This is a genomic window from Nitrosopumilus sp. K4, from assembly GCF_018128925.1.
GTDB lineage: Archaea > Thermoproteota > Nitrososphaeria > Nitrososphaerales > Nitrosopumilaceae > HKST03.
This window is the reverse complement of record NZ_CP067007.1, coordinates 115,343-170,614: the sequence shown is the minus strand read 5'-3', so window position 1 is coordinate 170,614 and position 55,272 is coordinate 115,343. Positions and strand designations below refer to the sequence as shown.

At 36.4% G+C, this 55,272-nt stretch carries 67 protein-coding genes and 5 tRNA genes (2 of these 72 only partly in view); 37 read left to right on the top strand and 35 right to left on the bottom strand.

Annotation, left to right across the window (positions count from 1 at the left end):
• Both pdxS and NsoK4_RS00945 read right to left on the bottom strand, forming a co-directional pair.
• On the bottom strand, nt 1-927 hold the 5' portion of the coding sequence (gene pdxS / locus NsoK4_RS00950; RefSeq protein WP_211687543.1) for a pyridoxal 5'-phosphate synthase lyase subunit PdxS. Its footprint begins 42 nt before the window's first position; the window shows 927 of its 969 coding nt (coding positions 1-927); its start codon is at nt 925-927; its stop codon lies beyond the left edge, outside the window.
• Between the two features lie 31 nt (nt 928-958).
• The gene (locus NsoK4_RS00945) at nt 959-1,492 is read right to left on the bottom strand and encodes a hypothetical protein (protein WP_211687542.1); all 534 of its coding nucleotides are present in this window, start codon (nt 1,490-1,492) and stop codon (nt 959-961) included.
• Nucleotides 1,493-1,578: 86 nt separating this feature from the next.
• On the opposite strand from NsoK4_RS00945, the gene NsoK4_RS00940 reads away from it, so the two are divergent.
• Nucleotides 1,579-1,733 (top strand) — tRNA-Trp (locus NsoK4_RS00940).
• A gap of 10 nt (nt 1,734-1,743) precedes the next feature.
• Here NsoK4_RS00940 and NsoK4_RS00935 read toward each other — a convergent pair.
• Nucleotides 1,744-4,011 (bottom strand): aconitate hydratase, encoded by a 2,268-nt coding sequence (locus NsoK4_RS00935; RefSeq protein WP_211687541.1) that lies wholly within the window; start codon nt 4,009-4,011, stop codon nt 1,744-1,746.
• Nucleotides 4,012-4,163: 152 nt separating this feature from the next.
• Here NsoK4_RS00935 and NsoK4_RS00930 point away from each other — a divergent pair, with 152 nt between their 5' ends.
• Nucleotides 4,164-4,796: a hypothetical protein gene (locus tag NsoK4_RS00930; RefSeq protein WP_211687540.1), complete on the top strand. Its 633-nt coding sequence runs from the start codon at nt 4,164-4,166 to the stop codon at nt 4,794-4,796.
• A 2-nt stretch (nt 4,797-4,798) separates the two neighbouring features.
• On the opposite strand, the gene NsoK4_RS00925 is transcribed toward NsoK4_RS00930, so the two are convergent.
• Genes NsoK4_RS00925 through NsoK4_RS00915 form a run of 3 tightly spaced genes read right to left on the bottom strand, consistent with a single transcriptional unit; the run spans nt 4,799 to nt 6,094 of the window.
• The gene (locus NsoK4_RS00925; RefSeq protein WP_211687539.1) at nt 4,799-5,365 is read right to left on the bottom strand and encodes a hypothetical protein; all 567 of its coding nucleotides are present in this window, start codon (nt 5,363-5,365) and stop codon (nt 4,799-4,801) included.
• A 20-nt stretch (nt 5,366-5,385) separates the two neighbouring features.
• The gene (locus NsoK4_RS00920; RefSeq protein WP_014963852.1) at nt 5,386-5,625 is read right to left on the bottom strand and encodes an Lrp/AsnC ligand binding domain-containing protein; all 240 of its coding nucleotides are present in this window, start codon (nt 5,623-5,625) and stop codon (nt 5,386-5,388) included.
• 49 nt (nt 5,626-5,674) lie between these two features.
• Entirely contained in the window at nt 5,675-6,094 is a 420-nt protein-coding gene (locus NsoK4_RS00915) for an EVE domain-containing protein (RefSeq protein WP_211687538.1), read from the bottom strand.
• A gap of 116 nt (nt 6,095-6,210) precedes the next feature.
• Here NsoK4_RS00915 and NsoK4_RS00910 point away from each other — a divergent pair, with 116 nt between their 5' ends.
• A complete protein-coding gene (locus tag NsoK4_RS00910; RefSeq protein WP_211687537.1) occupies nt 6,211-6,510 on the top strand; it encodes a hypothetical protein in 300 nt (99 codons plus the stop codon).
• Between the two features lie 8 nt (nt 6,511-6,518).
• On the opposite strand, the gene NsoK4_RS00905 is transcribed toward NsoK4_RS00910, so the two are convergent.
• Nucleotides 6,519-7,382, bottom strand: a complete 864-nt coding sequence (locus NsoK4_RS00905) for a prohibitin family protein (RefSeq protein ID WP_211687536.1) — start codon at nt 7,380-7,382, stop codon at nt 6,519-6,521.
• 110 nt (nt 7,383-7,492) lie between these two features.
• Here NsoK4_RS00905 and NsoK4_RS00900 point away from each other — a divergent pair, with 110 nt between their 5' ends.
• Complete coding sequence (locus NsoK4_RS00900; protein ID WP_211687535.1) at nt 7,493-7,906, top strand: hypothetical protein; 414 nt, start codon at nt 7,493-7,495, stop codon at nt 7,904-7,906.
• A 298-nt stretch (nt 7,907-8,204) separates the two neighbouring features.
• Here the strand turns inward: NsoK4_RS00900 and pheT are convergent, their stop codons facing one another.
• Both pheT and NsoK4_RS00890 read right to left on the bottom strand, forming a co-directional pair.
• Nucleotides 8,205-9,836 (bottom strand): phenylalanine--tRNA ligase subunit beta, encoded by a 1,632-nt coding sequence (gene pheT, locus NsoK4_RS00895; protein ID WP_211687534.1) that lies wholly within the window; start codon nt 9,834-9,836, stop codon nt 8,205-8,207.
• Nucleotides 9,827-11,215, bottom strand: a complete 1,389-nt coding sequence (locus tag NsoK4_RS00890) for a phenylalanine--tRNA ligase subunit alpha (protein ID WP_211687533.1) — start codon at nt 11,213-11,215, stop codon at nt 9,827-9,829. The genes pheT and NsoK4_RS00890 overlap by 10 nt, the downstream gene beginning before the upstream one ends.
• Nucleotides 11,216-11,266: 51 nt before the next feature.
• Between NsoK4_RS00890 and NsoK4_RS00885 the strand changes: the two genes are divergently transcribed.
• Both NsoK4_RS00885 and NsoK4_RS00880 read left to right on the top strand, forming a co-directional pair.
• Entirely contained in the window at nt 11,267-12,379 is a 1,113-nt protein-coding gene (locus NsoK4_RS00885) for a tryptophan--tRNA ligase (RefSeq protein WP_211687532.1), read from the top strand.
• Nucleotides 12,376-12,657 carry a hypothetical protein gene (locus NsoK4_RS00880; RefSeq protein ID WP_211687531.1) on the top strand — a complete coding sequence of 94 codons (282 nt, stop codon included), beginning with the start codon at nt 12,376-12,378 and terminating at the stop codon, nt 12,655-12,657. The genes NsoK4_RS00885 and NsoK4_RS00880 overlap by 4 nt, the downstream gene beginning before the upstream one ends.
• A 148-nt stretch (nt 12,658-12,805) precedes the next feature.
• On the opposite strand, the gene NsoK4_RS00875 is transcribed toward NsoK4_RS00880, so the two are convergent.
• From NsoK4_RS00875 to NsoK4_RS00855, 5 genes are all read right to left on the bottom strand, one after another.
• Nucleotides 12,806-13,564, bottom strand: coding sequence for a CxxC-x17-CxxC domain-containing protein (locus tag NsoK4_RS00875; protein ID WP_211687530.1), 759 nt, complete (start codon nt 13,562-13,564; stop codon nt 12,806-12,808).
• A 54-nt stretch (nt 13,565-13,618) separates the two neighbouring features.
• Nucleotides 13,619-13,948: a hypothetical protein gene (locus tag NsoK4_RS00870; protein ID WP_211687529.1), complete on the bottom strand. Its 330-nt coding sequence runs from the start codon at nt 13,946-13,948 to the stop codon at nt 13,619-13,621.
• A gap of 63 nt (nt 13,949-14,011) precedes the next feature.
• Nucleotides 14,012-14,476 carry a phosphopantetheine adenylyltransferase gene (locus NsoK4_RS00865; protein ID WP_211687528.1) on the bottom strand — a complete coding sequence of 155 codons (465 nt, stop codon included), beginning with the start codon at nt 14,474-14,476 and terminating at the stop codon, nt 14,012-14,014.
• A 352-nt stretch (nt 14,477-14,828) separates the two neighbouring features.
• Complete coding sequence (locus tag NsoK4_RS00860) at nt 14,829-15,893, bottom strand: hypothetical protein (protein WP_211687527.1); 1,065 nt, start codon at nt 15,891-15,893, stop codon at nt 14,829-14,831.
• A gap of 310 nt (nt 15,894-16,203) precedes the next feature.
• Nucleotides 16,204-16,277, bottom strand: a tRNA-Ala gene (locus NsoK4_RS00855).
• Between the two features lie 81 nt (nt 16,278-16,358).
• On the opposite strand from NsoK4_RS00855, the gene NsoK4_RS00850 reads away from it, so the two are divergent.
• Nucleotides 16,359-16,913 (top strand): thioredoxin family protein, encoded by a 555-nt coding sequence (locus tag NsoK4_RS00850; protein WP_211687526.1) that lies wholly within the window; start codon nt 16,359-16,361, stop codon nt 16,911-16,913.
• Between the two features lie 32 nt (nt 16,914-16,945).
• Nucleotides 16,946-17,020: transfer RNA gene (locus NsoK4_RS00845), tRNA-Ile, on the top strand.
• Nucleotides 17,021-17,024: 4 nt separating this feature from the next.
• Here NsoK4_RS00845 and NsoK4_RS00840 read toward each other — a convergent pair.
• The 3 genes from NsoK4_RS00840 to NsoK4_RS00830 all read right to left on the bottom strand — a co-directional run bounded on the left by NsoK4_RS00840 (nt 17,025) and on the right by NsoK4_RS00830 (nt 18,975).
• Complete coding sequence (locus NsoK4_RS00840; protein ID WP_211687525.1) at nt 17,025-17,918, bottom strand: ArsR family transcriptional regulator; 894 nt, start codon at nt 17,916-17,918, stop codon at nt 17,025-17,027.
• Nucleotides 17,919-18,044: 126 nt separating this feature from the next.
• Nucleotides 18,045-18,422, bottom strand: a complete 378-nt coding sequence (locus NsoK4_RS00835; protein ID WP_211687524.1) for a response regulator transcription factor — start codon at nt 18,420-18,422, stop codon at nt 18,045-18,047.
• Between the two features lie 112 nt (nt 18,423-18,534).
• Entirely contained in the window at nt 18,535-18,975 is a 441-nt protein-coding gene (locus NsoK4_RS00830; protein ID WP_211687523.1) for a hypothetical protein, read from the bottom strand.
• 18 nt (nt 18,976-18,993) lie between these two features.
• Between NsoK4_RS00830 and NsoK4_RS00825 the strand changes: the two genes are divergently transcribed.
• The 3 genes from NsoK4_RS00825 (at nt 18,994) to NsoK4_RS00815 (ending at nt 20,482) form a co-directional block, all read left to right on the top strand.
• Complete coding sequence (locus NsoK4_RS00825; protein ID WP_211687522.1) at nt 18,994-19,335, top strand: hypothetical protein; 342 nt, start codon at nt 18,994-18,996, stop codon at nt 19,333-19,335.
• Nucleotides 19,316-20,011, top strand: coding sequence for a hypothetical protein (locus tag NsoK4_RS00820; RefSeq protein ID WP_211687521.1), 696 nt, complete (start codon nt 19,316-19,318; stop codon nt 20,009-20,011). Before NsoK4_RS00825 ends, NsoK4_RS00820 begins: the two co-directional genes overlap by 20 nt.
• A gap of 84 nt (nt 20,012-20,095) precedes the next feature.
• Nucleotides 20,096-20,482 carry a hypothetical protein gene (locus NsoK4_RS00815; RefSeq protein ID WP_211687520.1) on the top strand — a complete coding sequence of 129 codons (387 nt, stop codon included), beginning with the start codon at nt 20,096-20,098 and terminating at the stop codon, nt 20,480-20,482.
• 6 nt (nt 20,483-20,488) lie between these two features.
• On the opposite strand, the gene NsoK4_RS00810 is transcribed toward NsoK4_RS00815, so the two are convergent.
• Nucleotides 20,489-20,609, bottom strand: a tRNA-Leu gene (locus NsoK4_RS00810).
• Nucleotides 20,610-20,700: 91 nt separating this feature from the next.
• Between NsoK4_RS00810 and NsoK4_RS00805 the strand changes: the two genes are divergently transcribed.
• Nucleotides 20,701-20,774: transfer RNA gene (locus NsoK4_RS00805), tRNA-Thr, on the top strand.
• Here the strand turns inward: NsoK4_RS00805 and NsoK4_RS00800 are convergent.
• The 4 genes from NsoK4_RS00800 to NsoK4_RS00785 all read right to left on the bottom strand — a co-directional run bounded on the left by NsoK4_RS00800 (nt 20,775) and on the right by NsoK4_RS00785 (nt 23,577).
• Nucleotides 20,775-21,635, bottom strand: a complete 861-nt coding sequence (locus NsoK4_RS00800; protein WP_211687519.1) for a DNA adenine methylase — start codon at nt 21,633-21,635, stop codon at nt 20,775-20,777.
• Nucleotides 21,636-21,776: 141 nt separating this feature from the next.
• Nucleotides 21,777-22,427, bottom strand: coding sequence for an ammonia monooxygenase (locus NsoK4_RS00795; protein ID WP_211687518.1), 651 nt, complete (start codon nt 22,425-22,427; stop codon nt 21,777-21,779).
• A 106-nt stretch (nt 22,428-22,533) separates the two neighbouring features.
• On the bottom strand, nt 22,534-22,896 hold the full coding sequence (locus tag NsoK4_RS00790) for a hypothetical protein (protein ID WP_211687517.1): 363 nt from the start codon (nt 22,894-22,896) through the stop codon (nt 22,534-22,536).
• A 117-nt stretch (nt 22,897-23,013) separates the two neighbouring features.
• On the bottom strand, nt 23,014-23,577 hold the full coding sequence (locus NsoK4_RS00785; RefSeq protein WP_211687516.1) for a methane monooxygenase/ammonia monooxygenase subunit C: 564 nt from the start codon (nt 23,575-23,577) through the stop codon (nt 23,014-23,016).
• Nucleotides 23,578-23,834: 257 nt separating this feature from the next.
• Here NsoK4_RS00785 and NsoK4_RS00780 point away from each other — a divergent pair, with 257 nt between their 5' ends.
• The 3 genes from NsoK4_RS00780 to NsoK4_RS00770 all read left to right on the top strand — a co-directional run bounded on the left by NsoK4_RS00780 (nt 23,835) and on the right by NsoK4_RS00770 (nt 25,386).
• A complete protein-coding gene (locus NsoK4_RS00780; RefSeq protein WP_211687515.1) occupies nt 23,835-24,404 on the top strand; it encodes a methane monooxygenase/ammonia monooxygenase subunit B in 570 nt (189 codons plus the stop codon).
• A 101-nt stretch (nt 24,405-24,505) separates the two neighbouring features.
• A complete protein-coding gene (locus NsoK4_RS00775; RefSeq protein ID WP_211687514.1) occupies nt 24,506-24,820 on the top strand; it encodes a hypothetical protein in 315 nt (104 codons plus the stop codon).
• Between the two features lie 38 nt (nt 24,821-24,858).
• Nucleotides 24,859-25,386 (top strand): hypothetical protein, encoded by a 528-nt coding sequence (locus tag NsoK4_RS00770; protein WP_211687513.1) that lies wholly within the window; start codon nt 24,859-24,861, stop codon nt 25,384-25,386.
• 111 nt (nt 25,387-25,497) lie between these two features.
• Here NsoK4_RS00770 and NsoK4_RS00765 read toward each other — a convergent pair whose 3' ends face one another.
• Nucleotides 25,498-25,767: a hypothetical protein gene (locus tag NsoK4_RS00765; protein ID WP_211687512.1), complete on the bottom strand. Its 270-nt coding sequence runs from the start codon at nt 25,765-25,767 to the stop codon at nt 25,498-25,500.
• A 109-nt stretch (nt 25,768-25,876) separates the two neighbouring features.
• Nucleotides 25,877-26,209, bottom strand: coding sequence for a hypothetical protein (locus NsoK4_RS00760; protein WP_211687511.1), 333 nt, complete (start codon nt 26,207-26,209; stop codon nt 25,877-25,879).
• Between the two features lie 125 nt (nt 26,210-26,334).
• Here NsoK4_RS00760 and NsoK4_RS00755 point away from each other — a divergent pair, with 125 nt between their 5' ends.
• From NsoK4_RS00755 to NsoK4_RS00690, 14 genes are all read left to right on the top strand, one after another.
• Nucleotides 26,335-26,784, top strand: coding sequence for a 30S ribosomal protein S15 (locus tag NsoK4_RS00755; RefSeq protein ID WP_211687510.1), 450 nt, complete (start codon nt 26,335-26,337; stop codon nt 26,782-26,784).
• The gene (locus NsoK4_RS00750; protein WP_211687509.1) at nt 26,784-28,205 is read left to right on the top strand and encodes a DHHA1 domain-containing protein; all 1,422 of its coding nucleotides are present in this window, start codon (nt 26,784-26,786) and stop codon (nt 28,203-28,205) included. The genes NsoK4_RS00755 and NsoK4_RS00750 overlap by 1 nt, the downstream gene beginning before the upstream one ends.
• Nucleotides 28,168-28,410, top strand: a complete 243-nt coding sequence (locus tag NsoK4_RS00745) for a KEOPS complex subunit Pcc1 (protein WP_211687508.1) — start codon at nt 28,168-28,170, stop codon at nt 28,408-28,410. Before NsoK4_RS00750 ends, NsoK4_RS00745 begins: the two co-directional genes overlap by 38 nt.
• Nucleotides 28,410-29,672: a serine--tRNA ligase gene (serS, locus tag NsoK4_RS00740; RefSeq protein ID WP_211687507.1), complete on the top strand. Its 1,263-nt coding sequence runs from the start codon at nt 28,410-28,412 to the stop codon at nt 29,670-29,672. The genes NsoK4_RS00745 and serS overlap by 1 nt, the downstream gene beginning before the upstream one ends.
• A 40-nt stretch (nt 29,673-29,712) precedes the next feature.
• Complete coding sequence (locus tag NsoK4_RS00735) at nt 29,713-30,324, top strand: 30S ribosomal protein S3ae (protein WP_211687506.1); 612 nt, start codon at nt 29,713-29,715, stop codon at nt 30,322-30,324.
• Between the two features lie 23 nt (nt 30,325-30,347).
• Nucleotides 30,348-30,776, top strand: a complete 429-nt coding sequence (locus NsoK4_RS00730; RefSeq protein WP_211687505.1) for an RNA-binding domain-containing protein — start codon at nt 30,348-30,350, stop codon at nt 30,774-30,776.
• A 185-nt stretch (nt 30,777-30,961) separates the two neighbouring features.
• Nucleotides 30,962-32,419 (top strand): NAD(P)/FAD-dependent oxidoreductase, encoded by a 1,458-nt coding sequence (locus NsoK4_RS00725; RefSeq protein ID WP_211687504.1) that lies wholly within the window; start codon nt 30,962-30,964, stop codon nt 32,417-32,419.
• Between the two features lie 40 nt (nt 32,420-32,459).
• Nucleotides 32,460-33,254: a MoxR family ATPase gene (locus NsoK4_RS00720; RefSeq protein WP_211687503.1), complete on the top strand. Its 795-nt coding sequence runs from the start codon at nt 32,460-32,462 to the stop codon at nt 33,252-33,254.
• A complete protein-coding gene (locus tag NsoK4_RS00715) occupies nt 33,255-34,820 on the top strand; it encodes a vWA domain-containing protein (protein WP_211687502.1) in 1,566 nt (521 codons plus the stop codon). It abuts the gene before it with no gap.
• Between the two features lie 71 nt (nt 34,821-34,891).
• Complete coding sequence (locus NsoK4_RS00710) at nt 34,892-36,448, top strand: pyridoxal-phosphate dependent enzyme (RefSeq protein ID WP_211687501.1); 1,557 nt, start codon at nt 34,892-34,894, stop codon at nt 36,446-36,448.
• A 4-nt stretch (nt 36,449-36,452) separates the two neighbouring features.
• Nucleotides 36,453-36,908, top strand: coding sequence for an ASCH domain-containing protein (locus tag NsoK4_RS00705; RefSeq protein ID WP_211687500.1), 456 nt, complete (start codon nt 36,453-36,455; stop codon nt 36,906-36,908).
• Nucleotides 36,909-36,964: 56 nt separating this feature from the next.
• Nucleotides 36,965-37,528, top strand: coding sequence for a TATA-box-binding protein (locus NsoK4_RS00700; RefSeq protein ID WP_211687499.1), 564 nt, complete (start codon nt 36,965-36,967; stop codon nt 37,526-37,528).
• Between the two features lie 34 nt (nt 37,529-37,562).
• The gene (locus tag NsoK4_RS00695; protein ID WP_211687498.1) at nt 37,563-37,781 is read left to right on the top strand and encodes a hypothetical protein; all 219 of its coding nucleotides are present in this window, start codon (nt 37,563-37,565) and stop codon (nt 37,779-37,781) included.
• Nucleotides 37,782-37,847: 66 nt separating this feature from the next.
• Nucleotides 37,848-38,432 carry a hypothetical protein gene (locus NsoK4_RS00690; RefSeq protein ID WP_211687497.1) on the top strand — a complete coding sequence of 195 codons (585 nt, stop codon included), beginning with the start codon at nt 37,848-37,850 and terminating at the stop codon, nt 38,430-38,432.
• Here the strand turns inward: NsoK4_RS00690 and NsoK4_RS00685 are convergent.
• A complete protein-coding gene (locus tag NsoK4_RS00685; protein WP_211687496.1) occupies nt 38,422-39,117 on the bottom strand; it encodes a hypothetical protein in 696 nt (231 codons plus the stop codon). The two genes, NsoK4_RS00690 and NsoK4_RS00685, sit on opposite strands and share 11 nt — an antisense overlap.
• A 64-nt stretch (nt 39,118-39,181) precedes the next feature.
• Complete coding sequence (locus tag NsoK4_RS10075; protein ID WP_256438678.1) at nt 39,182-39,304, bottom strand: hypothetical protein; 123 nt, start codon at nt 39,302-39,304, stop codon at nt 39,182-39,184.
• A gap of 183 nt (nt 39,305-39,487) precedes the next feature.
• On the opposite strand from NsoK4_RS10075, the gene NsoK4_RS00680 reads away from it, so the two are divergent.
• From NsoK4_RS00680 to NsoK4_RS00665, 4 genes are all read left to right on the top strand, one after another.
• Nucleotides 39,488-39,829, top strand: a complete 342-nt coding sequence (locus tag NsoK4_RS00680) for a P-II family nitrogen regulator (RefSeq protein WP_211687495.1) — start codon at nt 39,488-39,490, stop codon at nt 39,827-39,829.
• Between the two features lie 69 nt (nt 39,830-39,898).
• Nucleotides 39,899-40,108: a hypothetical protein gene (locus NsoK4_RS00675; protein ID WP_211687494.1), complete on the top strand. Its 210-nt coding sequence runs from the start codon at nt 39,899-39,901 to the stop codon at nt 40,106-40,108.
• Nucleotides 40,109-40,149: 41 nt separating this feature from the next.
• A complete protein-coding gene (locus NsoK4_RS00670; RefSeq protein ID WP_211687493.1) occupies nt 40,150-40,401 on the top strand; it encodes a hypothetical protein in 252 nt (83 codons plus the stop codon).
• Nucleotides 40,402-40,552: 151 nt separating this feature from the next.
• Nucleotides 40,553-40,957, top strand: coding sequence for a DUF6659 family protein (locus NsoK4_RS00665; RefSeq protein ID WP_371816006.1), 405 nt, complete (start codon nt 40,553-40,555; stop codon nt 40,955-40,957).
• 4 nt (nt 40,958-40,961) lie between these two features.
• Here NsoK4_RS00665 and NsoK4_RS00660 read toward each other — a convergent pair whose 3' ends face one another.
• The 5 genes from NsoK4_RS00660 to NsoK4_RS00640 form a co-directional block, all read right to left on the bottom strand.
• Nucleotides 40,962-41,201: an Lrp/AsnC family transcriptional regulator gene (locus NsoK4_RS00660; protein ID WP_211687492.1), complete on the bottom strand. Its 240-nt coding sequence runs from the start codon at nt 41,199-41,201 to the stop codon at nt 40,962-40,964.
• Nucleotides 41,202-41,342: 141 nt separating this feature from the next.
• The gene (gene dusB, locus NsoK4_RS00655) at nt 41,343-42,302 is read right to left on the bottom strand and encodes a tRNA dihydrouridine synthase DusB (RefSeq protein WP_211687491.1); all 960 of its coding nucleotides are present in this window, start codon (nt 42,300-42,302) and stop codon (nt 41,343-41,345) included.
• A gap of 41 nt (nt 42,303-42,343) precedes the next feature.
• On the bottom strand, nt 42,344-44,512 hold the full coding sequence (locus NsoK4_RS00650; RefSeq protein WP_211687490.1) for a thrombospondin type 3 repeat-containing protein: 2,169 nt from the start codon (nt 44,510-44,512) through the stop codon (nt 42,344-42,346).
• An 80-nt stretch (nt 44,513-44,592) separates the two neighbouring features.
• Nucleotides 44,593-46,764: a thrombospondin type 3 repeat-containing protein gene (locus tag NsoK4_RS00645; RefSeq protein ID WP_211687489.1), complete on the bottom strand. Its 2,172-nt coding sequence runs from the start codon at nt 46,762-46,764 to the stop codon at nt 44,593-44,595.
• Nucleotides 46,765-46,775: 11 nt separating this feature from the next.
• Nucleotides 46,776-49,211, bottom strand: a complete 2,436-nt coding sequence (locus tag NsoK4_RS00640; protein WP_249111080.1) for a thrombospondin type 3 repeat-containing protein — start codon at nt 49,209-49,211, stop codon at nt 46,776-46,778.
• A gap of 137 nt (nt 49,212-49,348) precedes the next feature.
• On the opposite strand from NsoK4_RS00640, the gene twy1 reads away from it, so the two are divergent.
• Nucleotides 49,349-50,377, top strand: coding sequence for a 4-demethylwyosine synthase TYW1 (twy1, locus tag NsoK4_RS00635; RefSeq protein ID WP_211687488.1), 1,029 nt, complete (start codon nt 49,349-49,351; stop codon nt 50,375-50,377).
• On the opposite strand, the gene rdgB is transcribed toward twy1, so the two are convergent.
• Nucleotides 50,349-50,903, bottom strand: a complete 555-nt coding sequence (rdgB, locus tag NsoK4_RS00630; RefSeq protein WP_211687487.1) for an RdgB/HAM1 family non-canonical purine NTP pyrophosphatase — start codon at nt 50,901-50,903, stop codon at nt 50,349-50,351. The two genes, twy1 and rdgB, sit on opposite strands and share 29 nt — an antisense overlap.
• Entirely contained in the window at nt 50,887-51,507 is a 621-nt protein-coding gene (locus NsoK4_RS00625; RefSeq protein WP_211687486.1) for a KEOPS complex kinase/ATPase Bud32, read from the bottom strand. The genes rdgB and NsoK4_RS00625 overlap by 17 nt, the downstream gene beginning before the upstream one ends.
• A 98-nt stretch (nt 51,508-51,605) precedes the next feature.
• Here NsoK4_RS00625 and NsoK4_RS00620 point away from each other — a divergent pair, with 98 nt between their 5' ends.
• Entirely contained in the window at nt 51,606-51,929 is a 324-nt protein-coding gene (locus NsoK4_RS00620) for a hypothetical protein (RefSeq protein ID WP_211687485.1), read from the top strand.
• Here NsoK4_RS00620 and kae1 read toward each other — a convergent pair.
• Nucleotides 51,926-52,909, bottom strand: a complete 984-nt coding sequence (gene kae1, locus NsoK4_RS00615) for a KEOPS complex N(6)-L-threonylcarbamoyladenine synthase Kae1 (RefSeq protein WP_211687484.1) — start codon at nt 52,907-52,909, stop codon at nt 51,926-51,928. The genes NsoK4_RS00620 and kae1 overlap by 4 nt on opposite strands.
• 1 nt (nt 52,910) lies before the next feature.
• Nucleotides 52,911-54,098 carry a redox-regulated ATPase YchF gene (locus NsoK4_RS00610; protein WP_211687483.1) on the bottom strand — a complete coding sequence of 396 codons (1,188 nt, stop codon included), beginning with the start codon at nt 54,096-54,098 and terminating at the stop codon, nt 52,911-52,913.
• Between the two features lie 71 nt (nt 54,099-54,169).
• Between NsoK4_RS00610 and NsoK4_RS00605 the strand changes: the two genes are divergently transcribed.
• Together NsoK4_RS00605 and tgtA are read left to right on the top strand one after the other, a co-directional pair.
• Nucleotides 54,170-54,721, top strand: coding sequence for an adenylate kinase family protein (locus NsoK4_RS00605; protein WP_211687482.1), 552 nt, complete (start codon nt 54,170-54,172; stop codon nt 54,719-54,721).
• Between the two features lie 31 nt (nt 54,722-54,752).
• Nucleotides 54,753-55,272 carry the start of a tRNA guanosine(15) transglycosylase TgtA gene (tgtA, locus tag NsoK4_RS00600; protein WP_211687481.1) on the top strand. Its footprint extends 992 nt past the window's final position, so the window shows 520 of its 1,512 coding nt (coding positions 1-520); its start codon is at nt 54,753-54,755; its stop codon lies off the right edge, out of view.

The window sequence follows — 55,272 nt, the reverse complement described above, 5'->3', positions numbered from 1 at the left end:
CTTGACATCCAATCCTAACATTGATTGCCTTTCATCAATCATCTTTTGAGCCTCTTTGACTTTTTCTGGCTCATTCCAGAAAGTAGTTGCCAATACTATTGATCTTGCTCTTTCTTTTGCATCATCTGCATTGAAAATTCCAGATCCAACAAAGATTCCATCACAACCCAATGACATGAGATATGCAGCATCTGCAGGAGTTGCAATCCCACCTGCTGCAAAATTTACAACAGGTAGCCTTCCAAGCTTTGCAGTTTGCTCTACAATATCATAAGATACTTTGAATTCTCTTGCCATTCGTACCAAATCCTGATTATCACCAGAGTCGTAAATTGATTTGATTGCTCGTAATTCATCATTTACTTTTTTAATATGAGTAACAGCTTCTGCAACATTTCCCGTTCCAGGTTCGCCTTTTGTCCTAATCATTGCAGCACCTTCTTCAATTCTTCTTAATGCTTCTGCCAAAGAACGTGCGCCGTTAACGTAAGGAGTTGTAAAATCCCATTTCCAAATGTGATGTGTCTCATCTGCAGGAGTTAAAACTTCAGATTCGTCAATCATGTCAACATTTGTTTCTTCTAACACCTTGGCTTCATAGACATGACCAATTCTACATTTTGCCATTACAGGAATTGTAACTGAATTCATAATTTCTTCAATAATCCTAATACTTGCAGTTCTTGCAACACCACCTGCCTTTCTGACATCAGAAGGTAGTTTGTCTAAAACCATAACAGATACTGCACCTGCTTCTTCTGCAATTTGTGCTTGCTCGACATTTGTAACATCCATCACTACGCCGTTTTTTAGCATGTGAGCAAATCCGCGCTTTAGGGTAGATGTTCCTTTTAGGATATCTTGTGCGTCTGTTTTTTCAGATAATATGCCCTTTGCATCTTTGCGTTCGCCAGATAATGGAAGCATAATTTTAAGAGTCACTCGAGGCTATTTGTACCTATTCACTAACTTGGTCCATGATTTTGTCAAGTTCCAATTCAATCATTGTGATTATTGGAGGAACAAATTTCTCAGTTGCATTTTGTTCTGGCCAATGAATTTGAGTTACTTGGTTATTTAGAATGATTTTGACATTAGATTTTTGGTATTCAGTTACGTTTTCTAAAATTGGAAATGATTCAGAAGGTATTGCCATAAACCCGGTCTCCTTGATTAGTGCTTTGATTTTTTTGTGAGTATCCTCATTCAACTTAGATTTTATGCTGGGGTTTGGATATCCCGCTTCAGTTAAGGTATAGAGCATCTCTCCGTTATTTTTTATTTCAAGGATTTCGGTTTTTTCTGAAACAAGTCTGTCTGTAACACCGCGGGAAACTTTTTTGAGTTGATGTTTTGTGTATTCAATATCCAGTACATCATTGGGAGTTGAAGCCGAAAACGGAATGTCAGGCTTTGTAACCAGAGGGACTGCAATCAAGATTGCAATAATTGCTGGAATTGCTCCTATAGCTAAAACAATTGGTTTTACCATGATGTGTCTTTAGAGAAAGGATCATGCAGTTCGCAAATAAATCTTGGTTATAACTTAAAATTCAAGTCCATTTCATTGTTGTTCGTGGGGTCGTAGCCTAGCCTGGTAGGGCGACAGTGTCTACGAAAAAGATCACCGCTAAGGGCTCCAGAGGTTAAACTAAGCTAAACTGACTAACGGATGATGTAAGTTTGGAGCTGTAGTGACCCGTAGGTCGCCGGTTCGATTCCGGTCGGCCCCACGTTAAAAAATTAATTTTTGTTTCGTAAAACGTTAAGAGCTGATCCTGCCCTAAACCACTCTATCTGCTGTTTGTTGTAAGAGTGATTTAGCATGATTTCATCAGTGGAATTATCACTGTGAGTCAGGATGCATTTTACTTGTTTGTCTGGTGCCAGTTCATCCAGTCCAACAATACTGATTCTATCATCTTCTTGGATTTTTTCATAATCATCTGGATTTGAAAAGGTCAATGCCAAGATTCCCTGCTTTTTGAGGTTAGTTTCATGAATTCTTGCAAAACTTTTTGTAATTACTGCTGCACAGCCCAAATGTCTTGGGGTCATAGCTGCATGTTCTCTGCTGCTGCCCTCACCGTAATTATTATCGCCAATTATGACCCAACGCATTCCTTTTTCCTTGTATTGTCTTGCAATTTTTGCAAATGAATCAGTTTCACCATTTAGTACGTTCTTTCCTTTTCCTACTTCGTCATTGAATGCATTTACTGCACCAAGTAACATGTTGTCACTTAGGTTATCAAGATGTCCACGAAGAGAAAGCCATGCTCCTGCAGGAGAAATATGATCAGTAGTACATTTGCCCTTTGCTTTTACCATGATTGGAATGTTTTCAAAGTCATTCCCATCCCATTTTGCAAATGGTTCTAAGCGTTGCAGGCGTTTGCTGTTAGGATCAATGATTACGTCCAAGCCTTCAGGGTTTGCTGGAGGTGCAACATAGATTCCCTCTGGCCTCATGAATCCCTCTGATGGAACTTCTGGTGCAGGTTTTGGTGGCTCTAGTTTGAACTTGGAGCCATCTGCTGCAGTTAGTTCATCTTTTAGTGGGTTAAATGATAAACGGCCACCTAATGCAAGTGCAATAATCATTTCAGGACTGCCAATAAAGTTCAAAGTGTTTCTGTGTCCATCGTTTCGTCCAGGGAAATTTCGATTGAAGGTCGTAACAATTGTGTTTTTATCATCATTGTCAAGTTCAGGTCTTGACCATTGTCCAATACATGGACCGCATGCGTTTGCCAGTACCGTAGCTCCAATATCTATGAGTGAATCCATTTGTCCGTCTCGTTCTATTGTTCCTCTAATTTGTTCAGAGCCGGGAGTTACAAGCAATGGGATTTTTGCTTTGATGCCTTTGGTTTTTGCTTGCTCTGCTAAACTTGCAGCTCTTGACATATCTTCGTATGATGAGTTTGTGCAACTTCCAATCAATGCAACAGATATTGGATCAATGTAGTCATTTGTTTGGACATCTTTTCCCAAATCAGAAATTGATCTTGCAAGATCCGGAGTGTGTGGACCTACAATGTGAGGCTCTAGTGTTGAGAGATCTATTTCAATAATTTTATCAAAAAACTGTTCTGGGTTTTGTTCCACTTCAGGATCTGCAACTAACAGTTCTTTGTTTTGATTTGCCAACTCTGCAATTTTTTCTCGGTCGGTATACTTGAGGTAGGTTTCCATTCTTTTATCATATGGGAATATTGAACATGTTGCACCAATTTCAGCTCCCATATTTGTAATAGTTGCCTTTCCTGTACAGCTGATAGATTCTGTTCCAGGTCCAAAGTATTCTACAATTGAATTTGTTCCGCCTGAAACTGTGAGCTGTTCTGCAACTTTGAGGATGATATCTTTTGGTGCAGTCCATCCGTTAAGATGGCCAGTTAACTTAACACCTATTCGTTTTGGATACAAAAGCTCCCAAGGCATTCCTGCCATAGTTTCAGCAGCATCTAAACCACCAACACCTACTGCAATCATTCCCAGACCTCCAGCATTTGGAGTATGAGAGTCAGTTCCAATCATCAGCCCGCCAGGAAACGCATAGTTTTCTAAAACAACCTGGTGGATAATTCCTGCACCGGGTTTCCAAAAACCACACCCGTATTTTGCAGCAGCTGATTGTAAAAACTTGAAGACTTCACTATTTTCATCCAAGGAAACTTTCATGTCAGTTTCTCCTTCTACTTTTGCTCTAATCAGGTGATCACAATGAACTGTTGTCGGCAACGTTGCTTGGTCTAATCCTGCTTGCATAAACTGTAGCATTACCATTTGACCAGTTACATCTTGGAGTGCAACCCTGTCAGGTCTTAAGAAAACATAATTTTTTCCATCATCAAAATTCTTTTCGGCGGGTTTATCAAAGTGGCCAGATAGAATCTTTTCAGTTAATGTAAGGGGTCTCCCTACAACTTTTCTATAGTTTGCAGAGTTTTCTCGAATTTTATCATAAACTTTTGAAACCATTTCAGGAGTAGTTTCTATTTGCACATTACTTGGTTATTTTTACGGGAATTTAATATTATCAATTCCAAATAGACAAAAAAGATGCAAAATTAGTGAAAAACTCCTTAACAATTATAAGCGAAAACTAGCTTTATAATTGATCGTTGGGGAGCAGCAAATTCTAGGTAGGTATCGATATGGTGAATAAAGGATTTCCAAAATTTGGTATGTCACAAGCAGGTGCATTTGTTGCTGCATTAAAAAATTACAATCTACCTGATTTTATCTTGGAATTAGTTGCAAAAGAATGCAAGTCAGACTTACTTGAGAGAGGAAGAATTGACGACAGACTTCAAAGTATGAATGATGAGGCTTTAGAATTACTTCATAAGGTCTTCGTTGAATGTGAAGAAGACAAAGCAGGAAAGTATGCACAATACAGATTCTTTGCATATGTTTCTAGTATGTATCACAAATGCGAAGTCCTAGTAAATGAGACAATTCCAGGCGCTACGGGTAAAAACCACAAAATCCCAGTTGCTGTAAAAAACAATGGAATGTACATTGCAGTTGCATATAACAAAGCAACTGGAAACCCTGTTAACAAAAAAGAAACTGCCAGATTTTATGACATGGTAGATGACATCAAAAAAGGTGATCACGGAACAATGCTAACTGATGCAATCTATGGCTCATCAGTTGGATTTAGAGGAGATGCTTTGGTAGAACTAGAAAACCTGAGCAAATCAAGAACAAACGATCCTGAAAACAAATTAGATTTCAAGACGGCAAATTTTGAGAACAACATCTATTCAGTTACAAAGTGTTAAGACTAAATTTTCAGAGTACTAGTATCCAAGGTTAGAAACATTGGTTTTTCTTCAGTAGGTTTGAAATCTTCTCCGTACTGTTCAAAGTGAAGTTGGTCATAGAAGTGCTTTGTCCAAATTTCATGAATGTCATCTTTGTGTTTTTTGTATCCCATAGAACGTAGAATTTCGTGTGACAGTTCATGTGAAACTGTTGTACAATTTTTTTCTGCCAAGTACAATGTATCATGTGGATCTGGAGGAGGCTTCCAGTAAACCATTCCAAAGTTTTCTGCATAATATCCTTCACATGTACAATCAGTCCACAGTGGACGAAAATGACTCAAATAGAAATGATAGATGTCTTTTCCTCTTTGATCATGGTCTCGAAGTAAAGTGTGTGTGTCTAGTTTTTCAAATAATCTTCTGGGTTTAGTAATTAATTCATCACATTGAATTTCAAAGTCTTTGCCAAACTTTTCTTTAATCCACACTTTGAAAAACTGTGCCATCTTTTTGACATATTCATATTCTGGTTGACGTTTTTGACGTTCTTCTTCTTTAATTACAAAAATAAAATGCAGAATCATAATATAATAAAAAGAGGTGTTTATGTCTGGCCTTCTATACCCATTAGGGTTAGTGTTGATCGAATCTTCTCAATCTTTCTGATCTTCCATGTGATGGTTTCTCTGAGTTTTTCTACAGTATCAGATTCAATCTTGGCCAAGATATCATATGCGCCAAAAGTACCATGTACTTCTTTTACACCTTCTAGGCCCTTTAGTTGCTGAATAATAGCTTCTTCGGAACCTAGTTCACAGTTTATTAAAACATAAGCTGTTGCCATGAATTTAATCAACAATTCGACTATATCAATAAAGCGATTATTGCGATAATCAGTTCTGAGATTTCTTTAGTATTTCATCCCAAATTGGTTTGGGAACAGGCATTACAGATAGTCTTGATATGCGTAATAGTTCCCAGTCTTTGAATTTTTTTTCCTTTTTCATCTCATCTAGTGTGACAGGCCTTTTGAGTGGCTTTTTGTATTTTACATCAACCACAACAAATCGCTTGTTTTCTTCCTTTGGATTTGGGTATGGATTTGTAATAATTTCCATAATTCCTACTGCCTGGCGCTCAGTTCCAGTATGATAGAATATGCAGAGATCGCCTTTTTTCATGTTGTTTATGTGCTTTAGTGCCAAGTTATTGTGGACTCCATCCCAGACAGTTTTCTTGTCTTTTTTTAGCTGTTCAAATGGATAGCCTCTTGGTCCTGATGGCTCTTGTTTTGCAAGCCAGTAATTTACCATGAATTTGATTTGTGCATGGATGTTTTATGTTTTTAAGAATCTTCAGATTAGATAAGACAAGCAGTTAGGAAGGACTGAAGAAAAACAATGAAATACAAAAACAAAGTAACAACATCATGGCGTCACCAATTATTATTCCAATAATCATTGTTGCAATTATTGGACTGACAGGATATTTTGCTTATAGATTTTTGATTTTTGATTTTATGTGTAAAAGAGCAGTGAATCAAACACTGCAAAAATACAATATCAAAAAAACTCCATCTCAAATCATAAGAGAATATTACAAAAGCAAAGGCGAGGACATAACACACAAGGAAGTCCAGACATTAGAAAAGAGCTATAGACAAAATGAACCAGAGCAATTTCTTGTAATGTTTGATGCAATCAGAGACTCAAAGCACAAAGATGATTAACTGAAAGACTATGGAGATACAGGTATCTGAATGAAAGGTGTGCCACCTTCGCCCACTACTAGTGGCAATTTACCATCCCATGCTTGTGTCTTTAACCATTCAAGATAATTCGGATTCTCTGCCAAAGCATTGTTGATAATTGCTATTGCTTCAGCCTCACCCTTGGCTTCAGCAATGTTTGCATTTGCTAGACCAATTGCATTTGCCTCTCTTTGTTTTGCTTCAACTTCAATTCGTCTCAAATCATTCTCGGCTCGAAGTGCGTTTTGCTCTGCCTCTACTTTGGACTCGATGGCTTGAGCAAATAACGGTGAGAATTCAAAATCAGTAATTGAGATAACTTCTGTTACCACATTAAATCGGTCTAATCTTTCTGTGATTGCAACTTCAATATCTTGTTTGACAAGAGGCCTTTTTGTAATTAATTCCTCAGCATTGTACTTTGCAGTGACTTGTTTTACTGTCTCCTCAATTGCAGGCTGAATTACTCTGCTTTCATAATCCAGTCCTAAATTCTTGTAGAGTGTGTGTACTCTTTCTTTATCGGGATGATAGTTGACTGTAACTGTTGTCTCAACTGTCTGCAAATCTCTTGATGCACTGCGAGCATCACTTGCATATTTGAGAGTACGAACTTCAATGTCAACCACTTCATCTTGAAAGGGAACTACAAAATGCAATCCTTCATCAAGGGGAGGTTGAGTAAGATCCACTGCATTCCAGTGCAAAAGAACTCCTCTGTGTCCTGCATCAACTATCTTTACTGAAGCAAAAGCCACCACTCCAATTACAATTAAAATCATAATTCCTATTACAAGTGCTTTTGCTGCATTCATGTTAACACTAATTTGAGGGGATTGATATTTTGACAATTACACATGGTTATCCCTTATCACTATTATACCATTGTAAAAATAAAACAATTAGTCACTAGAATTACTTTTTAGTTAACAGATTTATCACGTATTTGAGATGTTATTTTATGGTAGAACCTAATTTTTCATGGATTTATTTGATAATCTTTTTAGCTATTCCATTATCTCGAATTATCCCTCGTTTAATTGCAAAAAGAAAAATGCAGAACAATTCATCACAAAAAAGAGAGTTTGAATCCAATTTTGACCCATACAAAAGACCACAAATGGAATACAAACCAGAAATTAAAGATCAAAAAAACTTATCAAAAGACAAGATGGTTCTAAGAGAGCTCAACTTGGGGAACAAAACGTTTGATGGCATTCAAAAAAACACAGGGTTGAATGGAAAAGATTTGGATTCAATTTTGGAAGATTTAGAAAAAAAGGGACTCATGAAAGTAGTCCACAAGCAAGGATTATTCGGTCCAAAAATAGAATTGTATCTAACAGATAACGGATTCAAAGAATATTTTTCATAGAATAACAAAAATCAATAAAAAATTGTATCCATATTGGAAAAAAGAAGGTATCGCGTACGAAGAATCTTGTGAGTTAGATATGTTCCCCGGTTCTGACTCGCGCAAGATCATTGGTATTTAGCCAAAACCTCCTTGGGTTCTTTAACCGGGGTTGCCCATAATGTAGCATACCTGGGTGAATTAGAAATCACTGGTATCGATACGATCATCTCATCCTAATCCGTCTGTATGCCTGCTCTTGGGCATTAGAAATGACACAGTCTCCGCTAAAAAGTATAGAGATTAGAGGATACGAATCTCAGAAAGCAAGACCAGATAATGTAAGTTCAAATCCCACAGCAGGTACTCGAATCTTGTAGTTTTCAATAGTTTTGGAATTTATCTCACCGATAATTCCAATCTGTTTGCCATTTACCAAAACAGCTGCAGACCTACCATTTTCAAAAATAGGATCTGCCAAGGTTTTAGTTTCAATGTCTAAACCAAATGCAGTCTTTAATGCAGATTGCAAGATTGATTTAATCTCTGTAAAGTTTGCATCTTGGTGAGCACTAATTCCAGAAAAAGAAATTTTTTCATCAATTGGATTTCCTTCTGAAAACACAATTCCAGTTTCAAATAGTTTTTGAGGGTATGCTGCATGAATGTTTCTTGAGAGATTCTCTATTAATCCCGGTAAAATTGAATTACGCAAGATTGTGTGCTCTTGGCTTTTTGAATCAAGAACTGAAATTATTTTCTGAGATTCCCTGTTTGTCATTTCATACAGAATTCGTTTGCTAGTAAGACTAGAGTTTAGTGCTTCAAGATACCCAAGACCAATCATAGTTAATGATAATTCTTTTAGTTTGACTGAAACGGGATTTGTCTGTCCTATGGTTTGAGATGGGGATACAACAGGTTCTAGGTTTTGTATTCCATATCCTAATGCAACTTCTTCTACCAAGTCCATCGGTCCAAAGATATCAAATCGGTATGCAGGAATTGTACATACAATATTTTTTCCTTTGGATATTGCGTCTAGTCGAGATTTTTTCAACGATGAAATTATTTTTGATGAAGTTAATGACAATCCCAATGTTTCATTTACCAAACTTGGCGAAAGCGAAACTTTTCTCGATTCTAGTTTTGGCGAAGAGTTACCAGAGCCAGTAATCTTTACACCATACAAAGAAAATCCTGCACTTTGCAAAATTGTTGCAACAATTGAAAGCATATCTTCAGCGTCTTGCTTGTTGATTCCTGTAACCTCAACGAAGAGATTCCTTGTTTTAGGTGTGACAGTTGTTACTGCAGCATTAATTATTGGAGGAAACGAAACAGTGTCCGAATTAGAATCTAAAATTATAGGCATTTGAGAGGAATTCCCAAGTAAACTACCATAGTTTTGCCCTACCTCGGTGTTTTGAATTATCTCAGAGATACTCATCTCTTTTTCAGAGTTTAGCGGAACAAAAGAGTGGTTTCTGTTTGTTGTGGTGTATGTCAGGGGAAATGAAATCTTGTCTAGATCATGAATTCCAATTGATGATTTTTTTCTTTTACGTCCTATTCCAAAATGAAGGTCTTCTTGCATTGTCATTAACTGCTTGATGATTTTGTCATCTATCTTGCCATTTTTTGCGACAATTCCCGTAACAAATGGCCTTATCTTTTTTACTGCAGGATTTACTTTGATGGAATAGTTTGATTTTTTTACATTTAGTTTTATTGCACCAGTTTTTATTTCAAGTATTCCTTGCATTCCTAGTGCAATTCCAAAATCAGTAGAATAGTCTGGTCTGTTTGGACTATATTCTACTCTAACTAAATCACCTTCTTCAGATTCTATATCCAAACCAAGAAATGGTAAGGATTCGGCGATTTGTTTTTTTGATGATTTTCCAATCAGTTTTTGCAGATTAGAATAGGAAATCTCCACTACTGGCATTTTGTTGCACTCCTCAACCAGTTTAGATTGTTGTTGTAAAATTCTCGCACATCATCAAGATCATACTTTAGCATTGCAATTCGCTCAATTCCCCCACCCCATGCCAAGACAGGTTTTGTTATTCCAAGAGGTTTTGTTACTTCAGGTCTAAAGATTCCCATTCCAAATAGCTCAACCCATTTTCCTAGTCTTTCATTGTACACCATTGTTTGCAGAGATGGTTCAGTGTACGGGAAAAATGTTGGCCAGAATTTTATTTTTGTAATTCCAATTCGTTTGTAAAATTCTCTTTGAATTCCCATCAAGTCTCGAAGAGTAGCGTTTTTTCCAACAACTACTCCTTCAATCTGGTTAAACTCTACAAGGTGTTTGTAGCTTACCTTTTCATTTCGAAATACACGTCCAACTGAAAAGACCCTGGCCTCATCAGGCTTGGTTTCTGCCAAATGCTTGATTGTAACGCATGTGGTATGAGTACGCAGTACCATCTTTCTTGCCTCGTTAATGTCCCATAGGTATCGCCAATTCTTCTTATGAGATGCAGAAACGTTTTTGATTTGTTCTGGCGTTGCAATCTTTTTTGCAGAGATTCCATCAAGATAGAAGGTGTCTTGCAGTTCCCTTGCAGGATGATCCTGTGGGGTAAAGAGTGCATCAAAGTTCCAAAAGCTAGACTGAGACATGCTACCAAGAATTTCAGAAAACCCCAATGTGACAAATATTTCGCGGATTTCATCAATAGTATCTTTTAGCGGATGAGTTCTTGCTACAAAAACTTCAGGAACCTTTGCCTCAACGTCAATTGCACCTGTTAAATCTGAAATTACAATTGATTTTGCAGAATCTGCAAGTGAGATCTCTTTTGATTTTTGAACATCTTCTATTACAAAGTCAGGTCGCCTCAAGAGGCTGCTCAAATCAGTTTCGTCAATTTGGTTTTTTGGAATCTTTCCATTTCCAATTTGTTTTAGTGTCTTTTCGCCGGGAAGATCAGAAGGAGAGTCTTTCAAAGAAATCTTTTCATCTGTTGTTTCTATCCAGTTGTTTTTTCTTGCAAGACCCATTGCAGGACCAAATATAGAGCCCATCTCTTTTTGCAATTCTTGTAATGGTTTTGGACCATTTTTTACCAAATTAAGCAGTCTTCTTTCAGGAAGCCCTTTCTCAAATGCTTCTAGTCCATTTTTTCCAAGTGAAAAAACACTAGTTGTTGATTCAGACACATTTGCAAGTTCTTTTAATCGAAGCCATTCCACTCCACGTCTAATTTGATCAGATGATAAGCCAGTTGATTGCTCAAGTTTTTCCATTGTTTGTTTTGGATTTTCTTTAAGTGATGTGATAATTTTTTTTTCAATTTCGTGGAAAACTTGTGACAACAGCAGAAAGTTCGAAAAAGACTTTTTAAACCTTAACCTAAGTCAAAATGAATGTCAGCTGATGACTTTATCGTAACACCTTGGCATGTTGAAGGCGATATTGACTATGACAAATTAATTAAAAAATTTGGTACTGAAAAGATTTCCGCACAGCTACTTGATAGAATCAAAAAGATAACAGGCGAAGACCATTTTATGCTCAGACGAGGTATTTTCTTCTCTCACAGAGAGATGAACAGAATTTTAGATGATTATGAGAAAGGAAACAAGTTTTTCTTGTATACGGGAAGAGGGCCTTCTGGTCATACCCATATCGGACACCTGGTTCCATGGGTTTTTGCAAAATGGCTTCAAGAAAAGTTTGATGTCAACATGTACTTTCAGCTAACAGATGATGAAAAGTTCTACTCAAAACCAGATCTCACTTTAGAGGATACTAGCAAATTTGCATATGAGAATGCACTTGATTTTATTGCATTAGGTTTCAAGCCAGAAAAAACAAAGATCATCATCAACACCAGAAACATTCAGACACTGTACCCAATTGCAGCTCAAGTTGCAAAGAAGATTAATTTCTCAAACACAAAGGCAACATTTGGATTTACAAATGAAACAAATCTAGGTATGATTTTTTACACATCACTACAATCAGCTCCATGTTTTATTGAAGACAAGCCAGTGTTGATTCCACTTGGTGTTGATCAAGATCCTCACTTTAGATTGACACGAGATATTGCGCCAAAGATTGGAAAGCCAAAACCAGCTCTGATTCACAATATTATGATTCCAGCTTTAGAAGGTCCAGGTGGAAAAATGTCTGCATCAGCTGAGAATGGAACTGTATACACAACTGATGCGCCAAATGTTGTAAAAAAGAAGATCAACAAATACGCATTTTCAGGCGGACAGCCAGATCTTGAACAACACAGAAAGCTTGGAGGAAATCCAGATATTGATGTGTCATATCAGTATCTCAGAATTTTCTTTGAACCAGACGATAACAAGCTAAAGTCAATCTACGACGATTACAAATCTGGAAAACTTCTTTCAGGAGAACTCAAGGCAATTCTAATTGAGAAGATGAATACATTTCTTGCTACCCATCAAGAAAATAGAGAAAAAGCAAAAAACAAGATAGATCAATTTCTTTTTGAGAACAAATGAAAGTAAAAATTGCATGCGAAGACAAGTATGAGGCTCAAAAACTTGCAAGCCTCATATTCATAAAAGATGCAAAAGAGACATTCATTACTTCAATTCTAAACATAGTGGAAAATGAACTAGTCGTAGCACTAAAGGACAAATCAGCGCACAGCGTAATATTAAAAGATGAAGCCCAGGCAGAGATTTTTGCAGATTTTATTCAGTCAGTATTAGATAAGGAGCAGAAAATAATTTCAACTGCAATTTCAGACCAGCATGTCGAAATCACCAAAGGATGAATCTAGGGGGCAAATGCAGTGTATAATGCAACTAACCCAACCAGAGCAATGAGGCTCAAACCCAATGCTTTAAAATCGCTATTCATAATTTTAATCTGAAATTATTATAATTAAAGTGTTAACAAATTCTCAATACTGATTTTCAAAGTTATCTTGGAAAATATCTACTCTTCTTTTTTGGCTTTTCAGATTCCTTTTTCTTTATTGGTTCTCTTATTTCATTACAGTTCAAACAAAGTACACGGAGTTCCTTTTTTGCAAGATCTGGCTCAGAGATGTACTTGCCCCATGAAGATGCAAATCCTCCTCTTCTAATCTGATCAAATGCTTCTTCATCATACATACTAGAGAATCCCAATGCTCTTGGATCTTTGAATCCACAGCTAGAACAGACCTTTCCGCCTAGAATCTCAAAGAGTTTTTCTTTTAGGGATTCATAAAATTTCTCAGAACCATTTGCGTAAAAACTATCATGTTTTTTTTGTAGTTTAGAGAGTTTAGGTTTTGGAGTATAATCATCTCTGTGTGATCTGAAATCTCTATCACGTGATCTGGAACGGTTGTCCCTATCGTAGTGTGGTTTTCTAAAGTCACGGTCTCTGGATCTGGAGCGGTTGTCTCTGTCAAAATTTGACCTATTTGATTTTCTAGGTTCATTTTTTTCAAAGCATTCACTACAATAAACTGGCTTGTTGAATTTTGGCTCAAATGGAAGTTTGCATTCGTTTCCACAATCACCGCATACTGCAGAAAACATTTCTCTGTCTCTGGATCTTGAAGTTGATTGTCTAGAGTTCCTAAAGGAGCGAGACGGTCTATCATCTCTAGAATATCTATCTGAGCTTTTGCCAGATTTGAATTTCTTGTCTGGTTTTTTATCAGAGTATTTTGCACGATATAGATCCATTGTTAATTTAGAAAGATATCAAAGACTATAGATAGTTACAGGTATAATTTGTGCCTACACAAGAGATTTGTCCATTTCAGTAGACATAATTTCTTGAACTTTTAGAAAATACAGTTTAGTTGACGATGGCATGTCATCTAAATTATTATCAACTGCAATCATGAAATACCTAACTGCGCGTTTTGATATATCCAGGTTAAACTTCATTGGAAGAACAGGATCTTGGTTAACTTTGATTTTATCTTGCAGCCAAGGAGGTGCCATCTCAATTGTCTCTTTGATTATCTTGTCATACCAATATGACAGATGTTGAGGATGAAGACCTTGTTGTAAATAGGAAATATCAGAATTTAGTTTCTTTACCATATTGTTTATGATTGCCATGGTTAGTTTTGGAAAGTTTTGTTTTATCTAACTAGCTAAAAAATTGGCAATCAACTAGTCAACTCATCGCAAGTTTCCTTCAGTATCAATTTCAGAATTTTTTATTCTAGTAGTAGAAATTCTAGTTCCATCCTTTGCCAAAATCATAGGGACAACAATTACCTTGACAGGTTCCAAATTCTTTTCTTTGCGAAGTTTATTCAAAACTGAACCTTGTTCTCCAGTCTCTTCGCTAACAACTAATGCCTGAACATCTTTTTCCAAAACTGCAGGCCCAAAATCATTTTCCAGTTTGCTTATTTGGTAAGACATGTTTGGAAAGTTTTGTTTTATTGTTTTTTCCAAAATCTCATATCTTTTCTGATAAGGGTTTTGAAGTGTTTTACCTCTCTTTTTTGCAAGGTCGTCACTTGTAAGACCAATAATGACATTTGCAGAAATTGAGAATGCTTTATCCAGCAAAGCAATGTGACCTTTGTGTATAATATCAAAGGTCCCACCCATTGCAACAAGATCAAACTTTGGCATATTATCCGAACAACTTGTTTGAAAATAAACTTACTATTTTCTGGCAAACCCAAAAAAAATATGACTAAAAAATAACCATTTTAGGTAAAAACAATACACCCTCACTCTATAAGACAATCTGATTTTACCAATCATCTAGCATGGCACAAACCAAAGCAAAGAAAACTGCTGCAAAAAAAGCACCAGCCAAAAAAGCCGCAGTTAAGAAAACTGCTGCAAAAAAAGCACCAGCAAAACCTAAAGGAAGAAAGTAAAAATGAACTCTCATCTTTTTCTAGAGATTTTGTGTAGCCTAAATCTAGAAAAGGATTAATCAGATAATCTTATTTTCCGCTTTTTTCTTTTTTAAAATCTAGTTTACCAAAATCAAGATGATCGGGCCCTTGTCTGCAATTGGAATGTTGTCTCTGTCCCATACAAATGTCTCAACAAAGTACAATCCCTTTTTTTCAGGAATCCAATCAACTGACTGAGTTTGCTTTCCTTCTCCAACATACCTTCCATCATACTTTCCTACAAATTCAACATAGGGCGGTTCGCCAGACTCTTTTACTTGTACATAGTATGTGTATGGTATCTCACCAGAGTGCTCAGATGATAGTTCTATCCAAGAGTTGCTTTGAATTTTTACTGTAGTTCCCAGTGGAATTTGTGATAAATTATTTCCCAATGTGTCAGTTACTGAAACATCAGAGATTGTTACAAGTTTTGTCATAACGTCAGGTTGTGGAATTTTAGCATTAACAAAGTCTGAATAAAATACATCAGATTCGGAGAACAATGCAATGCTAACTGCCCTTGGATTTATCGTGTCATTGAATTCAAAGGAGGATTCTTGGTTTGGATTCATCTCCCCAACAGGAATGGTTCTAACATCAAGTATTCTTGGAGGCTCAAAAGAATCATACAATACTAGATAGACGTTTGCATCACTTGCAGGGGCCGGACCATTTTTCAATGTTCCAGACAATACAAGATTTCCATCTACAAATAATTCAGACAGATCCACTGTCAAGAGTTTTGATTTTGGCTGAGAGGAATCAAAAGTTTCAAGAAATACGCTGGCTTGGGTGATTTTAGGATTTGGAGAATTTGATTTTATGATGTAGGGGGATGTTCCTTTGGCAGGAATTACATCAAGTACTGTTCCTCCCTTTACAATCTCTAGTGGTGCAGGATTGATATCATCATAGAATGTGGCCTGAATGCTTACATTAGTAACTGCAGTTTGTTGATCTTTGTTTTTTACAGAACCTACAACATAGGTGTAACCGTCTTTGTCTTGAAAGACATATGGCGCATCACTGGTAAGAGATACTGCTAATGTTGGCGAAGTATCAGTCACTTCAGCTGAGAAACTAGAAGAAACTGGAAATGCAAGTAAAATGAATAATACACTGAGAAATGCTATCTTCACATCTGTTTTAGTAAAGTGGAGATTAATGTTGTATGATATATCATATAGTCAACAAAAAAGGTAGCAAGGTTTTACCTAGTATACACTAGAGGAAATTAATAAAAAGATTAAAAAAGATTAAAAATTTTATCTTCTTTTCTTCATTGCGGTAATTGCTAACCAGTAAATGAATCCTGGTGTTAAACCTACAATGAGTGGTATCCATACAGGCCATGCATCTGCTGCGCTTGTCATGTATTGATACGAAAATTTATCCTATTTAAATCCATCCAGAAATCTGAATTTCATAAGTGATCGTAGAAGAATAGAGTGGACCGGACGGAATTTGAATCCGTGACCCCCCGCGTGCAAGGCGGGTATACTACCAGGCTATACTACCGGCCCACGAGAAGAAGGATTGTTCTGTAGATTTTAATTGTTGTCTTCTAGGCAAGGATTTTATTTGAAAAATAATTTGTTTAGAATATGGTACTTTTAGAATCACAAGTCAAGCTAAAGACTGGAGACATTGCCCCAGACTTTGCGCTTTTAGGAATAGATGACAAAAAGCATTCAATTGATGACTATACAAAATATCAAGGAATCCTAGTAATCTTCATGTGTAATCACTGTCCATACGTCAAAGCAAAAGCAGATGCTCTAAACGAGTTGTATGAAAAGTTTGGAGACAAGATTGGAATTGTAGGAATCAACAGCAATGACTCTACTGACTATCCAGAAGACAGTTTTGAGAACATGAAAAAGACTGCCCAAGAGAAGGGATTCAAGTTTGATTACCTAGTAGATGAGACACAAGAGATTGCCAAAAAATATGGCGCAATGTGTACACCTGACCCATTCTTGTTTAACAACAAAAAGGAGCTTGTCTTTCATGGCAGGATTGACAATGCAATGAAGCCAGATGACACATCAACTGAAAAAACAATGATCAACAATATCGAAAAACTACTTGCCGGTCAAAAAATCGAAAAGGACTTTGATCCATCAATTGGTTGCTCAATAAAGTGGAAAGAAAATTAAACTTAAATGACTCTCGCCAAGAGGTTTGTCGTGGGCTCGTAGCTCAGCTTGGCTGGAGCGTTCGACTGATAATCGAAAGGTCATGAGTTCGAATCTCATCGGGCCCATCTTTTACTTTGAACTCTCATAAACTGTTTCAGACCACTGCAAGACATCCTCAAATTTCTCAGTAAGCAAATCGGATTGTATCTTGGTTTTTTTGCCAACTTTGCCACAAAGTGCCAATTTGATTTTCTTGCCCATTTTGTCTTTGACAGAGTTTATAGAGTCTGCAAAAAAGTTCAGTCCCTCTTCAGTCTTTGAAAATACCAAAATCACCATAATACCAGATTTTTGTTTCCAGATTTTTCCCATCAGTTTTTGAATATCAAGATCAAAAAGTACATTGATAGCAGAAGACATGTCCCCTAGATGAAAGACCCTCCACCCATCAGCATGCAAAGATGCTGATGCAGCTTCAGAGATCAGACTACTTTCAGAGTCTGCTGAAATTACAATCACGTTCTTTTTTGAATCATATTCCACTGGAATTTGGTTGAATATCTGAAGTGATTTTGAAATTATATTCTGCAATAGTTTCTCCTCAGAATTTCCAATTTTTCCATCATCGTATAATTCCTTGACAGATGAAATTGCCGGAAGAATTACCTCAACTACAAGTTTGTGAGAGGATGCACCTGAGTGAATGCAATTGTGTAACAGAGAGTAAACTTGGTTTTCAGTTCCTTTAACCAAGTTCTCAAGATATTGCGGTGCAATTTTGAAATAGTCATCTGGAAAAGTGTATGATTCTTGTCCAGGTTCTAAAAACCACAAGGTTACATTGCCAATATTTTTTTGGCGCAAGAATCCTTCAGCTGCAAAAATTTTCAGGTACTTTGTCATGGTAAGTCTGTTGATGCCAACTTTTTCAGAAATCTCAACTCCTGACATCCCAGAATCAGAGCCTTTCAAAACATCAATCAGTTTTTCTCTGATTTCTTCTTCAGAGTATCCTTTGCCCATAATGCTCTTGAAATATGGTATGGTATAAACACTAATTTTTATGGTTTCAACTGGAAAGTATGTCATTAATCAAAAATAAACAAAAAAATGAATCCAACATCTGATGAATATAGGGCAAGTTTGGACCTAGGATGTATAAGCACGCACAAAAAGATTTTCCAACATTGCTGCAAATTTTGTTTTTGTGAAAATTTCAACATTATGAATTTTTTTCAATTCGCCTAATTCTCCGTTCAAAGGATCATTAGTCAAAAAAACAATGTTTGCATTTTTATCAAATTCTTTTATCATAAGAAATGCATCTATGCCATTCATTATTGGCATATGCATATCCATGAAGGTCAAATCTGGACTAGATTCTTTGAATTTTGTAACTGCCTCCATGCCATTTTTTGCCATAATTATATTAAAATCCGAATAAAGTCTAAGGTAATCTTCGTACAAGCTGAGAATGTTTTCATCATTATCTACAACAAGTATAGTATTGACTGATCCCGTTACCATAATTATGCCACGTTAAAACAATACATTAGTAACCGTTAGGAGATTAGCTAACAAGTTCTCAGTTTTTGGGAATATTATCAAAATTGTAATTTTGTTATTCTAAAAAATAAGATTAGGGCATCATCATGTGACCACCCATCATGTTTTGCCATTGAGTGTTGTTTCCCATATAGTTCATCATTCCCTGATGTTGCATCATCATGTCTAGCATCTGTTGTTGGTATTGAGGATCATTCATCATGGAATTCATCATAGGTTGCATCATTTGTCTCATATGCTGTTGATTGTTCATCATCATGCTGTGCATTTGGTTCATTGCTTGAGGATCATTCATCATGGAATTCATCCAAGTGTTCATTGCCTGCGGGTTATCCATCATGGTTTGATGCCATTGGTTCATCATGTTTGGATCGTTCATCATCTGTTGCATTTGCTGTGGAGTCATTTGCATTGGGTTGAAAGTAGAGGTGTTCTGAGAAGCACCATAACCAATTCCAATACCTGCAAAAAATACACCTACTGCAATCCCTATCATTACGTATTGGCTGACCATGTTTGTATTTGGTCAGTATTGGATATAATTTATTATCCAAAACTCATTTCTGATTCTCATCAACCGAAAGGAAACAGGTACAAGAATCAACCTGTAACGAGACAGAACCTCTCATTTGATGGAGACAGAAACAACAACAAGATGGAGAGACTCAACGGAGAATTTCGAGACAGAGAGAAAGTGATGAGAGGAGTCAAGAAGATGGATTCAGTTATTTTTGATGGTTCACAAATCTATCATAATTACGTTAGACCTCACATGGGATTAGATGGAAAGACCCCTGCTGAGGCTTGTGGTATTGAGATAAGAGGAAAAGATAAGTGGAAAACACTCATACAAAATGCCAGTAAAATTGAATGAACATCATATCATTCCACCAGAAGGAACAAAAGATTATGAAATCTTTACTAAGTTTAAACAGGTAACAATAGATTTTATTGATGAAATTTATGAAAAAGGATTTTTAAGAAAACAGTTTACGGAAGAAGAAGAAGTTTTAACAGAAATTATAACTGAACGAATAAATGTTGAGGCACAGTCAATAGCAAAACTCGAACAATTAATGATATCAGAACAACGAGATTTGTTTTTTTCAGATTGTAAGAAATATGGCATTTTGGAAATTGATGTAATGAATTACTACATGGCTTCCTATACACACCAATTATTAGATATCATTGAACGATTCAAAAAATATCTGTTAGCCACATTAGACAAGCAAGCAATAGGTTTACGAGACAATCCTACACTCGGAGATATTTTTACAAAATTAGAACATAAGAAAATAAGTCATAATTTTGATGAAATAATGGATAATAAATTAAGAAATGCTTTAGGACATGGTTCGTATTATTGGAAAAATAGCACATTACATTATACTATTGATCCAGAATACAAGAGAACTAGAACACTATCTTTAGGTGAATTATATGTGATTACTAGAAAAATTGCTGTGGTTAGCAATGCTTTCAATTCTGTTGCATTTGATAGGATATTAGAAATCAGACGAAATCATGTCCCGAAGGAAAACACCTAGAAAATGTCCCATAGAGGAAACAGAACCGTAAAAATAAATTCTTATATAGAACGGTACTTTATTGTACGGTAAGGGAAAAGTAAATTGCCAAAAGCCGGATTCAAATCAATAACAGTTGCAGAAAACGTCTATGATAAATTCCAAGAGGTTTATCAGAAGAACAAAGACGACTTGGCAATGAAAGGCGTTAACAGCTTTTCAGGTTATGTTACTTACATGTTAGAGGAGATGATGCAAAAGGACAAGACCTTTGCAAGATATGCTCCAAAGATTGAAAAGATTTCAGTTGATGATGACAGAGTTGTACTAAAGGACAATATCAAAAATAGAATCGCAGAGGTTGCCGTACAAAAAGGCGAGTTGTTTTGTCAGCTATGTGATGAAAAGGATTGTGTCCATATTGGATTTGTTTTCTCACTTCCAGATGTTTACGAAGTATTGAATGCTCGCGGTATTAGACATCCAAAGTAAAGAAGGTGGAGGAGGTGGGATTTGAACCCACGAACTCCTGAGAGACAGGATCACCCATTTTTATGATCTTAAGTCCTGCATGTCCAAAAGCAAATAGCTTACTTTGGCCAGGCTTGATTACTCCTCCAAAAGGGTAAAAATTTGTGTGAAATTTAACAGTTTAGAGACTATTGCGTCATAATCAAGAATTATAAGGATTTTCTACAGGGAAAGTTTGTGCTTCGATAGCTCAGCCTGGTAGAGCGTTACCTTGGTAAGGTAAAGGTCGCGGGTTCGGATCCCGTTCGAAGCTCTAGTAATTTCTTATCAATAATTCGTAGTGACCAGTTCTCTTCTTGGAGTTGGAGTTGATGGCACGGTTTGCCTGAATCTTGGATACCTTCCATGGTTTTGCAGAGAACATTTTTGCAACTTCAGGAGAATCGGAATTTGACAGCAATACATTGCATCCTTTAGAATCAAGTTCCATGCAGAGTTCTGCCAGTCTTTCAAGATCATCTATTGTAAAGTCCTTGTTTGTGTAACTTGTAAAATTGGCAGTTCTGCTTACTGGTTGGTACGGAGGGTCAAAGTAAACAAGATCCCCTTTTTTGGTATCATCTAAAACTGCCTCAAAGTCTCTGCATTTTATTGAAACATGACTTGTTTTTAGAATGTGACTTACAGAGCGAAGGTTCTCCTCATTTACGATATTTGGGTTGGTGTACTTTCCCAGAGGTACGTTGAATTTTCCTTTGCTGTTTACTCGATATAGGCCATTAAAGCAGGTACGATTTAGAAATATCAATCTGGATGTTTTTTCAACATCACTTCTAGGCGAGGTTTCTCTAATGGAATAATAGTAATTGTTAGAATCTTTCTGATAGTTTCTCTCATGGTTTTTCAGAGAAGATACCAAAGAATCAATCTTATCACGTATTGTAGTATATGCTAAAACCAAATCAGAGTTCAGATCAGAGATGCTGCATTTTTGGCCATTCTTTTCAGTCAATATATGAAACAATAATGCCCCGCCGCCAAGAAAGGGCTCATAATATGTTCCAAATTTCCCAGGTAAGTTTTGCTCAAGTATTGGGATTAGTTGTCTCTTGCCACCAGCCCATTTGACAAATGGTTTTGGAGTGGCTAGAATCTGGTCGTATTCTTGTTTCACATATACTAATCACAGTTTTACATATTGTCAAAATAGGCAACAAAAGATCACAACCTGTGCAATATTTTTTAATCAAATTTAGAATCGTGTAGAGAATACTCTAAGTTGAGATAATAAAATGAAAAGGAAAAGGTTGGGTGTTTAGTCCCACTTTGACCAAGCGGCCATCCATCTGTATGTCCAAGTGTTGAGTTTACAACCTAATGCTGCAAACGTTACCGACAATACTGAACCTGCACCAGCACCAAGTGCTACTGGGCTGTTATAGAACTTACCTACTTGGGGTTCTATTGGTGTCATGTATGGTGGTAATGTTGGTCTTGGATATTTGAAGGCCGTTTCTAGTGGGTCTGCTACTGTTATCAGGTTTACCATGTTGAACAATGGTAATGACATTCCTACTAGTACTCCGCCCATTAGAATCAGTGAGTGTTTGTTCTTCTTTGTTGCCCAATATGCCAAGTCCAACAGCATTGCTGATGGTAACCATACTGGTGTTACAATGAAGTCATATGGATATCCGAGTGCAAACCATGCACCTTTTGCTACCCATGTGTAAACTGTCATAATGAGGCCGTAGTATGTTGCTGTTCCTGGAACGCCTGTAAACGTTAGGTAATATGTTGCACCTACGACAAGCATCAACGTTTGTGATATTGAGAATACCGTGAACGAAGTCCAAGCCCAGTCAGTGTAGAAGATGTAGTCACCTGCATTAATTGTTAACAGTGTTGAGTTAACTGCAACTACTACTATGAATAAGTAGTGGGTACATCGTCTTAACCAGACCATTATCAAACTGATGAAAGGGTCAGTATATAAAATTTTAGAGTGTGATGAAGATCGTCGTTTTTTGGTTAAATGAAAATGAAAAAGAGGTGTCTGAAGGGTTTTCCTTCTAGTGACCTACAGTTAGTACGATAAGGAACGTACCTGCTGTAACACCACCTATTGTAGCTGCAATTACGCCGTTACTGTTCTTGTTAGAACCTTCTTGCATTACTTTAACGCAGAAGAGGTAACCAATTGCCTCAATGATTGTGAGGATAATGAATGCGTAGTGACCACTTGGTGTTGGATATGCCCATGGATAATAGAAATATCCTGCTGCAGTACCACCAAAAGTAGCTAGCCATGCTGCTATGAATGAGATGGTTATCATACCGGTCATGTTTTCGACGCGTTTGCCTATCATACGCTCTACATCAGAGCTTGATGAGCCACCTGCGCCACCTGAGCCGAATCCTTTCGGAAGAGTCATTCTGGAATTATAACAAGACAGAATCCTTTTAAGTCTTTCTTAAATGAGCGGCCAAGTACGATCTACGTCTTAGTCAAAATAATAAAAGAGAAAAAATGTGCGAATTGCACTTTTTGTCTATGGGATTGCTCTACTGTACAATTTGCCTTCTAGGGCCATCTTGTACATTTCTGCAACGTATGGGTTCTCACCTGGAGTTTCTGCACCAAGTTCTACGAGTCTAGCATATACTCTGACTACGTATGCAAGTGCACCCATGAATGCAACTACTACACCCATGTTGAACATCCAGTGATTTGGTACTGCAAAGATTTCCTCTACAAACCAGAAGTGCCACATCTCATTGACTCCAATTGTAAACATGGTTGCAAGGTAACCAAGAATGGTCATCTTTAATCCAGTGTTAATTGAGTTATTTGGACCTCTGAGTACTGGTACTTTTCTATCATACATAGCTGCTGCTGCCCATCCAAGTGGTAATGTAATGAAGTGGGAGTATAGCCACCAGTGTGCTGGTGTAAATGCACTATCTCTGATAGAGGTTTGATGAAGTGATCCATCAACGAAGTTGTCTACTTCGACTGATGCTGCAGTGGATCCCATAGCAATAACGATGAGCCAGATTTTCTTGAGTCTCTGAATCTCAACTTCTTTTGGGATTAATGCGGGCATCTGTGCCATGCTAACAGTGGTGTAAATTCGGGATATAAAGCAAGAGTTTCAAAATCTGAGTTTTTTATAAAATATTTTGTTAAATCTGAATTATTTTTGTAAAAATTATTACAAATTTCTGATTAAATTTCATAATAATTTTATGTTTTTTTTCTTGGTTTCATTGTTAAACATTGATGCTAAACAGTGATTCATTCCATCGATCCTCGTTATCAAGGTAAAGCATATAACCATGTCTTAATCTCACTTGAATATTAGGGATAACTATGGTCGAAAAAAAGATTTTCGTATTAGGACTTACCGTAGTGCTTGCACTAGGTACACTCGGATTCAACTGGGTTGAATCCATCGTACCAACTGCAGATGCACATGGTGTCCAAGCACAACTTCAGAGTCGTTTCATCAGAATCGAAGATGAAACCTTCAACAGACAATCCCTACAAACTGGCGAAACCTTGACTGTTCAAGGAACACTAGTCAGCCTTGTAGAAAGAGACCTAAGAGGATGGATTTCCATTTTCTCAGAATCTACTAATGCAGGAAACAGATGGGAAATGTTGGCAAGAGACCCACCAGGAAACGTCTTTGACATTCCAGGAAACTCTGTCCAAGAATACTCACTATCTGCAAAAGCACTTGAAGCAGGTGTTTACCACGTACATACTCAGCTTAATGTTGCATCAGTAGGTCCAGGACTTGGTCCAGGTCAAACAGTAGTTGTTGAAGGGGATCCAATTATCAAACCAATTCCATATACCAACATCGCATATCAATCAATCTTGATTGGCGTTGGTTATGTAATCACGTTTGCAACACGACCCTGGCAAGTAATCTAAACCACCCAACCTTTTCCTTTTCATTTTCTAGTTACCAGTTACGAGATACGTTACAATTTAGCACAACCAAGTTTTATCTCAGATGAGGCAGTAGGAAAAACATGCTGAGTTTCAAAGTCGAAAAAATAGATATTTTTCAGAGTTATTTTTTTGGCAAAGTAGAATTTAGAAATGACCAATACAAGGTAAATATCCAAAATCAAAAAAGAGGTAAAGTTCTAAAACTTCCGTTTCCAATAAATTCAAAAAAAGAGAAGATGATAGTAAGAATGACAGGTCCAGGAGACCTCTTTGTTGAGGATTACCTCCCATTTTGTGGAGAATCAGAATGGTTGGAAATTGATTCAGATGAGATCACCTATTTTCTAGCAGACCATCAAGACCAGATGGACACAATTGAGATAATGGACGATTAACAGAAAGGACTTTAAGGAATTCAAAGAAAAAGCATCACATGATTTGGCCTGGAATGGGAGATCCATACAAAAGAAAAAAGACCCTCAGGTTTCTCCTAATTACAGCAATCATTGGAATTTCCGTTGCTGCGGCAAGTACTTTTGTCCAGCAAGCATTCAACATGGACAATCCGCTCAAAGTATGTATCAATGACAAAGACACTACTTTCAAGATTGCAGCGACTCTGGAATTATGGGTTGATGGAAACAAGGCAGACATTCCAGCAAATATTGGATTCAAAGATGGATGCCAAAGGACAATGTACACCCTAAGTGATGACGGTACGATTTATGCAGAATGGATCGAAGAATATCCATTTGAGATTGGACATTTCTTGTGGATGTGGGATTTCCCACTAAGAGACATGGATCAGTCAAAATCTACCATGTATGTCAATGGCAAAGAATCCCCACATTTTATCAACCACCCACTGCAGGATGGATATCACTACAAAGCAGTGTTTACCTCAAAGGCATATGATGAGGCCAAGGACAAGGACTTCCTACCTCCAGAGATAGGCGAGTAAATTTTCCGTCCCAATTCATTGAAAATACTTGGATTCTGTAAAATGAAAAATTTTTTGGCAAAAACCACTAAGTCAAAATTAAAAATAATGAAAAGAAGAAAGGAAGTGATTTTACCAGTATTTACCGTTGTCTGGAATTAGACCGATACCTTCTCTTTCAAAGTGTCTGTCCAATTCATCGACCCATCTCTCACGGTTGTCCTTGTAAGACCATCCGTGTACACGTAACCAGAATGAGATAATTCCTAGAAGGAATATTGTAAACATCATGGTTCCGAAGATGTAAATCATTACATCATAGAATAATGGATCATAGTTTGGTCCTAGTTGTCCTGTTAGTGATGACAGGATGCTTAGGAAAGTTCCTACGATAGGAGTCATTGTATTTTTGGCCCTATTTGTGCGATATATACATTTCCTTTATTTTCAAAAAGTACGAGATCAGCATCCGCTAGACTGTGTTCTAATAAAATAGAGAAAAGTGAGGTGATTATCCTCTGCCCATTGCTGCGTATTTGCCAGATCTTCCTCTAATGAAGAATGCTGCGGCAATACCACCAAAGACTGCACCTGCAATAATTGAGGCACCAACTACACCACTTGCATCAAGATAAGGTGTACCTGAACCAGATGCTGGGTTTGCTTCTGCTGCTTCAATTCTTCTTCTTTGAATCTCAAGTGCTTCTTCTAAGGTGTAAGCTCCGGTTTGTCCTTCTTGGCCGACATTACCCATGTATTGTGCAAAGGCTAGTGTGTCCTCTGCATAGAATCCCATGGTGAATACAGCGACTAAGGATGCTGCTAAAAGTATTTTTTTATTCATACCGTTTACCTGTTCGTTGTGTTAGTAGTTAGTTATTTAACTTTTATTCTGAGCCCCAAATTGGAGATATTTGGTACGAGATCCGAATAAGTAACGTTTAATTTTGTACTCAAGACAGCCACATTATGGGACGAATGCATACCCACAGACACGGGAAATCACATTCAATTAGACCAGCAACGCTTCGTGCACCTTCATGGATTTCACAAAGTCCTAAGGATATCGAAGAATTGGTTGTAAAATATTCAAAAGATGGCCTAACTCCAAGTCAAATTGGAAACAAGCTAAGAGATCAGCATTCAATTCCATTGGTAAAACCAATCACCAAAAAGACAGTCGGTGAGATTCTCAAAGAGAACAAACTCGAAGCAGAGATGCCCGAAGATCTTGAAAACATTGTCAAAAAGGCAGTCGGTCTTCAAAAACACCTCAAGGCCAACAAAGGGGATAGCAGAAACGTTAGATCCTTAGAGTTGATCGAGGCAAAGGTTCACAGATTGTCAGTATATTACAAAAGGATAGAACGAATTCCTAAAAACTGGAAATATAAATCCGTGGTAGCACAATTAGAATAATGGCAAAAGCTCTTGATGAGTCATTATCGTTTTTCAAAGATAAAATTAATGAATGCATAAAATCCAAAAAATCAATTTCGGTAACAACCCATATTGATTGTGATGGATTAACATCTGGCAGTATAATCACCAAAGCTCTGATCAGAGCTGGTGCAAAGTGTACAGTTAGAACATCAAAAGAGTTTAGCAACAAGGTAATTGATTCATTAAAAAAAGACTCTAGAGATTTTCATGTAATTACTGATCTTGCAGGTGGATTTGCAAAGGAGATGGATGAAGGGTTAGGAGACAACTGGGTTGTCTTGGACCACCACCAAATATCAGAAGAAGAACAGGAAAATCAAAGAGTCATCAATGCATGGAAATATGGAATAGACGGAGGTGTCGAAATTTGTGCCGGTGGAATGGCATATCTTGCAGCAGTTGCACTTGATGAGAAAAATTCAGACCTTTCATCAATTGCGGTAGTTTCAGCATTAGGAGACAGACAAGATCAGGGGGAGAGAAAATCATTTACTGGTAAGAATTTTGAGATTGCAAACACTGCAAAAGAAGAGGGGTTAGTAGAGATTGATCTAGACTTGCTTTTAGTAGGTAGAGAGACCAGGCCACTTCCAGATGCTTTGGCATTTACATCACAGCCTTTCATAGAAGGTCTTACTTGGAACAGAGATACTTGTTTGTCTCTTCTAAACTCATCAGGAATTCAACTAAAAGATGATGGTAGATGGAGAGTTCCAGCAGAACTCAACGAGGAAGAAAAAAGGCAGGTAATTGAAGCAATTACCAAATTCACTTCAGGGAAAAACGCCACGGAAATCATGTCTGAATTAATTGGATATACCTACACGTTTCCTAGAGAAGACAAAAGGAGCTTTTTGCGTGACGGTAGGGAATTCTCAACAATGCTAAACTCTTGCGGTAGAATCAACAGATCAGGTGTAGGTATTGCAATCTGTATGGGAGACAGGAACAAGATTCTCAGAGAAGGAGAAACAATACTTACCGATTATAGAAAGATGATAAGAGAATACATGAATATTCTTTCAAATGAAAGATGGAGGATTTCAGAAAGTGAAACCTGCATAATGGTAAATGGAGAAGGGATAGTTCCAGAGACAATGACTGGAACAATATCATCTCTAATTGCAGGTGCTCCAAAAAATGCAGGAAAGATTGTGATCTTAAGAACAGGCGGAGAGGAAAATACAATCAAGTTTTCCTCAAGAAAGTCATTTAGTTGCAAATCAGAGATCAACTTAAGTGAACTTATGAGGACAGGTGCTGAGAGATTTGATGGTGTTGGAGGAGGACATGATGCAGCAGCTGGTGCAAAAATAACTAAAGACAAATTGGATGAGTTTTTGAATTATTTAGATACAAATGTCGTTAACGTGTCAAGTTCAGGTAATTCTCAATAACCTTTCAGATGAAAAGGCCGATGCTGTAAAAAAGGCAATAGAGCCAGATAATGTTAATTTTCCAGAAGGCCTGAGCCTGAGTCTTGAAAAAATTGATAATAAACTGGTCTTTAATTTTGAAAGTAGAAAGGACATGAAAAAACTGATTGGAACAATTGACGAAGTACTAGAACATGTCCAAGTAGCACTAAAGGTGATTGAGTAATGCTAGATCCCAAAATTATCAAAGAAAAACCAGATATGATAAAAGAGATGCTCAAAGCAAGAGCAATGGAATTTGATCTGGAGGGACTAATAGAATCTGACCAAAAAAGACGAGAGTTCATTGCAAAGACAGATGAGTTTAGAAAAAAGAAAAACCAAATGGCATTAGAGATTTCTCAAAAAAAGAAAGCAGGGGGAGATGCAACTCCAATCATCAACGAGATGAAAAATGTCTCTGAAGAATTATCAAGGCAAGAAAAGCTACAACAAGAAAACGAGCAAAAATATTCAAGATTGGCACTAACTATTCCGAACCTAATTCACGAGTCAGTACCAATTGGAGCAGATGAGAGTTCTAACAAGGAAGTTAGAAGATGGGGAACAGTTCCAGAATTTGATTTTAAGATCAATGATCACATAGATATTTCTGAGAATCTGGATTTAGTGGATCTTGAAAGAGCGGCAAAGGTGGCAGGTGCTAGATTCTATTATTTGAAAAATGACCTTGTTAGATTAAACCAATCACTGATTCATTATGCCTTAGACTTTTTAGAAGAAAAAAACTATTCGCTGATCCAACCCCCATACATGATAAATAGAAAATCCATGGAAGGTGCAGTAATTGCAGATGATTTTGAGGAAGTGATCTACAAAGTAGAAGACGAGGATCTCTACATGATTGGCACTTCAGAGCATGCAATGGCAGCAATGCACTCAAATGAAATTATTGAAGGCAACGATTTGCCATTACGATATGCAGGTGTTAGTCCTTGTTTTAGAAAAGAAGCAGGTGCACATGGCAGAGATCAAAAGGGAATTTTCAGAGTTCATCAGTTTGACAAGATAGAACAGTTTGTCTTTACAAGACCTGAGGATTCATGGAGAGAACATGAAAGGATGTTATCTATTGCTGAAGAATTTTATCAAAAATTGGAAATTCCTCACAGAGTCATGCTGTTATCAAGTGGAGACATGGGGAAAATTTCTGCAAAAACATACGATATTGAAGCATGGATGGCAGGACAAAATGCGTACCGTGAAATTGTTTCATGTTCAAACTGCTTAGAATATCAGGCCAGGCGACTAAAAATAAGATACAGAGAAAAAACAAATGAAGACACACAATATTTGCATACACTAAACAGCACACTAATTGCAACATCAAGAATACTGGTTTCAATCATGGAAAATTTTCAAACAAATGACGGTCACATTAAGATCCCAAAAGTTTTGGAAAAATACATGGGCAAAGACATGATCTAGTCACATACCCTTATATTTTGGATTCAAAGGTCGATAATAATTGGCACGTAGAAAAGGTCGAGTAAAAGACAAGTGGAGAGAAAAACGCTGGATTACAGTAAATGCTCCAGATTCATTTAACAACGTACCAATTGCATATGTTCCAATTACTGATGACGAAAATGCATCAGGAAGAGTGATTGAAGTAACACTATACGATATCCTAAAAGGAGATCCATCACAACATCAATACAAAATTTACTTCCAATTAGACAAGGTAGATGGGGACAAAGCATCTACAATCTTTAAGAGATTTGAATATTCAAAAGAATTTTTGAGAAGCCTAGTTAGACGTGGTTCATCAAAAATCAATTTCATCATAGATGTCAAAACCAAAGACGGTTACATCTTTAGAATCAAAGTAATTGCCCTAACACACAGACAGTTAAACACCTCAAGAAAGCACGCATTAAGATTGATTGCAAGAGATGTTATTAACAACACGGTTCCTCAAATGACAATTGACCAATTTGTTCAGGCAACATGTTACAGCAAGATTAACTCAGACATCATGGCTGCATTTAAGAAAGTCATCAGAGTAAGACATGTCGGATTAGAAAAAGTAAAACTAATCAGAACTGCTGAGAAAGAAATAGCATTACTTGAAGCATAGAAGGTTTCTAATCACACTTTAGAATGGCTGAAAAGTTAGAAGCATCAATTAATGTAATTATTCATGCTACAGAAGATATCTCAAAATTCTTTGAAGCATTTAATGAAATGTTTGAGTTAGAAGATGAAGATTTTTCCATAGAGCACACCACAGGACATTTTGACAATCCAATCACAATACTAAATGCAAAACTGGTCAAAAAACAGGCAATTAAATTCATGGAGAAATTTATCAAAAACATCTCAAAAGAGCAACTCTCAATCATGATTAATGAAATTGAAGAAAGAACAGTTGATTCAAGATATAACATTAGATTTGACAAACAGGAATTTATCAAAGGCAAGATAGAATTCCAAGAAAAAGAAGCAATAAAACTAAAAATCCATACACCCATCTACAACAAAAAAAATACCATCAAGACATTTACAGAAATATTCCAACTTGCCAACTAGATTAAATAGGAATAAACGGCTATTGAAATTTGGGAATGAGGAGATAACAGCCGCTCCAGTCTGAGCTAACGCTTTGAAGACGCCGCGACGAACCGACCCCATTTTAGAATCGATCAGTTTAACATACTATTCACCAGATGTAAGCAAAGTATTATTTTAAATACGGATTAACGGCGGTTCCTATTGTGGCAGATTATGACGTTATAGTTGCTGGCGGAGGATTAGCTGGAACAATTACAGCTCAAGCAATCGCTCATTATTCTAATCAAAATTTGAAAATCCTATCAATTGACAGAAATCCAGAAATGTATCCAGGAAGAAAATCTCTGGGCGGATGGGTGTGTGGAGATGCTTGTTCAAAAGAAGCAGTGGACTACATGAGTGAGAGGATAAAGGTTCAGTGGGGCAGACCAGAAATCGAACATGATGTAAAAGGAGTGATGGCATTTTCTCCAGACAAAGAAACTGCAATTCCATTTGACGGTGCAGGATACATGCTCAATCGTCAAAAGCTTCCAGAGATTCAAAATGAAAGATGCAAAAAAATGGGAATCGAATTTGATTTTGAGATAAACCTCACAGGCTTAATTTATGATGGACAGCAAGTAGTTGGCGTTCAAGGAATCAACAACAAGACAAAAGAACCATACAAAAAGACTGCAAAAATTGTAATTGATGCAACAGGAGTAGCATCAATGCTTAGAAACGGCCTCAAAAACTCAACTAAGGTTGAGAGAAGAATAGACAGACGTGACTTGGAGTCAACTGGCAGATATATCATGTATTTTGACCAAGGAGAAAAAGATCTTTCAGAGTTTGATTCAGATTATTGCATTATTCATTTAGACCAAGATATTGCACCGGGAGGATATGGTTGGGTCTTTCCAAAAGCTGAAAATAAAGTAAACATAGGACTAGGAGTTGAAAAATCACTCTTAGAAAAAAGGAACAAGAGGCTTGGAAAGAAAGACAATGTTGAATCATTAATGAAAGAATATCTTAACAGAAACAAGGCAATCAAAAATGCACGATTGTCACAAGATCCTGAAGATATTCACAACAACTCCGGAATTTTCCAAGTTTCAGTTAGAAGACAAAATGATTGCATGGTATCAGGAGGGTACATGTTAGTTGGGGATTCTGCATGGATGCCAAAACCAATTGATGCAGGCGGGATTGGACCAGCACTAATTGCAGGAACAATTTTGGGAAATAATGTTGCTCAAGCAATTGAAGCAAATGATGTTTCAGAAGCAGGATTGTGGCAATACAATCTTGACTTTATCAAAGAGTATGGATACAAAACCGCAGGATTAGAATTGTTTAGAAGATTAGTTCAGCAAATGACAAATGAGCAGATCAGTTACGGAATGAAACACTTTTTGGGAAATCTAGACGTAGAGTCAATCAGTAAAGGAGAACATCCAGATTTTTCAGGACTAACAAAACTCGGGATGATTATTAGAGGTGCAATGAACAAAACAGTTGCAGACGGATTAAAATACACATCAAAAGAAAACCAATGGTTAGTAGAACACTATAACAACTATCCAAAAGATCCTTCAGGTTTTGATGAATGGAATAAGGCATTGCATCAACGACTAGATGCGGCATTTGCAAAAGTAGAAGCGTTTGGAAATTAGATCTAATATTAAATATCGAATATAGTAATCAAATCACATCTTGGACGAAGTTCAATATGTTGATTGGAATAATTCTATTCAGATTTTAAACAAGGCGTATGATTCTGGACTTTTTGTGTTAATTATTGGTCCAAAAGGTACTGGAAAGACATCATTAGTCAGAGAGTTTGCAAAAAGCAAGAGCATCAATCTAGACTCAATTAATTTCAGTCTAAGAACCAGAGAGAGCCACCTCATTGGAACAAAGACGCTGAGTGAAGGAACTGTAAGTTTTGATGAAGGGCTTTTGATCAAATCAATGAGAGAAGGCAACCTGCTTTACTTGGATGAAATCAATGCAGCAGAAGCTGATGTACTATTAAGATTAGATGAAGCACTAGACGATAGACGGCAGATTGCATTAAAGGAATCCACAGGAGAAATCGTCAGAGCAAAAGATAGTTGGTTTGTAGTTGCAACAATCAACCCATTAACACATAGCGGAACAAAAGAATTGCCACCACAGCTATTAAGCAGATTTCCAGTAAGAATTAGTTTAGAATACCCACCAGAAAATGTTGAATTAGAGATTGTAAAAAAATACGTCTCAGAGAAACATGAATCGGATTTAATTCAAGGGATAAAACTTGCAAATACTTTACGACAAGCAGCATCAGTTGAAGAGTTGTTTTATGCTCCAAGCCTAAGGGAAACTATTGCTTTTGGAAAGCTATTAGAAAATGATGTTTCACCCAAAGAAGCAGCAATGATTGTTTTTGGAAATGTATACACACAGTGGGGAAACATTGAATTTCAGAAGGTAAGTGACATCATTGCTTCTATGTTCGGTAATTAGATGCAGTCCTTTCAATTAAGAAATGAAACCCTAGTAGAAATAGCCACATTCTTAGTTAGAAGATGGTCACAAAAAGAAAACATCATTGTAGAATTTTCTGACAAGGTGGAAACAAGAACACGGTTAAAGGAAAACAAAGTCATTCTCGCACCTCTCGAAAAAAGAATAGGAGATGATTTTCAAAAGTACAGACAGTTTCGAACCTCGTTGTGGTATGAAGCAATGCGAATAAAATTTTGCAAAAAAATTCTAAGTAATGACCATGCATTTGGATTCATACTAAATACAATGGAGACTAGAAGAGTTGAACAACTAGGTAGAAGAATTTGGAAAGGAATGGATGAAGAAATTATTTTCAACTATTCGTTTATGCTTGTTGGAAGACCACAACTAAGCACGGTTTATGGAAAAGCCAGGATTGTTGAGGCATTTTATCAATATTTTATGTTTGGAGCAATAAAGGGAGAAATTCAATCAAGTAGTTTTGAGAGAATCAAAAAAGCTTCATTGTTTGCCAAAAAAGTAGTCGATGAGGCAATTGAAAAAAACTATGACACAGATTGGTTAGAAAAGAAGGTAAGTGAAATTATCAAAATACTAGACATTGACTCATTACTTACAATTCCAGTATCGCTTCCTTTTATGAAAGCAGGTATAGCAATGTCTGAAGAAGAACTACTCAAATTTCTTTCAGTGGTTTCAAGAAACAAAGAAGGTGATTTTGGAAAGACAGATCCAAATGCAATACTAAGTGGGGACAATATCTACAAAGAATACAAAGTATTGTTAGATGAAAACAAAAAAACAGATAACAAAGGATTAGCACCTGAAGCAATTGGTGTAAAGATCCCTGAAACAAAAAATGTAGATGAGACTACAATTTACGATCTCAGCTTAATAAACAATCTAAAAACAAAATTCAAAGAATGGAAATCAGGATGGAAAGAACAACATGTAAGAAGTGGAGAAGAATTTGATGAAGAAAGCTTCATCGAAGGACATGAGCCATTTTTTACAGATGTTAAAAAATCAATTAAAACAAGAATTGTAATATTATTGGATCATTCATCAAGTATTGCATCAGACGCACTGGAATACAAAAAAGCAACTCTGGCATTGTGTGAAGTTTTAGCATTTCTCAAAGTAAAGTTTGCAGTTTATGCATTTAGCACTGAGAACAGATCAGTCGTATGCTGGCAAATCAAACCAGACAATGTAAAATGGAATTATGTATCAGCAAAACGTCTTGCTCAGATTGTTGCAAATGGTTCAACACCACTAGCAGAGGTATATGACAAAATGTTTCCCATATTACAATCAAAAAGACCAGATGTTTTCTTAACTTTGACAGACGGAGAGCCCTCTGACCCAAATGCGGTAAGGACAATGACAAAGTCACTAAAGAGATTAGGAATAAAGATGGTCGCACTTGGACTAGGTCAGAATACCGTAAGGGCAACTACAATTGCAAATAATCTGAGACATCTAGGTTATGAAAAAACTTTGGCAGTTAGCCGCCTAAATGACATACCAAACAAAGTATTATCAATGCTAGAGCAGAGTTAAAGGTATAGTTCTAACTGTCCTAAGGTGTCAAAATGGGAAAATTCTAAATTATGTAAATTTGTGGTTAAATCATGTCTGAGAATGTAAGCGTAGATCAACAATTACTAAATAAATTTGAAGAAGAAATTTGGAGTAAAATTCCTCATGTACAGGAAATTAACGGAGAAAAAAAGATCGTAAATGAAACTCCTTTAGTGGACTTGACAGAAATTTTCAAAGAATGTGCCAAAAGCGAGTTCAAGGTGGATTTAGATGACAAAGATATCAGAGTATATGGCAAACTAGATTCCACATTACTAAGTGGTTCAATCAAAGCAAGAGCTGCTACACACATTATTCATGATGCAATAGTATCAGGAAAACTAAAAGGAGATCAGACAGTTATCGAAGCTACATCAGGCAATTTTGGAATTGCCCTAGGACAGTTGTCAAAACTTGGAGTCAACGTTGTTGCATTGGTTTCAAGAAAGTTGCAAGAGGGAGTTTTCAAAGAATTGAGAAATGAAAATATTCGAATTATGGATTTGGATATGGATATTTGTCCTGCACCGGGAATGGAAAACAAAGCAAAGGAACTAGAGGCAAAAGCAACTGCAGCAAATGTCAGATCACAGCTAGTAGAACTAGGATTTAATCCAGAAATTTATGATAAAAACATTGCACATATTGAAAGTCTTTTAGCAAAACAAGACATTATCAATTTAGCAAGATATCTTGCAGAAATTTATGATTTGTTCTGTCCAAAACAGTACGACAATGATTTGAATATTGAGGTGCACAGAGAAGTAACTGCAACAGAAATCGATCAACAACTTCACAAAAATGGCGAATCATTAGAAAATTATCAAGTAGTATGTTCGTTTGGAACAGGTGGGACATCTGGTGGTTTGAGTCAATACATCAATCAGAAATACGGGAAAAAGTCAGTCCATGTTGTTTTTCCTTCTGCAGGACAAGATGTTGCAGGAATCAGAACAAAGGCCAAGGCAACGGGACTAAAACTGTACAATCCAGACATTTACGCAGCAGAACACGAAATAGATTTTGAGAAAGCAAAATTTTTGCTAAAGTATTTCGTTGACAAAGGAATCGACATGGGTGAGAGTAGTGCATTAGAGCTTTATGCGATTTTGCAAAAAGTCAGTACCGAAAATAGTGGAAGATATGTTGCGATGATTTGTGATGGCATTGAAAAGTACAGGAAGAACTTTGAACAGATTTCAAAAGACAAACTTCCAATGAGAGTTTCATTAGAAGATGCCGCATCAGTGGCACAAGAATACGACAAGATTATTTGGGTTCATACTCAATATACTCCAAAAGAAGAAGGAATCGAAATGATTGCAAAGTCTTTAGGGGTTGACAAATCAAAAATTTCGATTCCAAAAGCAAGAACAGTCAATCAATTGTTATCCACTCAACAGATTCCAGAAGATTTCAAAAAAGAGTTTGATGGATCTAATGGAAAGTCATTGTTAGTATGCATGGCAGGAAATACATCACTAATGACTGCACAGGTGCTTGCCAGCAAAGGAATAACTACTCAAAGTTTGAATGGTGGAATTACAGATTTGCCTGAAGGTCGAGGTAAAAATCCTGGCGAGTATATACAAATAGCTAGGGAATAATATCTTGAAATGTCTTTCAGTTTCTCAACCCTTTGCTGAATTAATTATCACAGGAAAAAAAACAATAGAGTTGAGAAAGTGGAATACAAACTTCCGCGGAGAATTTTTAATTCACGCACCATTAAAAATAAGAAATGAGGATTGTAAGAGATTAAAAATTAATCACAAACCTGTAACTGGTGCAATAGTTGGAAAGGCAGAACTTTATGATGTAAAAAAATACAATTCAGAAAAAGAAGTAAAAGAAGATCAAAAATTCCATCTAGCATCAAAAAAATTCTACAACAGGGCATATGGATTTATGTTAAAGAAGCCAAAGATATTCAGGGTTCCAATTCCTTGGAAGGGGCAACTTGGTTTTTTTGAAGTTGATCTGCCAAAAACTGTTGTCAAAAGCAAAGAAATTGTTTCAGATATTATTGATGAAGAATATCGCTATCAATGGATTAATCACCACTAAAAATTAAAGTAAAAAGATATGACTAGTATATATAAAGGACTATTTAAAGCACTTTCATGCCTCAGACAAAGCCAATTGTAAGTGTTGAAAATGTTGTTGCATCTGCATCAGTAGATCAAAAAATAGACCTAAACGAAATTACAGAAAAATTTCCAGATACCGAATATCATCCAGAACAATTTCCAGGATTAGTTTTTAGACTAAACAATCCAAGAACTGCTACGTTAATTTTTAGAACCGGAAAAATGGTTTGTACTGGCGCAAAATCTGAAGAGATGGCAATCAAGGCAGTAAATACAGTAGTTCAAAAATTACGTAAAGGCAAAATCAAAATTAAAAATGATGCAGTCATAACAGTTCAAAATATTGTTGCTGCAATTAATTTAGGTGGAAAAATTCATCTTGAAAAAGCAGCCAGAACATTACCAAGAAGCATGTATGAGCCTGAACAGTTTCCGGGATTAATTCATAGAATGTTAGATCCAAAAACAGTCATTTTGTTATTTGCATCAGGCAAACTTGTTTGTACGGGTGCAAAAAAAGAGTCTGATGTATATCGTTCAGTTCACAATCTTCATGCGTTATTAGAAGAAAAGAATCTAATGATTTATGATCAATAGAACTTTTTAATCCAAAATATTTCTAGTTTACAAAATGTCTGAAAGATTTCAAAAAGAAATGATGAGACTAACTCCAGATAATGGATTTGATTTGGTATCCATTGACTACTTTTCAGATTCTGAAGGGCAATTGTATTTTGTGGAACATTTTGAAAAGTATCAGGATGCGCTTAATGCCAAAAAAGAACGTAAAAATCCAGAAGATTATTTTATTTTGTACAAGGGTCCAGGCGGTGAATTTCTATCACGTTAGAATCTATACCAAAACTTTACTAAATTTTACAAGAGATTTTATCATTTAGTAATCAAGAAAAACATTGTGAAAAATGAAACATCGGATTTAATCGATACATTTTATGATAAAGAAAATCCAACGGTACAAAAAAACAGTTCAGAGATTATTAGAAAAAGTCCCAAAGGCAAATACCGAATTTTTGACGAGGCAGAGTTTACGCGCGGTAGAGAAGTGTTAGGGGATTTAATTGTTCATGGAATGGTAGCCTCAGGAGGTACGGATATTGATTGGTTGATTGAGCACAATGGAGGATTTGTGATACTAGAATTCAAGGGATTTCACAATGACAAGATAAACATTCCAAAAGGTCAGATGATTGCATATGAAAAACTTCATGAAAAACTAAACCAGGTAACAAAATGTTATCTCTATGTAATTGGATGTGATGATATTGATTTTTCAAATCCTGATGCAACGGTTTGGGTTTTTGAGATGAGACAATGGAAAGAAGGCGGTATACCGAAGAACACAAGCGACATTTATGATGAAAATTTAGGAAAACAAAACAAATTCATTGTTTATAGAGAATACATGGAAGAAGTAAAAGTAGAAAAATTAAGAGACATCATAGATTCTCATTGGAAAGAATTTGAAAAATTTAAGATGTAAATGAGAATGGTTTTGATATTATTTCTGAATCATTTTCTGCCTTTAGTGTAAATGTACCCGACTTTTCCCATCCAGTACCCCCAGCAATTGCTAATGTAGAGTACCTTCCATCATTTTTTGTTTTAACTTGCTCAGACCATACTAGAATTCCATCCTGATTTTCTATTGTCAGATTTACATAATCAGATGATTTGGATACTCCACTAATTGAAATGATATCTTTTTTTTGGTATGAGTTTGAATCAGTATCTATTGAAAACGATAGATTGGTTGCAGACGAGGTTGGTTTTGCAACATCAGTTGTCGACACGGGTAGTTCAGAGGCTGCAACTCCAATTATTATTATTGCAACTAAAGCAGCTGCAACAATCCCCAACATCATCTTTTGGTTTTTTGGTTTTGTTACTTTGGGTTGTGTTTGTAGAATTTGCGGTTGTGGAATTTCAGTTGGTTTTGGAATAACAACATCAGGAGCGGATGGCTTTTCATCTTTCTCTTCAATTTTCTTCTCAAAAACTGGTTTTCGACCCAGGTGTTTTTCAGCTAGTTTTCTCACATAGTTTCTTTCATAGTTACTAACAACTTCATTATTTTCACATGCCCTAAGAATTTGTTTTAGGATTCGTTCATCTCCTTTCTCTTTATCCAATAATTCTTTTACATCATCAAATAAGGGGTCGGACATGGGTTTTACTCTCTAATTGATTATTTATGAAGTTACCTTGTTTAAAATTGCCTACAAACAGAGATTATGAAGAGAGTATTTTTTGAGCCTGAATAATTACAGTTCGAATATAGTCTTTTGCAGTAGAATCAGATACTCCCATTTGTTTGGCTCTAAGAAACAAGTCTTTTTCTTTAGGATTGCTCAAATAATATTTCAAGAGATAATTTAGCCGGTGGGATCTCTTTTCATCACTTTTCATAGATAGTCTTTTATCGATTTGCTAAAAAGCCAAGTGGATAATGATATAACCAGAAAAAAATACAGTGTATCATAAAATTTGTATAAAAACATATGATCTTTTTTAAATCATAGAGATTTAGGAATGAAAATGAAACGAATTGAGGCAACTATTCAAATCGATAAAACAGGTGCAGTTTCTGATGTACTCAAAGACATTGTTGGAGGGTTTACAATTCTCGAAGGAAACGGCAGAGGTTCTGGGGAAAGAAAAACCATGAGGGCAGGAAGAGGCACAGGGACTTTTATCGCAGAATTCAACAAAGTTGCAACAGTAACTACAATTGTAGATGACTCAAAGGTAGAACAAGTGATCACAGCAATATCAGATGCAGCATTTTCAGGGAAAGCGGGCGATGGAATAATTGTTATTTCTAGCGTTGACGACGCAGTAAACATTGCATCTAAAAAGAGAGGTAATGACGCCCTCTAATCATTTTATTTTCAGTAAAAGTATAATCATATGATTATCACCGTCCAATAATTTTAAAGCAAATTAGCATTGGATTTTGGAATATTGGCATTATTTTGGACATTTGTCTTTACGGCAGTATTGATCTATTTGAGTACAAATCTAGTCATGACTGTAGATAATCTTGATGGATGGTTAAGAGCACTATATTTTGCAGTATTAATTCCAGGGTATTCGTTGGTAATCTTCCAAGTTAGGATGTATTTCAAAAACAAATATGAGCCTGAAACCATGGAGTAAAAAGTTCTAAAATTATAAGGCAGGGTAAAAGGGAGAAAATATTGAAAGGTCTTTACTGGTTAATCTTGGGATTATCTGTCTGGTTTATTCCTACAATAGTTTTTGAGGTTGCATCAACATCAGGCTCAGATAAAACTGCTGAAGAGGCAGTGTCAGAGATTCCAAGAGAGTTAATCTACATTATTTTCCCAGTAGCATTAGCAATTATTCTCAAAGGAGTTCTTACAATTAGAAAAGAAAGAAAGGCTTCAAGAAAAGAAGAAAGCAAGAAGAAGAAATCAAAGAAAAAGTAAGCACAATGCTGCTGAGAGAAAAGAATTCCTCTCAGCAGGTATCACTTTGGGTGACATGTTTTTGAAGGGATAGGTCATTGTTGCAAAATAAGTATAAAAGCTAATAACCACACAAGAATCTGAAAATAATAAGAGGTATTATGTAAGAAAGATGGCAAAAAGCATGTCAGAAGAGCAAAAAGAAGTATTTTTCAAAGAAAAATTAGACGAGATATTCACGGAGAATGAAATAAGATTTGCAGGATTTATTGATCCTGATGGTAATTTGATTAAAGGAAAAATCAGAAAAGACATAATTCCATTTGAAAATGACGAAGAGCAGAGAAAAATATTCAGAGAGCTTGCAATACGGGTGGCTACCAGAGTAAAATTTGATTATTCCATGGGAAGAGTAAAGTATTCTGCATCTAGGAGAGAAAAATTGGTTATGATGAGTTTTCCTTTGAAAAAAGTCATTTTACTAATCACAGCAGAACCTAATGTGAATATTGATAGACTAGCATACAAGATAATTCAAATTCTTGGAAAAGAATGGAGTGAATTTTTTGGGAAATAGAAATCTATTCTTGTCCTTCTATTCCCATCAAAGTCAAAGTTGATCTAATTTTTGGAATTTTTCTTATTTTCCATGTAATTGTTTCACGTAACGTTTCAACTTGACTGGATTCTACTTTGGCCAATATATCATACGCACCAAAAGTTCCATGAACTTCGACTACGCCCTCAATTGATTTTAATTCAGAAATAACAGTTTCTTCTGAACCAAGCTCACAATTGATTAGAACATATGCAGTAGGCATCTAGAATTTCATCTCCAATTTCATAAAAAAAGTCTGTTTTTTAGATATATAAGACTAATCAACTTTTCTTTAAAAAAGTACAAGTTTAATGAATAATCAATTAACATGTGTAAAAGATAAAACGGGAAAACTAAATTTTTATCATTCAAGATTTGAGTGGCTCATAATCTCTTTTAATTCATCAAGATTTTTTGAAATGGAGATTTTTTCACGTAGTTTTTTTCCTCCAACCATTCCTTTAGTAAAACGAATTGCTTGTCCTTTGATGTTTGCAAATTTAATTTTGTAATTTTTTGTCAAATCAAGATAATCAAAGAAAGAGTCCAATCTATCTCTAGAAGTATATTCTTTGTAAGAACCAGTTTTTAGATAATCATTGATCTGTTCAAACAAAAACGGGTTTCCCATTGCACCACGTCCGATCATTACGTAATCACAACCTGTTTCATCAAGCATATTTTTTGCATCCTCAGGTGTTACAATATCACCATTTCCAACAATTGGAATATTAGAGATTTCTTTTAGTTCTTTAATCATCTCCCAATCTGAATGACCAGAATAACCTTGACTCACTGTTCTGGGATGAAGTGTTATCATCGATATTCCTTCATCTTCAGCAATTTGTCCAATTTCTTTGAAAAGGTATTTGCTAGCATTTGTGACACCAGAGCGAATTTTCAAAGTAACAGGTTTTTTGACAGCATTTTTTAGTGTTCTAAAAATTTCTCTAGTGAGATTTACTTCTTGTAATAATGCACCACCTGCCATCTGTTGAGTAATATGAGGTGCAGGGCAACCCATATTGTAATCTATGATATCAAAGAAGGGTTCAACAATTTTTGCGGCTTTTTCAAGCGATGTAATATCTGATCCAAATAACTGAACAGAGAGAGGTCTCTCATCTTCTGAAAATTCTATAAATTCCTGAATTGTTTTTTTATTTTCTTTTAACTGGTTTTCTTTTGCAATAATGCTATGGATGCTTGTAAATTCTGTAACAACTAATCCTGCACCCATCTTTTTACATTGTAATCGTAATGCAGGATCACTGACACCGGCCATAGGAGCAAGAAATGCTTTACTAGAGAAATTTGGCAGCATGACATAATTTCATAAATTGAATATATGTAGATTAATAGATTCTAGTTGTCAGGACAGCCGTCAGAATCTCTGTCTCCGTCATAATCTTCTGGATCTAGAGGACAAAGGTCTTCATCATTGATGATTCCATCTAGGTCATCATCGTGGACAAATCTTTGTTGTTCAGGGGCAATATCTGGGCAGCCGTCAGTATCCTTGTATTTGTTCCAAGTTTCTGGTTTAGTTGGGCATGAATCAACTGAGTCAGGATATCCATCACCGTCAGAATCAGGTCTTGTGGAATCAGTTGACTTGGCGCCGGCTACATCTGGGCAGCCGTCCCAATCCAAGTATCCGTTAAAGTTCTCTGGATCGTGAATACATTGATCTTTTCTGTCTTCAATTCCATCACCATCAGTGTCTGGGAATTGGTAGACAGTCATTTCATCAGATATTACATCTGGGCAGCCGTCAGAGTCTTGGAAGTAGTTGTATGTTTCTGGCCTAGTAGGGCATTGATCAACAGCGTCGGGAATGCCATCCATGTCGGTATCAACAAGAGACACAGATTTGTCAGGACAGCCGTCAGTGTCAAGATATCCATTGTATGTTTCTGGTTGAGTAGGACACAAGTCTAGGTTATCTACAATACCGTCAGCATCAGTGTCAGCTGTACGCTTGTTATCAAAGATAGTATCGGGACAGCCGTCTTCATCTTGGAATTTGTTATAAGTTTCACGTGCATATGGGCATTGATCAACATTGTCTCTTATTCCGTCATAGTCAGCATCACCAGTAGATTCAACTTCAATTGTATCTGGACAACCATCTTCATCTTGGAATTGGTTGTATCTTTCTCCAAGTGTAGGACATTGATCAATATCATCAGGAATGCCATCATAATCAGTATCAATTAATCCTGCAGATTTTACACCAACAGTTTCTGGACAGCCGTCAGTGTCAAGATATCCATTAAAGTTCTCAGGTTCTGTAACACATGCATCCCATCTGTCCTCTATTCCATCACCGTCAGTATCTGGGAATTGGAATGAAGAAAGTTCTGATGTTGTAGAGTCAGGACAGCCGTCTTTGTCTTCAAAGTTGTTATATGTTTCAGGCTCTAGCGGACATGAATCTAGATCATCTATTATTCCATCTCTGTCAGAATCATTTCCAACAGGAGATTTGTCTGGGCAACCATCAGAGTCTTTGAATCCATTGTATGTTTCTGGTTGGTTTGGACACAAGTCTAGATTATCTACAATACCATCTCCGTCAGTGTCCATGGTTAATTTTTTATCAGAAATCGAATCGGGACAGCCGTCTTCATCTTGGAATTTGTTATAAGTTTCTTTATTGTATGGACACATATCATTAACATTAAGAATACCATCACCATCAGTGTCGCCTGAAATCTTGTAGTCTATTACATCAGGGCAACCGTCTTCATCTTGGAATTTGTTAAAGTTCTCTCGTTCATTAGGACATTGATCAACATCATCAGGAATTGAGTCATAATCAGAGTCAATCAATCCATCGGATTTTACTCCTGCAATTTCTGGGCAACCGTCCCAATCCAAGTATCCGTTAAAATTCTCAGGCTCTAGTGGACATGCATCCCATCTGTCTTGTATTCCATCGCCGTCAGTGTCTGGGAATGTGTAGCCTATACCATCATCGGCAATAGAGTCAGCACATCCATCATCATCTTGGAATCGGTTGTACACTTCAGGGATTTCGGGACAAGCATCTAAATTATCAGATATGCCATCGCGGTCAGTATCTCTTAGTGAATAAGCATCATCAGGGCAACCGTCCTTATCATCTACACCATTGAATGTTTCTGGTTGGTTTGGACACGAGTCCAGATTATCTATAAAGCCATCCCCGTCAGAATCAGGCAAACCAGCACCTGTCCCAGGTACAATATCTGGACAACCGTCCTCATCTTGGAATTTGTTGTATCTTTCTTTTACAGTAGGACAATCATCGACGTGGTCCTCAATTCCATCATAATCAGCATCATACCACGGTACAAAGTCTGCAGGACAGCCGTCTATGTTATTTCCATACTCTGGATCATAGTCTTCTTTTAGATGAGGGCATTTGTCAACATCATTTGGAACACCGTCACCGTCATTATCATTTACCTGAGCATAAACCCCACTTGGAAACATGCCAATGGTGGCGGTAAGTAAAAGCAAGAAACCCAAAAGGTAGTATTTTTTCATTCTCCCCGACTCCCGATATTATCAAGTATTTATTAAGTCTCGCGTTAAAATTATCTTTCTATGAAATAATGAATTTGAGATTATGGATCAGGACAACCGTCAGAATCTCTGTCTCCGTCATAATCTTCAGGATCTTTTGGACAAAGGTCTTCATCATTGATGATTCCATCTAGGTCATCATCGTGGACAAATCTTTGTTGTTCAGGGGCAATATCAGGACATCCATCATAGTCAAGATATTTGTTCCAAGTTTCTGGCTTAGTTGGACATTGGTCAACTACATCTGGATATCCATCACCGTCAGCGTCATATCTAGCAGGAGTAGTTGATTCAGCACCTTCTACATCAGGACAACCATCCCAATCCAAGTATCCGTTAAAGTTCTCAGGTTCATAGACACATGCATCTTTTCTGTCTTCAATTCCATCACCGTCAGCGTCTGGGAATTGATAGGAACTAACATCACTTGAAACTGAATCTGGACAACCGTCAAGGTCTTCAAAGTTGTTATAGGTTTCAGGCTCTAGTGGACATGCATCTAGATCATCTATTATTCCGTCTCGATCAGAATCACGATTTGATGAGAATTTATCAGGACAACCGTCTTTGTCTTGGAATCCATTAAATGTCTCAGGTTGAGTTGGACAAGAATCTATTTGATCAGGAATTCCATCACCATCAGTGTCAGCATATTGTTTGTTATCAGCTACAAAGTCAGGGCAACCGTCCCAATCCAAGTACATGTTGTATGTTTCTTTGACATATGGACATTGATCAAGGTTATCTGCGATGCCATCTTTGTCAAAATCTCCAACAGATTCCAAATCTAATGAATCAGGACAGCCATCTTCATCTTGGAATTTGTTATAGCGTTCAGCAACAGTTGGGCATTGATCTTTATCATCAGGAATACCATCATGATCAGTATCAAGAATTTGCAATGATTGTGCACCCATAACTTCTGGGCAGCCATCAGTGTCAAGATATCCGTTAAAGTTCTCAGGCTCTAGTGGACATGCATCCCATCTGTCCTCTATTCCATCACCGTCAGTGTCTGGGAATTGAAATGCAACCAAGTCAGACAATGTAGAGTCCGGGCAACCGTCAAGATCTTCAAAGTTGTTATAGGTTTCAGGCTCTAGCGGACATGCATCAATATTATCAGCAATTCCATCTCTGTCAGTATCTAAAGAGTAAAGTGGTTTATCCGGGCAACCATCAGAGTCCATGTATCCATTGTATGTTTCTGGTTGGTTTGGACACAAGTCTAAATTATCAAGAATACCATCGCCGTCAGTGTCAGCTGCAACTATATTGTCAGCCACATAATCAGGGCAACCGTCAAGATCTTTGAATTTATTATAAGTTTCAGGATTAAATGGGCATAAATCATCTTCGTCACCTATTCCATCACCATCAATATCTCCTGTGAATTTAAAATCAAGTTCATCAGGGCAGCCATCTTCATCTTGGAATTTGTTATAATTTTCTCTGTCTTCAGGACATGCATCTAAAGAATCAGGAATGCCATCATAATCAGTATCAATGATTTGTATTGATTGTGCACCGGGAGTTTCGGGGCAACCGTCCCAATCCAAGTATCCGTTAAAATTCTCAGGCTCTAGTGGACATGCATCCCATCTGTCTTGTATTCCATCGCCGTCAGTGTCTGGGAATGTGTAGCCTATACCATCATCGGCAATAGAGTCAGCACATCCATCATCATCTTGGAATCGGTTGTACACTTCAGGGATTTCGGGACAAGCATCTAAATTATCAGATATGCCATCGCGGTCAGTATCTCTTAGTGAATAAGCATCATCAGGGCAACCGTCCTTATCATCTACACCATTGAATGTTTCTGGTTGGTTTGGACAGTTATCAATAAAATCAGTAATTCCATCACCATCAGTGTCTGGATAGCCGGTAGGTCCACCATCAGGTGCAATGTCAGGGCAACCGTCCTCATCTTGGAATTTGTTGTATCTTTCTTTTACAGTAGGACAATCATCAACGTGGTCCTCAACTCCATCGTAATCAGCATCATACCACGGTACAAAGTCTGCAGGACAGCCGTCTATGTTATTTCCATACTCTGGATCATAGTCTTCTTTTAGATGAGGGCATTGATCAACATCATTTGGAACACCGTCACCGTCATTATCATTTACCTGAGCATAAACCCCACTTGGAAACATGCCAATGGTGGCGGTAAGTAAAAGCAAGAAACCCAAAAAGTAGTATTTTTTCATTTTAATGACTCCTATGGGTCAGGACAGCCGTCTTTGTCTCTGTCTCCGTCATAATCCTCAGGTTCTAGAGGACACAAATCATTATCATTAATTATGCCATCCAAGTCTGCATCATGTTTGTATCTTGATTGTTCTGGTGCAATATCGGGGCAGCCGTCTTCATCTTGGTATTTGTTCCAAGTTTCTTTTTCATCATTACATGCATCAATTTCATCAGTTATACCATCACCGTCAGAATCTACCCTCATGTTTCCAGTAGGAACAGTATCTGGACAACCATCGTAATCTACATATCTATTCCAAATTTCTTGTTGTGTTGGACACATATCCATTACATCTGGAACACCATCGCCGTCAGAATCAGGTTGTGTGACTTGGCTGTCGGGACAACCGTCAGTGTCTTCAAATCCGTTGTAAGTTTCTGGAACTAGTGGGCATTGGTCTTTAACATCATCTATTCCATCATTGTCAGAATCAACAACAAATGATTTGCTAACTGTATCAGGACAACCGTCTTCATCTTGGAATTTATTGTAAGTTTCTGGAGACATTGGACATGCATCAATCAAGTCTGGAATTCCGTCTCTGTCACGGTCATTTCTTGGAATATAATTATCAGGACAACCGTCATGATCTAAAATTCCATTATAAGTTTCAGCTCGCGTTGGACAATGATCTACAAAGTCGTTAATACCATCACCGTCAGAATCAGGTGCTCCTTTATTATCAAATAATGCATCTGGGCAACCATCAGTGTCTTCAAACATATTGTAAGTTTCTGGAACTAATGGGCATTGGTCTTTGGAATCAGGAATTCCGTCATTATCAGTATCTACATCAGTCAAATAGGGTGGGAAGTCTGGACAACCATCATCATCTTCAAATCCATTGTATCGTTCTCTCTCAAGTAAACATTGATCAATTGAATCAGGAATTCCGTCTTGATCAGTATCTAATTCATCAGCAACATCAGGACAACCATCATGATCCATGTATCTGTTCCATGTTTCAGCAGATGTAGGACACTGATCCAATGAATCTCTAATTCCATCACCGTCAGTGTCTAGCACAGCAATGTCTGGACAACCATCAGAATCCATGTATCCATTTATTGTTTCAGGTTCTAATGGACATTTATCTTGTAAATCAAAAATTCCATCACCATCATAATCCATGGTGTTTAATCCAGCAACACTGTCAGGACAACCATCCAAGTCTTGGAATCCATTGTAAGTTTCAGCAACTAAAGGACATTGATCATGTATATCAGGAATTCCGTCTCTGTCTCTATCAGTTGTAGAATCATTATCAGGACAACCATCTCTGTCAAATAATCCGTTAAATGTTTCTGGTTGATTTGGACACAAATCATTATAATCATTTATGCCATCACCATCAGTGTCAGGACTTTGTTTGTTTGAAGAAACAGAGTCTGGACAACCATCATCATCTTTGAATTGATTGTAAGTTTCTTTTACATCTGGACATTGATCAATTGAATCAGGAATTCCGTCTCTGTCTGTGTCTTTATCACTTGAGTAAGGAGGAATATCTGGACAACCATCATCATCTTCAAATCCATTGTATCTTTCTGGTTCTAGTGGACATGCATCATTTGCATCCATGATTCTATCTTTGTCTGCATCATTTAATACTCCAGAGAAAGAAGGTGCAGAGTCTGGACAACCATCATAATCAGAAAATCTGTTAAAGGTTTCTGGCTGGTCAGGACATATATCAAATCTATCAGCTATGCCATCACCATCTCTATCACTAAAGTCAACATCTAATGTTGCATCAGGGCAACCATCAGTATCTAAGTAACCATTAAAAATTTCGGGTTCGAAAGGACAAAGGTCAATTTTGTCTTGAATTCCATCATTATCAGAATCAACAAAAGCTTCATCAGTTACAGAATCTGGGCAACCATCCAAGTCTTGGAATCTATTATAAGTTTCAGCGTTTAATGGACAACTGTCAGCTGCATCTGGAATGCCATCTCTGTCTCTGTCTGCAGAACCATAAGTGTCTGGACAGCCGTCAGTATCTAAAACCCCGTTAAATGTTTCTGGTTGATTTGGACATTTATCTACCAAGTCAACAAAACCGTCACCATCAGAATCAGGTAATCCGCCTGGGCCTCCATCAGGAGCAATATCAGGGCAACCATCCAAGTCTTGGAATCTATTGTATTTTTCTCTTAGACTAGGACATAAATCAACATGGTCTTCAATTCCATCATAATCCTCATCATACCATGGAACAAAGTTTGATGGGCAACCATCTAATGCACCCTCATTATCTTCTTGAAGGTTTGGACAACTATCAACCTCATCAGGAATACCATCTTTGTCTAAGTCATGCTCAGCAAATGCTGGATTGATAGGAATACTAGTTAATACAGATACAAGTAAGAATAGGAATCCGAGAAGGTATTTAGGGTTCAATACTAATTTTTCCTTGAGGATCCAGTTATTAAACCTCACTCTAAAATCGGGAAAAATTAGTTGAAGATTTAGGAAAAATTTCCATGTCAGACAAAAATCACGATCAATTTAAGTAAACCAGAACGGATTTTCACCACATGAGTTGTTCTGGTGAGATAGTAGGAAATGACGATCAGTTGATTCAGATCAGGCCAGCTATTTCAGAGCAACTAAAAAAAGCAAAATACGGAGTTGCAGATCACTCTACAGTAGAATTATGTCATTGGACAAAGAAATCCTTCAAGCATGAAGGAAGTTGTTACAAACACAAGTTCTATGGAATATCTACTCACAGATGCATGGAGTTTTCCCCTGCAGGAATGCATTGTGAAAATAGATGTGTGTATTGTTGGAGACCAATGGAGTTTTATGATTCATTAAAAATGGAACCTGAGCATGTATCTGAGCCAGAAGAAATTTTGAAAAAACTAATGCAAGAAAGAAAGAAACTGATCATGGGATACTATGGAGATTCCAGAAATGATAAAGAAAGACTAGACGAGTCATTGTTGCCAAGTCACTACGCAATTTCTCTTTCAGGAGAACCAACTATGTATCCAAAGCTTCCAGAGATGATAAAATATCTAAAATCATTGAAGGAAACTAAATCAATTTTTCTTGTAACAAATGGTCAAGAACCAGACATGATTGAGAGATTAAAAAAGGAAGATGCGCTGCCGACTCAGCTTTATCTTTCAACTAATGCATCAGACTATGAATCATTTCAGAGAATTAACAAACCAAAGTATGATGATTCATGGCAAAGATGGAACAAAACTCTTGAAATGTTAAAGGATTTAGATACTAGAACAGTTCTTCGAATAACTTTGATCAGAGACTATAATGATCAAAAAGAAATGATACCATCTTTTGTTTCAATGTTTGAAAAAGCAAGCCCTCACTTTATTGAAATTAAATCATATATGCATATTGGTCGCTCTACAAATAGATTAGAGTATTCAAATATGCTCGAGATGGATGAGGTCAGAGAGTTTGCAAGGGGTATTACAAAAAATAGTAACATGTTTTCTATAATGGATGAAAGTTTTGTTTCACGAATCGTAGTATTACAAAACAAACAGAGAAACATCGAGAGATTTATTTCTGCATACGCAGATACCAATTAGCAAATTTTTTTAGCGCTTTGAATCTATGAGACAGTTCATTTTTGTTAGATATTTCAGCAAATGTTTTAGATTTTGAATTTGGAATAAAAATTGGATCATATCCCCATCCTTTTCCTTTTTGTTTTTTTGAGATTTTACCACAGATTTCTGCTTTGAATGATTTTGAAAAAACATTATTTTTGAATGAGATCATAGAAACAAATTTTGCGTTGCGATTATTTTTTACAAGGTTCAAGATACCAGAATTTCCAATTGTTTTGAATACATAAGAAGAATAGGGGCCGGGGAATCCATCAAGAGAAGTTATGTAAAGTCCATCATCTTCTACAATCACAGGTTTTTTTAGTTGTGAGAATGCTTGTTCTGCTTTTTTTGATGCAATTTTTTGGAGGGAGTCAGATTGTATTTCTTCAAGTTCAGATTTATAGAATCCAATCTGTATTTCAAATGAATTCAAAATTTTCTTGGCTTCTAAAAATTTGTGCTTGTTAGAAGATACAAAATAAAGATCAAACGACTGTTGCATATCTACCTCTACCTTCAATTTCAGATACAAGATTTGAGATTTTTTGAAATTTGGTTGATCCTACAACAGATTTGTATCCTGTTTGAAAATTTTTCCACGAAGACTGCATGATTTTTGCGTGAGCGCTGTTCAGAATTTCTTTAATCAGCCTCAAATCTACTGCATGATCTTCTAATTTGATAGTTTTTTGAGATAAACCAAAGTCAATCACATAGATTTTTTTGTTGTAGAGAATAAAATTAGAAGTGGTCAGATCACCATGCATTATTCCGTTCTTATGCATGGTCCCAACTAATTTTCCAATTTCTTTTGATGCCTGAATAATCTTTGAAGGGGATAAGTCATGTACTGGTTTTCCAGGAATTTCTTGCATGATGATTTCAGATTTTTTAAGATCTACATAATACACAATAGGTGAGGGAATGCCAAAAAATTTTACTTCAGAAAGAGTTTGAGATTCTTTGATTGTTCTGTGTCTTCTTATTTTAGAATCCAATATTGGATTTCTATAGTCTTTAGGTTTTCTAATCTTTAGAATTGCATTAGAACTATTCCAGTTTGTAAGAAAAATATCAGCTTCAGCACCTTTCTTTAAGAGTTTCAACAAAGTTACTGTACTTCATTATAATTTAGAAGTTTATCCTTAGCAATTAGTTTGAAAAATGCATTAAAATTATAACCTAAAGATTATTCGTATATAGAATGGAAGAAGGAGAAAAGAGACTAAAACAAGAAGATTGTAATGAAGATAAGTTAGGTCCAGGAATTCTGACCCTAACAAATAAGAGATTAGCTTTTGATAAAACACAAGCTAGAATGATGGATTTTTCAAAACAGTTTGGAGATACAGTTCTGGACATATCGTTAGGCAACGTAACAAAAGTTTGGAAAGAAGGGATGTTAATGAAAAAAGTTTGTTTTACTGCAAAGACAGATGAAGGTGAAGAAACTCACAAATTTGGTGTTTTTAATACAAAAGATTGGCTAAAAGATATCGAAGCAGCAATAGAAGACTTCAAAAATTAATAATCAATTTTTACTGAATCTAATCTCCAAGATTGAGTAACAAAAGTATTTTCTAATGAAATGCCTTTTTTTACTTGAGATTCCAACAATCCTGTCCAACAGATTTGACTTCCACAGTCACCGGCATATTTCAAAGGCACAACAAAAAATTTTGCATTATGCCTTTTACAAACATTTTGCAACATATCAGATAATCTTTTGTTTGCAGCTACGCCGCCTACTACCATCAACTCTTTCTTTTGTGTAAATGATAATGCACGTTCAACTGCTTCACTAATCATTGCAAAAGCTGTTTCTTGTAAAGAAAAGCATGCATCAGCCTTACTTTTAGATGAGATAGATTTTGTTGCAGATAAAAGACCAGAAAATGAAACGTCATTTCCTTTTACTGAGTATGGAAGTGTAACATAATTTGTAGTAGAAGAGGCTAGTTGTTCAATGTTTTTTCCGCATGGTGATGCAAATCCAATTGAACGTCCGAATTGATCTAAAAGTTGTCCAAGTGTAATGTCTAGCGTTTCACCAAAAACTCGCCATTGTTTGTTAAGAAATGCAAGAAGCATTGTATGGCCACCAGATACTAAAAGTACCAATGGGTTTTGAGCTCCAGTCAAAAGCTTCCCTAATTCAATATGTCCTAAAGCATGATTTACAGGATAAATTGGGATTTTGTAGTATGAAGCCAAAGAACGCGCAACTACTGCACCAACTCTAAGACAAGGACCAAGTCCAGGTCCTGCTGCATATGATACAATATCAAGATCTTTTATTGTAATATCTGCCTCAGCAAGACATTCAGACAATACAGTAGAGCTATTTTCAATATGATGTCTTGATGCCTCTCTAGGATGAATTCCCTCACCTTCTGGGGGTCGGTATATTTTTCTCACATCAGATAGAATTTTGCCTTTTTTGCCTTTTTTTTCTAATACAGCACATGAAAATGTGTGAGCAGTGCTCTCAACACCAAGACCTAGCATATCATCCCCTGCTTAATGTTGAAACTATTTTGATCACATCGCCATTTTTTAGTTTATGATCACCACCAATTCTCTGTTTTGTTTTACAATCAATTGCATGTAAAAACCCCTTTGCAATGTCTGCGTGAATTAAACCTGCCAAATCTTTTGCAGTAGAACCATCAGGTAATAATTTTGCATCAGGTAAAACATCACCATCCTTGTTTGTTAATTTTGATTCATCCTCAACAGGATACACTACAATAAAGTTTAGGGATTCAAAAACAGCAGTGTTTAAAATTTTTTGAATTCCAGTTGATTGGATTTTTGAGAATATGTTTTTGACGACATCTAGTGCTTTTTGTTGTGGAGGTGGAATTTCTTTTCCATCTACAATTGAAAATCCTTCATCGCCTGGTTTGTAGTTAATAATACCTGCCTTTGTTGCCTTGCGTAAAAGTAGTTCTGTTTCAGCACTACACGGAATTACAGTGTCAGGAATTTGCTTTATAATTTCCAAATCCTTACAAAGATCAGCCTTGTTTGCTGCAACAATAATTGGTTTTGTGTTTTTTCTTAATTCCTTTACAAAAGTCAAAATATCATCATCGCTCCATTCTTTAGGGTTTTTAGAGATCAACCCTAGTTTTTGTAAAACTTCTTGAACTTGAAAATCTTTTACGCCCAAACCAGTAAATCTTTTTGCAATTCCATCAGTTAGTTTTGCTCGTTTCTGATCTATCTCTCTTGTTAATTTGTCCCATTCTCTTTTTAGAATATCAACAAACCATTGATCAAATTCTTCTTGAACAAATTTTACATCTTCAAGAGGGTCATGAGAGCCAATAGGGACAGGTTGGCCTTGAATGTCAGTAGTTCCAGCAATATCTACCACATGAATTAAAACTTCGGCTTGTCTTGCATCATCTAAAAATTGGTTACCTAATCCCTTTCCTTCATGAGCTCCCGGTACAAGACCGGCAACATCAATTAGTTTTATTGGAATAAACCTAGTGCCATTTGAACACAATTCATTTTTGTGTTCAATTTCAAAATGTTTGCATGCACATTCGGATTTGACATAAGCAACTCCTACATTGGGTTCAATCGTTGTGAAAGGAAAGTTTCCTGTAGGAACTGGAGTTTCAGTTGCTGCAGAAAAGAAAGTAGATTTTCCAACATTTGCTTTTCCAAGTAAACCTATTTGCAATACACACAAAAATTCTATTGTACATATTAGTATTGCAGAATTTATTTAATTCAACAAGTCTGGAATTATGTATGATATTTGTGATTACAGGGAATCCAGGAGTAGGAAAACATACCATTACCAATGAGATTTCAGATCAATTGAATTTGCCCATATTAGACATTAACGAGATTGCAAAAAATGCAGGTTTGTTTGAATCAGATGGAGATACTTTTGATGTAGATGTAGATAAACTACAAACCGTTATGATGCAAAAAACATCAGATTCATGTTTAATAGTTGGTCATTTAGCTCCCTATGTTTTAGAACCTGAAAAAATCGATAAAGTGATAGTTCTGCGAAGAAACCCATATGATTTGTTTAACATCTACGAACAAAGAGGGTACTCTCAAGAAAAAGCACAGGAAAATGCTGGAAGCGAGGTTTTAGGAGTAATAGCGTTTGACTCCATGGAAAAATTTGGTGACAAAGTATTTCAGATAAACATCACAGGAAAAACAATCCAAGAAATTTCAAAAAGAGTTCTAAATATTTTGAATAACAGAAAAGATACTTCTGACAATGTTGATTGGTTAGAAATCATGACAAACAAGGAAGATTTGAAAAAGTTTTTTGCTTATTGATTAAATAAAGCTCCAAATTTTAGATAGTAACTTGTTTGAAATTCTTAAAACGGACTTGGCTGGCAGAATTGGTGTTTTAGAAACAAACCATGGAAAAATTGAAACTCCAGCATATGTTCCAGTCATCCATCCAGTAAAACAAACAGTACCTTCAAAAAAAATCAAAGAGATTGGTTTTGATTTGGTTATTACTAATGCATACATTACTAGAAACAATTACGGTGAAGATGCAATTCAGAAGGGAATTCACAAAATTATTGATTTTGATGGAGCAATCATGACAGATTCTGGAGGATACCAAGTATTAGAGTACGGGGATGTTCAAGTATCACCACCTGAAATGGCAAATTTTGAAAAAGGAATAATGACAGATTTTGCAATTCCATTAGACAAGCCAACAGGGTATGGATTACCAAGAAAAAAAGCAGACGCATATGTTAAACATACATTACAAGTTTCAAAAGAAACTCTGCAAAACAGTGCAGACAATGGACAAATTTGGATTGGGCCAATTCAAGGAGGCGAACATTTTGATCTTGTTGGAAAATCAA

Bases quoted from the DNA above. Each gene is read 5' to 3' on its own strand.
- NsoK4_RS00945 (WP_211687542.1), bottom strand. From the start codon at position 1,492: ATGGTAAAACCAATTGTTTTAGCTATAGGAGCAATTCCAGCAATTATT.
- NsoK4_RS00930 (WP_211687540.1), top strand. From the start codon at position 4,164: ATGGTGAATAAAGGATTTCCAAAATTTGGTATGTCACAAGCAGGTGCA.
- NsoK4_RS00925 (WP_211687539.1), bottom strand. From the start codon at position 5,365: ATGATTCTGCATTTTATTTTTGTAATTAAAGAAGAAGAACGTCAAAAA.
- NsoK4_RS00920 (WP_014963852.1), bottom strand. From the start codon at position 5,625: ATGGCAACAGCTTATGTTTTAATAAACTGTGAACTAGGTTCCGAAGAA.
- NsoK4_RS00915 (WP_211687538.1), bottom strand. From the start codon at position 6,094: ATGGTAAATTACTGGCTTGCAAAACAAGAGCCATCAGGACCAAGAGGC.
- NsoK4_RS00910 (WP_211687537.1), top strand. From the start codon at position 6,211: ATGGCGTCACCAATTATTATTCCAATAATCATTGTTGCAATTATTGGA.
- NsoK4_RS00900 (WP_211687535.1), top strand. From the start codon at position 7,493: ATGGTAGAACCTAATTTTTCATGGATTTATTTGATAATCTTTTTAGCT.
- pheT (WP_211687534.1), bottom strand. From the start codon at position 9,836: ATGCCAGTAGTGGAGATTTCCTATTCTAATCTGCAAAAACTGATTGGA.
- NsoK4_RS00885 (WP_211687532.1), top strand. From the start codon at position 11,267: ATGTCAGCTGATGACTTTATCGTAACACCTTGGCATGTTGAAGGCGAT.
- NsoK4_RS00880 (WP_211687531.1), top strand. From the start codon at position 12,376: ATGAAAGTAAAAATTGCATGCGAAGACAAGTATGAGGCTCAAAAACTT.
- NsoK4_RS00875 (WP_211687530.1), bottom strand. From the start codon at position 13,564: ATGGATCTATATCGTGCAAAATACTCTGATAAAAAACCAGACAAGAAA.
- NsoK4_RS00870 (WP_211687529.1), bottom strand. From the start codon at position 13,948: ATGGCAATCATAAACAATATGGTAAAGAAACTAAATTCTGATATTTCC.
- NsoK4_RS00865 (WP_211687528.1), bottom strand. From the start codon at position 14,476: ATGCCAAAGTTTGATCTTGTTGCAATGGGTGGGACCTTTGATATTATA.
- NsoK4_RS00850 (WP_211687526.1), top strand. From the start codon at position 16,359: ATGGTACTTTTAGAATCACAAGTCAAGCTAAAGACTGGAGACATTGCC.
- NsoK4_RS00840 (WP_211687525.1), bottom strand. From the start codon at position 17,918: ATGGGCAAAGGATACTCTGAAGAAGAAATCAGAGAAAAACTGATTGAT.
- NsoK4_RS00835 (WP_211687524.1), bottom strand. From the start codon at position 18,422: ATGGTAACGGGATCAGTCAATACTATACTTGTTGTAGATAATGATGAA.
- NsoK4_RS00830 (WP_211687523.1), bottom strand. From the start codon at position 18,975: ATGGTCAGCCAATACGTAATGATAGGGATTGCAGTAGGTGTATTTTTT.
- NsoK4_RS00820 (WP_211687521.1), top strand. From the start codon at position 19,316: ATGCCAGTAAAATTGAATGAACATCATATCATTCCACCAGAAGGAACA.
- NsoK4_RS00795 (WP_211687518.1), bottom strand. From the start codon at position 22,427: ATGGTCTGGTTAAGACGATGTACCCACTACTTATTCATAGTAGTAGTT.
- NsoK4_RS00790 (WP_211687517.1), bottom strand. From the start codon at position 22,896: ATGACTCTTCCGAAAGGATTCGGCTCAGGTGGCGCAGGTGGCTCATCA.
- NsoK4_RS00785 (WP_211687516.1), bottom strand. From the start codon at position 23,577: ATGGCACAGATGCCCGCATTAATCCCAAAAGAAGTTGAGATTCAGAGA.
- NsoK4_RS00780 (WP_211687515.1), top strand. From the start codon at position 23,835: ATGGTCGAAAAAAAGATTTTCGTATTAGGACTTACCGTAGTGCTTGCA.
- NsoK4_RS00775 (WP_211687514.1), top strand. From the start codon at position 24,506: ATGCTGAGTTTCAAAGTCGAAAAAATAGATATTTTTCAGAGTTATTTT.
- NsoK4_RS00770 (WP_211687513.1), top strand. From the start codon at position 24,859: ATGATTTGGCCTGGAATGGGAGATCCATACAAAAGAAAAAAGACCCTC.
- NsoK4_RS00765 (WP_211687512.1), bottom strand. From the start codon at position 25,767: ATGACTCCTATCGTAGGAACTTTCCTAAGCATCCTGTCATCACTAACA.
- NsoK4_RS00760 (WP_211687511.1), bottom strand. From the start codon at position 26,209: ATGAATAAAAAAATACTTTTAGCAGCATCCTTAGTCGCTGTATTCACC.
- NsoK4_RS00755 (WP_211687510.1), top strand. From the start codon at position 26,335: ATGGGACGAATGCATACCCACAGACACGGGAAATCACATTCAATTAGA.
- NsoK4_RS00750 (WP_211687509.1), top strand. From the start codon at position 26,784: ATGGCAAAAGCTCTTGATGAGTCATTATCGTTTTTCAAAGATAAAATT.
- NsoK4_RS00745 (WP_211687508.1), top strand. From the start codon at position 28,168: ATGTCGTTAACGTGTCAAGTTCAGGTAATTCTCAATAACCTTTCAGAT.
- serS (WP_211687507.1), top strand. From the start codon at position 28,410: ATGCTAGATCCCAAAATTATCAAAGAAAAACCAGATATGATAAAAGAG.
- NsoK4_RS00730 (WP_211687505.1), top strand. From the start codon at position 30,348: ATGGCTGAAAAGTTAGAAGCATCAATTAATGTAATTATTCATGCTACA.
- NsoK4_RS00715 (WP_211687502.1), top strand. From the start codon at position 33,255: ATGCAGTCCTTTCAATTAAGAAATGAAACCCTAGTAGAAATAGCCACA.
- NsoK4_RS00710 (WP_211687501.1), top strand. From the start codon at position 34,892: ATGTCTGAGAATGTAAGCGTAGATCAACAATTACTAAATAAATTTGAA.
- NsoK4_RS00700 (WP_211687499.1), top strand. From the start codon at position 36,965: ATGCCTCAGACAAAGCCAATTGTAAGTGTTGAAAATGTTGTTGCATCT.
- NsoK4_RS00695 (WP_211687498.1), top strand. From the start codon at position 37,563: ATGTCTGAAAGATTTCAAAAAGAAATGATGAGACTAACTCCAGATAAT.
- NsoK4_RS00685 (WP_211687496.1), bottom strand. From the start codon at position 39,117: ATGTCCGACCCCTTATTTGATGATGTAAAAGAATTATTGGATAAAGAG.
- NsoK4_RS00680 (WP_211687495.1), top strand. From the start codon at position 39,488: ATGAAACGAATTGAGGCAACTATTCAAATCGATAAAACAGGTGCAGTT.
- NsoK4_RS00665 (WP_371816006.1), top strand. From the start codon at position 40,553: ATGGCAAAAAGCATGTCAGAAGAGCAAAAAGAAGTATTTTTCAAAGAA.
- NsoK4_RS00660 (WP_211687492.1), bottom strand. From the start codon at position 41,201: ATGCCTACTGCATATGTTCTAATCAATTGTGAGCTTGGTTCAGAAGAA.
- dusB (WP_211687491.1), bottom strand. From the start codon at position 42,302: ATGCTGCCAAATTTCTCTAGTAAAGCATTTCTTGCTCCTATGGCCGGT.
- NsoK4_RS00650 (WP_211687490.1), bottom strand. From the start codon at position 44,512: ATGAAAAAATACTACCTTTTGGGTTTCTTGCTTTTACTTACCGCCACC.
- NsoK4_RS00645 (WP_211687489.1), bottom strand. From the start codon at position 46,764: ATGAAAAAATACTACTTTTTGGGTTTCTTGCTTTTACTTACCGCCACC.
- twy1 (WP_211687488.1), top strand. From the start codon at position 49,349: ATGAGTTGTTCTGGTGAGATAGTAGGAAATGACGATCAGTTGATTCAG.
- rdgB (WP_211687487.1), bottom strand. From the start codon at position 50,903: ATGCAACAGTCGTTTGATCTTTATTTTGTATCTTCTAACAAGCACAAA.
- NsoK4_RS00620 (WP_211687485.1), top strand. From the start codon at position 51,606: ATGGAAGAAGGAGAAAAGAGACTAAAACAAGAAGATTGTAATGAAGAT.
- kae1 (WP_211687484.1), bottom strand. From the start codon at position 52,909: ATGCTAGGTCTTGGTGTTGAGAGCACTGCTCACACATTTTCATGTGCT.
- NsoK4_RS00605 (WP_211687482.1), top strand. From the start codon at position 54,170: ATGATATTTGTGATTACAGGGAATCCAGGAGTAGGAAAACATACCATT.